This is a genomic window from Halopseudomonas phragmitis (genome assembly GCF_002056295.1).
Taxonomy (GTDB): domain Bacteria; phylum Pseudomonadota; class Gammaproteobacteria; order Pseudomonadales; family Pseudomonadaceae; genus Halopseudomonas; species Halopseudomonas phragmitis.
Genome location: NZ_CP020100.1, coordinates 1,166,340 through 1,224,010 on the forward strand (window position 1 = coordinate 1,166,340; position 57,671 = coordinate 1,224,010).

At 62.0% G+C, this 57,671-nt stretch carries 48 protein-coding genes (2 of these 48 cut by a window edge); 20 read left to right on the top strand and 28 right to left on the bottom strand.

Going from position 1 to position 57,671, the window contains the following annotated elements:
• Both BVH74_RS05420 and BVH74_RS05425 read left to right on the top strand, forming a co-directional pair.
• Nucleotides 1–724, top strand: the 3' portion of a protein-coding gene (locus BVH74_RS05420; RefSeq protein ID WP_080049080.1) for a dihydrolipoamide acetyltransferase family protein. The gene continues 386 nt to the left of window position 1, outside the view; 724 of the gene's 1,110 nt are visible here — the last part of the coding sequence; its start codon lies off the left edge, out of view; the stop codon is at nt 722–724.
• Nucleotides 725–838: 114 nt separating this feature from the next.
• Nucleotides 839–2,671 carry a putative bifunctional diguanylate cyclase/phosphodiesterase gene (locus tag BVH74_RS05425; protein WP_165443814.1) on the top strand — a complete coding sequence of 611 codons (1,833 nt, stop codon included), beginning with the start codon at nt 839–841 and terminating at the stop codon, nt 2,669–2,671.
• On the opposite strand, the gene BVH74_RS05430 is transcribed toward BVH74_RS05425, so the two are convergent.
• The 5 genes from BVH74_RS05430 to trhP form a co-directional block, all read right to left on the bottom strand.
• Nucleotides 2,649–3,818: a GGDEF domain-containing protein gene (locus BVH74_RS05430; RefSeq protein WP_080049082.1), complete on the bottom strand. Its 1,170-nt coding sequence runs from the start codon at nt 3,816–3,818 to the stop codon at nt 2,649–2,651. The two genes, BVH74_RS05425 and BVH74_RS05430, sit on opposite strands and share 23 nt — an antisense overlap.
• Nucleotides 3,819–3,924: 106 nt before the next feature.
• Nucleotides 3,925–4,983 (bottom strand): FAD:protein FMN transferase, encoded by a 1,059-nt coding sequence (locus BVH74_RS05435; RefSeq protein WP_205890199.1) that lies wholly within the window; start codon nt 4,981–4,983, stop codon nt 3,925–3,927.
• A 13-nt stretch (nt 4,984–4,996) separates the two neighbouring features.
• Nucleotides 4,997–5,794: an undecaprenyl-diphosphate phosphatase gene (locus BVH74_RS05440; protein WP_080049083.1), complete on the bottom strand. Its 798-nt coding sequence runs from the start codon at nt 5,792–5,794 to the stop codon at nt 4,997–4,999.
• Nucleotides 5,795–5,901: 107 nt separating this feature from the next.
• Nucleotides 5,902–7,257, bottom strand: a complete 1,356-nt coding sequence (gene mgtE / locus BVH74_RS05445) for a magnesium transporter (RefSeq protein ID WP_080049084.1) — start codon at nt 7,255–7,257, stop codon at nt 5,902–5,904.
• Nucleotides 7,258–7,516: 259 nt separating this feature from the next.
• Nucleotides 7,517–8,800, bottom strand: coding sequence for a prephenate-dependent tRNA uridine(34) hydroxylase TrhP (gene trhP, locus BVH74_RS05450; protein WP_080051634.1), 1,284 nt, complete (start codon nt 8,798–8,800; stop codon nt 7,517–7,519).
• A 195-nt stretch (nt 8,801–8,995) separates the two neighbouring features.
• Between trhP and BVH74_RS05455 the strand changes: the two genes are divergently transcribed.
• Nucleotides 8,996–10,015: a cyclase family protein gene (locus BVH74_RS05455; RefSeq protein ID WP_080049085.1), complete on the top strand. Its 1,020-nt coding sequence runs from the start codon at nt 8,996–8,998 to the stop codon at nt 10,013–10,015.
• Here BVH74_RS05455 and BVH74_RS05460 read toward each other — a convergent pair.
• The 9 genes from BVH74_RS05460 to BVH74_RS05500 form a co-directional block, all read right to left on the bottom strand.
• Nucleotides 9,948–12,152 (bottom strand): methyl-accepting chemotaxis protein, encoded by a 2,205-nt coding sequence (locus tag BVH74_RS05460; RefSeq protein ID WP_080049086.1) that lies wholly within the window; start codon nt 12,150–12,152, stop codon nt 9,948–9,950. The two genes, BVH74_RS05455 and BVH74_RS05460, sit on opposite strands and share 68 nt — an antisense overlap.
• Nucleotides 12,153–12,336: 184 nt before the next feature.
• Complete coding sequence (locus BVH74_RS05465) at nt 12,337–14,283, bottom strand: TRAP transporter permease (RefSeq protein ID WP_080049087.1); 1,947 nt, start codon at nt 14,281–14,283, stop codon at nt 12,337–12,339.
• A gap of 66 nt (nt 14,284–14,349) precedes the next feature.
• The gene (locus BVH74_RS05470; RefSeq protein ID WP_080049088.1) at nt 14,350–15,507 is read right to left on the bottom strand and encodes a TAXI family TRAP transporter solute-binding subunit; all 1,158 of its coding nucleotides are present in this window, start codon (nt 15,505–15,507) and stop codon (nt 14,350–14,352) included.
• 873 nt (nt 15,508–16,380) lie between these two features.
• On the bottom strand, nt 16,381–17,310 hold the full coding sequence (locus BVH74_RS05475) for an electron transfer flavoprotein subunit alpha/FixB family protein (protein ID WP_080049089.1): 930 nt from the start codon (nt 17,308–17,310) through the stop codon (nt 16,381–16,383).
• A gap of 2 nt (nt 17,311–17,312) precedes the next feature.
• Entirely contained in the window at nt 17,313–18,062 is a 750-nt protein-coding gene (locus BVH74_RS05480; protein ID WP_080049090.1) for an electron transfer flavoprotein subunit beta/FixA family protein, read from the bottom strand.
• Between the two features lie 170 nt (nt 18,063–18,232).
• Nucleotides 18,233–19,366, bottom strand: coding sequence for an acyl-CoA dehydrogenase family protein (locus BVH74_RS05485; protein ID WP_080049091.1), 1,134 nt, complete (start codon nt 19,364–19,366; stop codon nt 18,233–18,235).
• Nucleotides 19,367–19,377: 11 nt separating this feature from the next.
• Entirely contained in the window at nt 19,378–20,574 is a 1,197-nt protein-coding gene (locus BVH74_RS05490) for an acyl-CoA dehydrogenase family protein (RefSeq protein ID WP_080049092.1), read from the bottom strand.
• Nucleotides 20,575–20,636: 62 nt separating this feature from the next.
• Nucleotides 20,637–22,730 (bottom strand): 3-hydroxyacyl-CoA dehydrogenase NAD-binding domain-containing protein, encoded by a 2,094-nt coding sequence (locus BVH74_RS05495; protein ID WP_080049093.1) that lies wholly within the window; start codon nt 22,728–22,730, stop codon nt 20,637–20,639.
• Nucleotides 22,731–23,391: 661 nt separating this feature from the next.
• The gene (locus BVH74_RS05500) at nt 23,392–24,186 is read right to left on the bottom strand and encodes an IclR family transcriptional regulator (protein WP_080049094.1); all 795 of its coding nucleotides are present in this window, start codon (nt 24,184–24,186) and stop codon (nt 23,392–23,394) included.
• A 239-nt stretch (nt 24,187–24,425) separates the two neighbouring features.
• On the opposite strand from BVH74_RS05500, the gene BVH74_RS05505 reads away from it, so the two are divergent.
• A complete protein-coding gene (locus BVH74_RS05505) occupies nt 24,426–26,051 on the top strand; it encodes an AMP-binding protein (RefSeq protein ID WP_080049095.1) in 1,626 nt (541 codons plus the stop codon).
• A complete protein-coding gene (locus tag BVH74_RS05510; RefSeq protein ID WP_080049096.1) occupies nt 26,048–26,713 on the top strand; it encodes a crotonase/enoyl-CoA hydratase family protein in 666 nt (221 codons plus the stop codon). The genes BVH74_RS05505 and BVH74_RS05510 overlap by 4 nt, the downstream gene beginning before the upstream one ends.
• Before the next feature lie 12 nt (nt 26,714–26,725).
• On the opposite strand, the gene BVH74_RS05515 is transcribed toward BVH74_RS05510, so the two are convergent.
• The 5 genes from BVH74_RS05515 to BVH74_RS05535 form a co-directional block, all read right to left on the bottom strand.
• The gene (locus BVH74_RS05515) at nt 26,726–27,547 is read right to left on the bottom strand and encodes an acyl-CoA thioesterase (protein ID WP_080049097.1); all 822 of its coding nucleotides are present in this window, start codon (nt 27,545–27,547) and stop codon (nt 26,726–26,728) included.
• Nucleotides 27,548–27,643: 96 nt separating this feature from the next.
• A complete protein-coding gene (locus tag BVH74_RS05520; RefSeq protein ID WP_080049098.1) occupies nt 27,644–28,126 on the bottom strand; it encodes a YbhB/YbcL family Raf kinase inhibitor-like protein in 483 nt (160 codons plus the stop codon).
• Nucleotides 28,127–28,219: 93 nt separating this feature from the next.
• Nucleotides 28,220–28,516: a hypothetical protein gene (locus tag BVH74_RS05525; protein WP_080049099.1), complete on the bottom strand. Its 297-nt coding sequence runs from the start codon at nt 28,514–28,516 to the stop codon at nt 28,220–28,222.
• Nucleotides 28,517–28,700: 184 nt separating this feature from the next.
• Nucleotides 28,701–29,903 carry a 3-oxoadipyl-CoA thiolase gene (locus BVH74_RS05530; RefSeq protein WP_080049100.1) on the bottom strand — a complete coding sequence of 401 codons (1,203 nt, stop codon included), beginning with the start codon at nt 29,901–29,903 and terminating at the stop codon, nt 28,701–28,703.
• A gap of 4 nt (nt 29,904–29,907) precedes the next feature.
• On the bottom strand, nt 29,908–31,422 hold the full coding sequence (locus BVH74_RS05535; protein WP_080049101.1) for a 3-hydroxyacyl-CoA dehydrogenase: 1,515 nt from the start codon (nt 31,420–31,422) through the stop codon (nt 29,908–29,910).
• A gap of 246 nt (nt 31,423–31,668) precedes the next feature.
• Between BVH74_RS05535 and BVH74_RS05540 the strand changes: the two genes are divergently transcribed.
• From BVH74_RS05540 to BVH74_RS05605, 14 genes are all read left to right on the top strand, one after another.
• Nucleotides 31,669–32,097 (top strand): PaaI family thioesterase, encoded by a 429-nt coding sequence (locus BVH74_RS05540; protein ID WP_080049102.1) that lies wholly within the window; start codon nt 31,669–31,671, stop codon nt 32,095–32,097.
• A gap of 2 nt (nt 32,098–32,099) precedes the next feature.
• Nucleotides 32,100–33,443, top strand: coding sequence for a hypothetical protein (locus BVH74_RS05545; RefSeq protein WP_080049103.1), 1,344 nt, complete (start codon nt 32,100–32,102; stop codon nt 33,441–33,443).
• 12 nt (nt 33,444–33,455) lie between these two features.
• The gene (gene mutM, locus BVH74_RS05550) at nt 33,456–34,268 is read left to right on the top strand and encodes a bifunctional DNA-formamidopyrimidine glycosylase/DNA-(apurinic or apyrimidinic site) lyase (RefSeq protein WP_080049104.1); all 813 of its coding nucleotides are present in this window, start codon (nt 33,456–33,458) and stop codon (nt 34,266–34,268) included.
• Nucleotides 34,269–34,551: 283 nt separating this feature from the next.
• The gene (locus BVH74_RS05555; RefSeq protein WP_080048344.1) at nt 34,552–35,070 is read left to right on the top strand and encodes an Hcp family type VI secretion system effector; all 519 of its coding nucleotides are present in this window, start codon (nt 34,552–34,554) and stop codon (nt 35,068–35,070) included.
• Between the two features lie 132 nt (nt 35,071–35,202).
• A complete protein-coding gene (locus BVH74_RS05560; RefSeq protein WP_080049105.1) occupies nt 35,203–37,254 on the top strand; it encodes a type VI secretion system Vgr family protein in 2,052 nt (683 codons plus the stop codon).
• 15 nt (nt 37,255–37,269) lie between these two features.
• The gene (locus BVH74_RS05565) at nt 37,270–38,115 is read left to right on the top strand and encodes a DUF4123 domain-containing protein (RefSeq protein WP_177344513.1); all 846 of its coding nucleotides are present in this window, start codon (nt 37,270–37,272) and stop codon (nt 38,113–38,115) included.
• Nucleotides 38,112–41,351: a toxin VasX gene (locus BVH74_RS05570; protein ID WP_080049107.1), complete on the top strand. Its 3,240-nt coding sequence runs from the start codon at nt 38,112–38,114 to the stop codon at nt 41,349–41,351. The genes BVH74_RS05565 and BVH74_RS05570 overlap by 4 nt, the downstream gene beginning before the upstream one ends.
• Nucleotides 41,348–42,316 carry a hypothetical protein gene (locus tag BVH74_RS05575; RefSeq protein WP_080049108.1) on the top strand — a complete coding sequence of 323 codons (969 nt, stop codon included), beginning with the start codon at nt 41,348–41,350 and terminating at the stop codon, nt 42,314–42,316. Before BVH74_RS05570 ends, BVH74_RS05575 begins: the two co-directional genes overlap by 4 nt.
• Nucleotides 42,317–42,343: 27 nt before the next feature.
• Nucleotides 42,344–43,300: a hypothetical protein gene (locus tag BVH74_RS05580; protein ID WP_080049109.1), complete on the top strand. Its 957-nt coding sequence runs from the start codon at nt 42,344–42,346 to the stop codon at nt 43,298–43,300.
• A 57-nt stretch (nt 43,301–43,357) separates the two neighbouring features.
• Nucleotides 43,358–43,726 carry a DUF3304 domain-containing protein gene (locus BVH74_RS05585; protein ID WP_080049110.1) on the top strand — a complete coding sequence of 123 codons (369 nt, stop codon included), beginning with the start codon at nt 43,358–43,360 and terminating at the stop codon, nt 43,724–43,726.
• An 867-nt stretch (nt 43,727–44,593) separates the two neighbouring features.
• On the top strand, nt 44,594–45,223 hold the full coding sequence (locus BVH74_RS05590) for a hypothetical protein (protein WP_080051635.1): 630 nt from the start codon (nt 44,594–44,596) through the stop codon (nt 45,221–45,223).
• Nucleotides 45,224–45,263: 40 nt separating this feature from the next.
• Complete coding sequence (locus BVH74_RS05595; protein WP_080049111.1) at nt 45,264–46,013, top strand: HPP family protein; 750 nt, start codon at nt 45,264–45,266, stop codon at nt 46,011–46,013.
• 485 nt (nt 46,014–46,498) lie between these two features.
• Nucleotides 46,499–46,798: a hypothetical protein gene (locus BVH74_RS05600; protein ID WP_080051636.1), complete on the top strand. Its 300-nt coding sequence runs from the start codon at nt 46,499–46,501 to the stop codon at nt 46,796–46,798.
• A gap of 70 nt (nt 46,799–46,868) precedes the next feature.
• The gene (locus tag BVH74_RS05605; protein ID WP_080049112.1) at nt 46,869–48,710 is read left to right on the top strand and encodes a Na/Pi cotransporter family protein; all 1,842 of its coding nucleotides are present in this window, start codon (nt 46,869–46,871) and stop codon (nt 48,708–48,710) included.
• Here the strand turns inward: BVH74_RS05605 and ggt are convergent.
• From ggt to BVH74_RS05635, 6 genes are all read right to left on the bottom strand, one after another.
• Nucleotides 48,697–50,367, bottom strand: coding sequence for a gamma-glutamyltransferase (gene ggt / locus BVH74_RS05610; RefSeq protein ID WP_155121695.1), 1,671 nt, complete (start codon nt 50,365–50,367; stop codon nt 48,697–48,699). The genes BVH74_RS05605 and ggt overlap by 14 nt on opposite strands.
• A gap of 157 nt (nt 50,368–50,524) precedes the next feature.
• On the bottom strand, nt 50,525–50,776 hold the full coding sequence (locus tag BVH74_RS05615; RefSeq protein WP_080049113.1) for a YfhL family 4Fe-4S dicluster ferredoxin: 252 nt from the start codon (nt 50,774–50,776) through the stop codon (nt 50,525–50,527).
• A gap of 21 nt (nt 50,777–50,797) precedes the next feature.
• Nucleotides 50,798–51,277: a pantetheine-phosphate adenylyltransferase gene (gene coaD, locus BVH74_RS05620; protein WP_080049114.1), complete on the bottom strand. Its 480-nt coding sequence runs from the start codon at nt 51,275–51,277 to the stop codon at nt 50,798–50,800.
• 260 nt (nt 51,278–51,537) lie between these two features.
• Nucleotides 51,538–53,133, bottom strand: a complete 1,596-nt coding sequence (locus BVH74_RS05625; protein WP_080049115.1) for a GMC family oxidoreductase — start codon at nt 53,131–53,133, stop codon at nt 51,538–51,540.
• A gap of 21 nt (nt 53,134–53,154) precedes the next feature.
• Nucleotides 53,155–53,694: a twin-arginine translocation pathway signal protein gene (locus BVH74_RS05630; RefSeq protein ID WP_080049116.1), complete on the bottom strand. Its 540-nt coding sequence runs from the start codon at nt 53,692–53,694 to the stop codon at nt 53,155–53,157.
• Nucleotides 53,695–53,733: 39 nt separating this feature from the next.
• Nucleotides 53,734–55,176, bottom strand: coding sequence for a coniferyl aldehyde dehydrogenase (locus tag BVH74_RS05635; RefSeq protein WP_080049117.1), 1,443 nt, complete (start codon nt 55,174–55,176; stop codon nt 53,734–53,736).
• Nucleotides 55,177–55,296: 120 nt separating this feature from the next.
• Here BVH74_RS05635 and BVH74_RS05640 point away from each other — a divergent pair, with 120 nt between their 5' ends.
• The gene (locus BVH74_RS05640; protein WP_080049118.1) at nt 55,297–55,944 is read left to right on the top strand and encodes a TetR/AcrR family transcriptional regulator; all 648 of its coding nucleotides are present in this window, start codon (nt 55,297–55,299) and stop codon (nt 55,942–55,944) included.
• Between the two features lie 10 nt (nt 55,945–55,954).
• Here the strand turns inward: BVH74_RS05640 and BVH74_RS05645 are convergent, their stop codons facing one another.
• The 3 genes in view from BVH74_RS05645 to BVH74_RS05655 are tightly spaced (at most 7 nt apart) and all read right to left on the bottom strand, a layout consistent with a single transcriptional unit that may run on beyond the window.
• Nucleotides 55,955–56,938: a hydrolase gene (locus tag BVH74_RS05645; protein WP_080049119.1), complete on the bottom strand. Its 984-nt coding sequence runs from the start codon at nt 56,936–56,938 to the stop codon at nt 55,955–55,957.
• Between the two features lie 7 nt (nt 56,939–56,945).
• A complete protein-coding gene (gene rsmD, locus BVH74_RS05650; RefSeq protein ID WP_080049120.1) occupies nt 56,946–57,527 on the bottom strand; it encodes a 16S rRNA (guanine(966)-N(2))-methyltransferase RsmD in 582 nt (193 codons plus the stop codon).
• Nucleotides 57,524–57,671, bottom strand: the final stretch of a protein-coding gene (locus BVH74_RS05655; protein WP_119701262.1) for a M16 family metallopeptidase. Its footprint extends 1,376 nt past the window's final position; only the last 148 of its 1,524 coding nucleotides appear in the window; its start codon lies off the right edge, out of view — the gene reads right to left on this strand; its stop codon occupies nt 57,524–57,526. The genes rsmD and BVH74_RS05655 overlap by 4 nt, the downstream gene beginning before the upstream one ends.

Genomic DNA, 57,671 nt, shown 5'->3' on the forward strand with positions numbered 1-57,671 from the left:
GCTGAAGGTCGAACTCAGTGCGCTCAGCGGCAGTGGCGCGGGTGGGCTGGTGACCGAGCAGGATGTGCGCCAGGCTGCCGGCAAGGGGGCGGGCGAGGCGCTGCGCAGTGTGCGCCGGACCATGGCTAAGAACATGTCGCGCGCGCATGCCGAGGTGGTGCCGGTAATGATTGTCGAGGATGCCGATCTGCATCGGTGGCCGGGTGGTGCACGCGATCCGATGCTGCGTCTGGCGCGGGCGATTGCCCATGCCTGCACTCAGGAGCCGGCGCTCAATGCCGCTTTCGATGGTCGGCGGTTGACGCTGGAGCGCCACGCCCAGGTTGATCTGGGCGTGGCGGTGGATACTCCGGATGGGCTGTTTGTGCCGGTATTGCGTGATGTTGCCCGGCGCAACCCGGACGATCTGCGCGAGGGTCTGGCGCGGCTGCGCCGGGACGTTGCCAACCGCTCGATTCCGCCCCAGGAGCTGATGGGCGCGACTATCACCCTGTCCAATTTCGGCACCCTGTTTGGTCGCTACGCCAACCCGATCGTCGTGCCGCCGCAGGTGGCGATCATTGGCGCCGGGGTGATTCGCGATGCGGTGGTGGCCTGGCAGGGGCAGCCAACGGTGCACCCGCTGTTGCCGTTGTCGCTGACCTTCGACCATCGGGCGGTGACCGGCGGCGAGGCGGCGCGCTTTCTCAAGGCACTGGTGGCGGACCTGGAAAAGCCGGACTGAGCCTGGCTGGTTGGCCCGTAACGGATGGGGTTGTCGGGGTAACTTGATCGGGATCAAAACCCGCTCTCTCGGCTACCCCTACACTGGCAGCCTTATGCCATGATGGAGCCAGCCATGCCGGGCTTACAAAGGATGCCATTGCGCTACAAGTTCTGGGCGGTCAACGCACTGGCACTGCTGTGCGTGCTGATTCTGGTGCTGGTGGCCATGACGCTGGAGCAGCGCAGCGTCAATCAGGCCCGTCAGGAACAGGCCCGGGATCTGTTGCGCATCTGGCATGGCGCTGATCCCGGCGAATTGTCCGGTCCTTTGCAGCCGCTGGTGATTGAGCCCGATGAACAGGATCCGCAACTGCGCCATCTGGCGCAAAGTGCCAACAGCGAGCCGCGCTGGGTGCCTGTTAGCGGCTTGGTGTTGTGGGGTGAAGAGCAACTGATCGGGGCCTGGACTTTGTACCAGCCGGGTGCCCAGGTCCTGGCAGTGCAGGTTCGGGGCAAGAGCTTTCAGCAGATCTTCATCCAGCGTGCCGGGCTATACGCCCTGGCGGTATTTCTGTTGATGCTGGCAGTACTGGCCGGCTCGCAGTTGCTGATTCGCTTCATCGAAGGTCATCAGCGCCAACTGCGGCGCATGGCCCACTATGATGGGCTGACCGGACTGCCCAACCGGGTGCTGGCGATGAACCGCCTGCAGCATGCGCTGGAGCGGATCAAACGCCGCGGTGGACATCTGGCGGTGGTGTTTATCGATCTGGACCGGTTCAAAACCATCAATGACAGCTACGGTCACGGCTTTGGCGATGCGGTGCTGCAGGCGGTGGCCGAGCGCCTGCAGTCACGTTGCCGTGAAGAAGACACCCTGTCACGCCTTGGCGGTGACGAGTTCCTGCTGATTCTCGAGTCGTTGTCGTCACCCTGGCAGGCCAGCCAGGTGGCGCGCGACCTGTTGAGTCTACTTGAGCGCCCGTTGCTGCTGGCCGATGAGCGCGAAGTGTATGTCAGTGCCAGCCTGGGCATTGCTTTGTTTCCCGGTGACGGGCTGGATGCCACCGAACTGGTGCGCAATGCCGATGCGGCAATGTTCCGGGCCAAGTCCCGGGGGCGCAATACCTACAGTCACTATCTGCCATGCCTGACCGAGCAGGCGCGCGAGCGTTTCGAGCTGGAGCGAGCGTTGCGCACGGCGCTGGCCAACGGCGAGCTGAGTCTCAACTACCAGCCGTTAGTTAGTCTGGAGCACGGCCAGGGGCTGGGCGCTGAGGTCCTGTTGAGCTGGCATAGCCCCAGCCATGGCCAGGTGCCGCCCGCGCGCTTCATTCCCCTGGCCGAAGACAGTGGCCTGATCGTCCCCATCGGCAGTTGGGTGCTTAATCAGGCCTGTCAGCAGGCCCAGCAGTGGCGCAGCCAGGGGCTGGAGCTGGAGACGCTGGCAGTCAACCTGTCGCCAGTGCAGTTTCTGCATCAGGATATCGTTGCGCTGGTCGGTGCGGCACTGGAAAGCAGCGGTTTGCCCGCGCAGCATCTGGAGCTGGAGATCACCGAGGGAGCGCTGATGCACCACAGTGCTCAGGCCGAGCAGACCCTCAAGGCGCTCAAGGCGCTGGGGGTAAGGGTTGCCCTGGATGACTTTGGCACCGGTTACTCGTCACTGGCCTATCTACGGCGCTTCCCGCTGGACAAGTTGAAGATCGACAAGAGCTTTCTCGCTGAGGTACCGGCCAATCAGGGCGACTGCCAGTTGGTGCACACCATCATTGAACTGGCCCACAACCTGGGGCTGCGGGTGCTGGCCGAAGGCATTGAGCGCAGCGAGCAGTGGCACTGGCTGCAAACGCAGCACTGCGAACTGGGCCAGGGGTTTCTGTTTGCCAGGCCGATGCCGGCAGAGGCCTTCGCCAACTGGTGGGCGGCCCAACCGCTGTCGGCTACGCCACAGCCGGTGAGCTGAGAGCGCACAGGCGATTGCGCCCGGCGGCCTTGGCCCGATACATGCGCTGGTCGGCCAGTTCCAGCAGATCCCGGCGACTCTGGAGCTGGTCGTAGCGGTATTCGGCCAACCCGATGCTGGCGGTCAGCGGCTGACCATCGGGGCGAAAGCCCAGGCCATTGGCTTGTACCCGCTCCAGAGCCTTGCGGGCCTGGGTCATGTCAGTGTCGGGCATGATCAGCAGAAACTCCTCGCCACCCCAGCGCACCAGGCTGTCGGTGCTGCGGACGCTGAGCTGGAGCTGCCGGGTGGCGTTGATCAGGGCTTGGTCGCCGGCTTCGTGGCCGTGCTGGTCGTTCAGCGCCTTGAAGTGATCAAGGTCGATAAAGGCCACCGCCAGGGCGCTGTTGTTACGCTGGGCCGCGTCCCAGTGCAGGCTGAGAATTTCCTCGCCGCTGCCGCGGGAAAATACCCCGGTCAACGGATCGCGGATCGCCTGACGTACCAGCGCAATCATGAACGCCAACTGGCTGATTCCGGCCAGGCTGGTGACCCCGCCAATCAGCATCAGCAGCCAGAAGGCACCAGCGAACGACGGCCAGTTCAGGGTGGTCCAGCTCAGGTAGCCGGCAAAGGCCTGGGCCAGCAGCAGTACCAGCGCCATGACCAGATTTTCCGCCAGAGTCAGGGGAAATACCGCCAGCCCGGCCATCAGCACGAAGGGCAGAAAGGCATAGCCAGCACCGACGGCTGCGGAGAAACTGCTGAGCTGATAGGCCCCGAGCAAGGTGTGCGAAGCGATATAGAACAGGGTAGGGATAGCGAACAGGATTGCCAGTGCCCGATAGGCGTTGAACAGACTGCCATTGGGCTTGTACAGCCACAGCAGAGCAAAGAAGGCCAGGCACACCAGACCGCGCAGGGCTGCCAGTTTCAGCCACAGGGTTAGCGGAAACACCATAAGATCAATCACGCTCCACAGGGGCGTCAGCACGGCAAACAACAGGGCGAACAGTCGCACTCGGCTGACGATCAGGGTGGCACGGCGCTGGCTCAGCAGCAGGGGTTGGCCCAGAGGTGACAGTAGTTGGGGTAGAAGTTGGGGCGGCAGTTCGGTGGACAGCAGATTGCCCAGGCGCTGCCAAAGCTGTTCGCGACGTACGATCATTGTTATGGGCTTCCCATGCCGCAAATAGTGGCTTGATGCCATATTCAAGCACGGGCGGATTGAGCAAACCTTGATCAGGATCATGGTCAAGGCTGGGAGTGCGCGATTACGAGCTGAGCGGTTTAAGCGTCTCGCTGTCGAACTGCTCGTCCAGTGCCGGCGACGACCAACTGCTCCAGCGGCCGTCAGGCTCGCGGCTCAACAGCAGTACCATAAGGTTCTGCTGGCGGGCCAACTCCTGGGCCTGCTCCGGGCCGACCACCATCAGTGCGGTGGCCCAGGCGTCGGCGAGCATGTTCGAGGGATGCAGTACGGTGACCGAGGCCAGTCGATGCTGCATCGGCTGGCCGCTACGCGGATCAATGGTGTGCGAGTAGCGCTGGCCATCATCCTCAAAGAAGTTGCGGTAGTCGCCAGAGGTGGCCACCGACAGGTCATGAATCGGCAGGATATGCCGGGCCACCTGAGTTTGGCTGCTGTCCGGCAACTCGACCCCAATGCGCCAGGGCTGGCCGGGTCTGCGCTCACCCAGGCCAACCAGGTCACCACCGATATTGACCAGATGGTTATCCTGTCCCTGGGCCAGCAGCCAGGCCGAGACCCGGTCAACGCCATAGCCCTTGGCGATGCCGGACAGGTCAACGAAATGATCGCTCAGGCGCCGGGCCCGGTGCTGCTGCTGATCCAACTGCAGATGGGTGTGGCCGCTCTGGGCCAGGCGGGCGGCCAGCTCATCGGGTTCGGGAATCCGAGAGGGGCGGGCCTCAGGACCAAAACTCCAGAGATTGACCAACGCTCCGACGGTGATGTCGAAGGCTCCGTCACTGGCCTCGGCCACCTGTTGCGCGGCGCTCAGGACCGTCATCAGCTCGGCGGACAGTTCCAGCCATTGACCGACCGGCTGGCGGTTCAGGCGCATCAGCTCGGAGTCATCGCGATAGGTCGACATGCTGGCATCCACGGCCTCCAGCTCGGCCTCTATCCCTTCACGCAGGCGGGCCAGTTCGTCCTTGCCGAGCGAGCCGGGCAGGCTGATCTGGTAAAAGGTGCCAAAGATCTGGCCATCCAGATGCTGGATTTCTGGTTCCCGTGGCTGGCAGGCTGCCAGCAACAGGGCCAGGGTCAGCAGCAGGAAGGGGCGCATGCTTGTGGACAGGGCAGTCATCACTGGGCTCCGATCAAAGGAAAATCCACAACAGGAACAGGCCCAGTACCACGCGGTAGATCACGAACGGCTGCATGCCGATCCGCTTGATAAAGGCCAGGAAGTAATGGATGCACAGATAGGCGCTGACGCCTGAGAGCAGGATGCCGGCTAGCATGAAGGTCCAGTTCACCGGCTCGCCCGATTGGATCAGGTCTTTGCCTTCCAGGCCGCAGGCCAGCACGATCACCGGGATCGACAGCAGGAATGAAAAGCGCGCGGCCGCCTCGCGGCTCAAGCCCAGCATCAGTGCGGCGGTCATGGTGATGCCCGAGCGTGAGGTGCCTGGGAACAGGGCGATAGCCTGGGCGATACCGATCAACAGCACGTCTTTCCAACGCATCTCGCTGACTTCGCGCTCACCCTTGTGGCGCCAATCGGCCCAGCCCAGCAGCAGGCCGAAGCCGATCAGGCCAACCGCAATCCAGACCGGTGAGCGCAATACGGTTTCAATGGTGCCCTTGAATGCCAATCCGGCCAGCCCGACCGGGATGGTGCCAAGGATCACCGCCCAGGCCAGCCGGGCGTCGGCGTCCAGTTGCCGGGTCGTCAGCGAGCGCACCCAGCTCTGGGTCATGTTGATCAGGTCGGCCCGGAAGTAGATCAGCACGGCGGCCAGACTGCCCAGGTGCAGGGCCACATCGAAGGCCAGGCCCTGGTCGGGCCAGTCGGTCAGTACCGGGACCAGAATCAGGTGCGCCGAACTGGAAATCGGCAGAAACTCGGTGAGGCCCTGGACAATCGCCAGGATGATGACTTGCAGCCAATCCATCAGAAAAATTCCGTTACTCAATTAAAGCAGGGCGTAAGTAGAACATGCCCGGTCCGGGAGCGCGAGTCCTGGACCGGGGTTCGTTCAGCACGGATTCAGCCTTGGCCTCAGCTCGGGCTGGGCAGGCCGAGAATGGCGGTGGCGATACCGAAGTACACCAGTACCCCACTGGCGTCGGCAATGGTGGTTACCAGGGGTGCCGAGGCGGTGGCCGGGTCAAGGTTCAGGCGGTTGAGCAAGAACGGCAGGCTCATGCCAATCAGGCTGCCGATCATAACGATCACCAGCATGCTCAGCGCTACGACCAAAGCGATATCGGGGCCGCCTCGCAGCCAGCCGAGACTGGCGATCGCCAGCCCCATGGTCAGCCCCAGAGCCCCGGCTACCAGCAACTCCTTGCCAAGCAGCCAGCCCCAATCGCGGAAGCGCACATCGCCAACGGCCAGACCGCGCACCATCAGGGTGGCGGCCTGGGCACCAGCATTACCACCGCTGCCCATCAGCAGGGGAAAGAAGAATACCAACACGATATAGGCTGAGATGGTGTCTTCAAAATAAGCGATACCGGCGCCGGAGAAAATGTTGGCGAAAGCCAACAGCACCAGCCAGCCGACCCGCTTGCGGTACAGGGTCAGCAGGCTGGCGCTGCGCAGGCCGCCTTCCAGCTTGCCGATGGTTGCGCCTTTATGCATGTCTTCGGTGGCTTCGGCTTCGGCCACGTCCATCGCATCGTCATAGGTGACAATACCCACCAGCCGGTCGCCACCGTTGGTGATCGGCAGGGCCAGAATGTCGTAGCGGGCGATCAGTTTGGCCACTTCTTCCTGCGGGGTATCGACGCTGGCTGATACTACCTCATGGGTCATCAGCGCCTCGATCCGGCTGTGTGGCGGCGCCAGAATCAACTCGCGCAGCGACAGGGTGCCGGCGATGCGCTGCTGCTCGTCAAGTACGTAGATCTGGTAGATGGTCTCGGCATCCGGCGCGGTCAGGCGGATCTGATCCAGCGCTTCGCGGGCGGTCAGATCGGCCGGCACCACCACGTAGTCGCTGGTCATGATCGCCCCGGCGGTGCCTTCGGCATAGCTGGCCAGGCGCCGCAGCTCTTCGCGCTCCTCCTTGGCCATGCCACGCAGGATGGCGTCCTGGCGAGCCGGGTGCAGCAGGTTGAACAGGTCGGCGCCTTCGTCGGCATTCATACGAGCAAGCAGCTGGCCAAGGCGCAAGTCGTCGAGATCTTTGGCTATTTCGAGCTGTTCGCTGGGCTCGAGATAGCCAAAGACATCGGCGCGCGCATCGATGGGCAGATAGTTGAGCAGTTGCAGGCTGGTGGCAGGCTGCTCGGTGCGGACAAATTCGGCAATGTCGGCGGTGGGCAGCTCGCTGAGCAGCAGACGGATGGCGTCGTGGTCCTGACGCTCCATGGCGGAGCGCAGGGATGCAGCAAGAGTTTCGTAGCTCATGGGTAACTCCTTGTAGCGCGTGCCGGCCAGTGCACGCAGGAGTTACCGGGGGATTACCGGCAGCAGGCTCCAGACGCGAACAGGCAGGCCGCGCGAACGCTGTGGTTCGGGGTACTGTGTTCAGTTGTCAAGCATCTACTGGGAAGGTCCATAATGGCCTCATGATTTCGCCGGCAAATTGCGGCGCGTGGAAGTTAAAGGATCGGTACCTATTGGTCAAGTCATGACCTGAAAAGTTCATCAGGCCGACAGCTTCTGTTCAGGCTGCCGGCAAATAGCGCAGCAGCAGAGCAAAGGCCGGATCCAGCTGAGGCGGGCAGGGGATCTGCACCTCATGACCATTGCCCGGCGCTACCTCGATGGCCTGGCCTTGGGTGTTGCGCAGTGCCTCCAGAGTAAAGCTGAGATTGCCCGATGGGGTCATCAGCTCCAGTTGGTCGCCCAACTGGAAGCGGTTCTTGACCGCCACGTGCAGCCAGTCGCCATCGCGTCGCAGGGCCTCGCCGACAAACTGGTGGCGGGTCATGCGCGAGGCGCCATGCTCATAGTTTTGGTATACCCCCGGTGGATGACGACGGTAGAAACCTTCGGTGTAACCCCGGTTGGACAGGCTCTCCAGATCATCCATCAGCGCCAGGTCGAAGGGTTTGCCGGCCACCGCATCGTCGATCGCCTTGCGATAGGCCTGTACGGTGCGGGCAACATAGAAATGGGTCTTGGTCCGGCCCTCGATCTTCAGCGAGTCGATACCCATCTCGACAAACCGCTGCACATGCTGCACGGCGCGCAGGTCCTTGGAGTTCATGATGTAGGTGCCGTGCTCATCCTCTTCGATGGCCATCGGCTCATCCGGCTTGCCGGTCTGGGTGATGATGTGGGCGCCGCCCGCTGGCTGGTAATTGCCCTCGGCGGTTTCCTCGGCCGGCTGGACCTCGTACTGCCAGCGGCAGGCATTGGTGCAGGCGCCCTGGTTGGCGTCGCGGTGATTGAAGTAGCCGGACAGCAGGCAACGCCCGGAGTAGGCGATACACAGCGCGCCGTGAACGAACACCTCCAGCCCGACATCCGGGCATTTTTCACGGATCTCGGCCACTTCTTCCAGTGACAGCTCGCGTGACAGGATTACCCGCTCGATGCCCTGATCCTGCCAGAACTTCACCGTGGCCCAGTTCACGGCATTGGCCTGCACCGACAGGTGAACCGGCAGTTCGGGCCAGCGCTCGCGCACCAGCATGATCAGCCCGGGGTCGGACATGATCAGCGCATCCGGGCCCATCGCTACCACTGGTTCCAGGTCCCGCAGATAGGTGGCTACCTTGCTGTTGTGCGCAGCGATGTTGCTGGCCAGGTAGAAACGCTTGCCCAGTGCCTGGGCTTCGCCAATCGCCGCAGCCATCACCTCGGGGTCGTGAAAGTCGTTCTCGCGCACGCGCAGGCTGTAACGTGGCTGACCGGCGTAGACCGCATCGGCGCCGTAGGCGAAGGCATAGCGCATGGCCTGCAGGGTGCCGGCCGGGGCCAGCAGTTCGGGGGTCTGGGGCATGGTGAGAATTCCTGTGTTCAAGACAAGATTGCGGCGCAGCATAGCCAGGCGTGCGGTACCCGGCATTGACCGAGATCATCGCTGCGGCCTATGGCCTGGCAACAGCCGGGCTAATGGGCATGACCGGAAGGGGAGCAACATGGCATCGTGGGACTACAAGAAAGCGCGTTATCAACAAGAACAAGGAGGCATCCGATGCGCTGGAAACACCGTCCAGAAGGCTCGAACTGGGGTGAGTTTGGCCCCGATGACGAACTCGGCCGGCTCAACCTGCTGACCCCGGACAAGGTCTTGCAGGGTGTGGCCGAGGTGCGCGAAGGGCGCAGCTTCTGCCTGAGCCTGCCGCTCGACTATCCCGGCGGCAACGCGCTCAACCGCCTGCGTCATCCACCCCGGCGCTTTACCTCTGGGCGTGGCGACAAGCTCAATTACAACTTCGAATTGCAGCGCATCAACCCGGCGTTCACCGATGTGGTCAGCGATGATGCGGTGCTGCTGTATACCCAGTATTCAACCCAGTGGGATGCGCTGTCGCATGTCGGTGCGCTGTTCGATGCCGACGGTGATGGTGTGGCCGAGCCGCTGTATTACAACGGCTGGCGCGCCGGCGAGCATATTCGTGGGCCGGCCGGGCATGAGGATGCGCTGGAAGGGGTGAATGCCGAGCGTCTCGGCATCGAGAAAATGGCCGAAACCGCGGTCAGTGGCCGGGCGTTGCTGATCGATCTGCAGAAGCACTGTGGCCACGAGCGGGTACTGGTCGATCATGCCCGCCTGCAGCAGATCATGCTGGCCGATGGCGTAGTGGTTGAGCCGGGCGATATGGTTTGCCTGTATACCGGCTTTGCCGATGTGGTACTGGGCATGGGCAGGCAGCCGGACGCCAAGACCCTGGAAAACAGCTGCGCGGTGCTCGATGGCCGCGATCCAGCGCTGTTGCAGTGGATCAGCGACAGCGGTCTGAGTGTGCTGATTGCCGACAACTACGCGGTCGAGGCCTACCCGGCGCGCGATGGCGGCAGTTGCTGCGCAGCCTTGCCACTGCATGAGCACTGCCTGTTCAAGCTGGGTATCCATCTGGGCGAGCTGTGGTATCTGACCGAGCTGGCGCATTACCTGCGCCAGTCCGGCCGTTATCGTTTCCTGCTCAGCGCACCGCCACTGCGCTTGCCCGGCGCGGTTGGCTCGCCGGTGTCGCCAGTGGCGCTGGTCTGAGCCGCCGGGCGGTTTGGTCGTCACTGACCTGGAAACTGTCGGACAACTGATTCAGGCGCTCGGCGGTTTCCCGGACCTGGGCTGAGCTGCTGCGCAGTGTGCGGATTACCCGGGCCATCGAGCTGCTGGTCTGGGCGACCCGGTCGGCCTGGCGACCGTGCTCCTTGCTGTGACTGTCCATCAGGGCGATCACCTCGAACAGCTCCTCGACGTTGCGATAGAGCAGGTCGTTGTCATCCGAGGCGGTGCTGGCCTCCTGCAGTTGCAGATCGACATCGGCCACGCCCTGTTCCATCAGATTGACCGCCTCGCGGGTGGCTTCGTGGATGGCGTTGATGCCCTGGCTGATTTCCGCAGCCGCATGGGCGGTGCGGGCCGCCAGGGCTCGCACCTCGTCGGCGACCACGGCAAACCCCCGGCCATGCTCACCGGCCCGGGCGGCCTCGATCGCGGCATTGAGGGCCAGCAGGTTGGTCTGGCTGGTGATATCGGTGATCAGCGAAACCCGGCCGGCGATGTCGGCCGAGCGCTGGTCCAGCACCTGCACGCTGTTGGCCGAGGTTGCGACGATATCGCGGATCTTGCGGGTACCACTGCTCAGAGTGTCGAGGCGCTGGCGCGCCGAGTCGACCACGCTGGCCATGTTGGCTTTCATCTGCGCGGCGGTTTGCGAGGCGTCGTCGAGCGTCTGCAACTGGGTTTCGATCATCCGCAACATCTGCTGGATATCGCCGGTGACGGTCTCGGCGGTAGTGCTGGCCTGCTCATTGCGCGCGAGCATCTGTTCGCTGTTGCGCAGGGCATGGCGGCTGGCGCGCTTGACCCGACCGACGATGGTGTCGAGGTTGTCGATGAAGCTGTTGACCCAGCGTCCCAGTTCACCGGTTTCGTCCGCTACCAGACGGCTGGTGTCCATACGCTGGCTGAGGTTGCCTTCGCCCTCGGCAATGGTGCGGATGATTTCGGTCATCCGGCCCATGCGTCGGGCCAGCCGGCGGGTGCCACGCTGCCAGAACCAGAGCGCTGAGGCGCCCATCGCCAGCGCATTGCCGGCTATGGCGAGCAGTGGCCCGGCACCAACCAGGGCCAGTGCAGCCTGAGTGCCGGCGAGCAGCAGCAGAATCAGCAGGAACTGACGCATCAGGGTGTAGCTGAGCGAGCGGTAGCGATACACCTCTTGCAGGTCGGCCTCGCACATCATGCCCCAGCGATCGGGCGAGCCCGGCAGGCTGAAGGTCACCCCCTTGCCGATCACCGGAATATGCCGGTAGTCGGAGTAACCGGGGTAGGTAACGAACAGGTTGCTGCCGTTGCGGATGGTTTCCCGCACTCCGGGGTGCAACTGGCCGGTGGCCGGATCGGTGAAGCGAATCTCGAACTCGGTATGTGCGTTGACCCGTACCGTACCCCAGGCGGTGCGGATACCGTCCTTGAGGTTGTCGCCGTGACTGAAGGTGCTGTCTTCAAAGCGCGAGCGCGACAGTGCCCGGCCTGGCTCAATGCCAGGGTCGAAGCGCGACTCGACCATGAAGATGTAGTTGTCGCCGGATTCGGGATAAATGTGTCCGGCTTCGCGCTGGATCAGATCGCCGAGCACGTCGTTGGGCACCCGGGCGCAAAGGCAGCCGCCCTGGGGCAACGGCAGAAAGAACATCAGGGTCACGGCATCATGAAAGCTGGAGCTGGATGGCCCCAGCGTCAGGGTCCGTGGGTCGATATACGGGCCGTGCAGCAGGCGCTGACGCAACCCGGTCTGTACCGCATGTGGATCCAGCGCAGCCGGTAGGTCGTTGGCGCTGCTGTAGAGCGCCTGGCCCTGGGCGTCGAGTACGAACAGTTCGTTGGCATCCGGCAGTTTTTCGCTCAACTGGCGCAGTTGCTGGGTGTCGATCTGTTCGGGCTCGGCCAGCAGGGCTTCGGCAATGCCTTGCAGCCCCGACCACTGGTTTTCACACCATTGCTGCAGCAGTCGGACCCGAGTGCTGGCAATGCTTTCGAAGATCTCTTCGAGCTGGGCATAACGGTTGTTGTTGAGGCGGCAGGCCCAGCCCATGGCCAGTTTGCCGCTGCTGCCGGTCCAGGGCAGCCAGTGGCGTTCGGCTGCACTCAGGCTCATTGAATGGCTACGTAAAGACATCAGGTACCCCCATACCCTTTTCTTGAACCGGTCACCAAGCAATAAGCGCACCAAAATGGCACGTAATGGCTAGATGACCTTATTGGCAGGGAGCTGATGAATTAGAGGTTTTTTACAGGGCGCGCAGATTTGGTGCGGAAGAAAAGAAACAGGGCGCATTGCGCCCTGTTTTAGTGCGTGCATGTTAAGCGGCGGGCCTTAACGTTCGATGCGCCAGGGTCAGCAGCACCGCCCCGGCAATGGTGGCGAATGACAGAATGAACAACTGCATTTCGCTCAAGGCCAGGAACGGGTTGTGCGGCATTGCCAGCAGCAGCCCGCCGCAGATGAACAGCAGGCGTAACGGCCAGTGCAGCAGCCCGCGCTGACTCAGGTCGCCAAGCCATGGCAGGTAACCCTGCAGGCCGCCGGCGACCAACAAAATACCGCCCACCGCGCAACTGATCGCCAGCAGAATATCGCTGCCATCACCCTGCAGCAGCAGCGCTGGCTCCAGCACGAAGAAGAACGGGATGAAGTAGATGATGCTGCCCATCTGCATCGACACGAAACTGGTCTTCATCGGGCTGGAGCCAGCCACCGAGGCAGCAGCAAAGGCACCGATCGCCACCGGCGGGGTGATGAAGCTGAGCATGCCCCAGTAGAGGATGAACATGTGCACCGCCATCGGGTTCATGCCGCCGTTGATCAGCGCCGGTGCCAGGGCAATGGCCAGGAAGATGTAGGCTGCGGTGACCGGCATGCCGATGCCTAGGATGAAGCTGGTCAGCGCGCCCATCAGCAGCAGCACGAACATGTCGCCGCCGGCGATGAACAGCAGGTCGTTGGCGATGGTGCCGGACATCCCCGACACCGCCAGCGCGCCCATGATCAGGCCGACCCCGGCCATCAGCCCGGTCAGCTCGGCAAACAGCGCACCGCAGGACTCGGCAAAGTCCTTGAAGTCCTTCCAGCGCCAGCGGCTGTGTTTGCGCAACTGGTTGATCACGATCAGCAGCGCGGTGGCGTAGAAGGGCGCAATCGCTTCCTGCTTCATGAACAGCAGCATCCAGATCAGGAAGGCGAATACGAAAATGTAGTGCCAGCCCTCCTTGAGGGTGTCGCGCACGCGCGGCAGGTCGATGGCCGGCAGGCCCTTGAGCTTGTTGCGCGCCGAGTAGAAATCGATCTGTACGAACAGGCCGAAGAAATACAGCGCCGAAGGAATCGCCGCGGCCAGGGCGATTTCACCGTAGGGAATGTCGAGGAAGGTCGCCATAACGAACGCGGTGGCGCCCATTACCGGTGGCATCAGTACCCCGCCGGTCGAGGCGCAGGTTTCCACCCCGGCGGCATAGGGCTTGGAGAAGCCGACCTTGCGCATCGCCGGAATCGACAGCGGGCCGGTGGTCAGTACGTTGGTCACCACGCTACCTGACATCGAGCCCATCAGGCCGCTGGAGAAAATCGAAACCTTGGCCGGACCGCCACGGACCTTGCCGAGCAGGGCAAAGGCCAGATCGATGAAGAACTTGCCACCGCCGGTGCGCTGCAGAGCGATGCCGAACAGCAAAAAGCCGATCACCAGATTGGCGAACGCCTGCGAGGGAATGCCGAGCAGACTTTCATCGCTGTTGGTGTGGTAGATCGCCACCAGATCGATTGGGGTCGAGATCCCGGCGAAGCTGTCCGGCAGCTTGCCGGCGAAGATCGGGAAAACCGAAGCCAGAAACACCACCACGAAGATCGGCCAGCCGCCGCAGCGGCGGGTGGCTTCCAGGGCCAGAGCCCACAGCACCAGGCTGACATAGACCACATACTGCGGCGCCGCGTATTCCCAGCCCTCATCGACTGACACCGCCTGATTGGCGATGAAGAAAATGCAGCACAGGCCGCTGGCCAGTGCCATCACCCAATCGTACCAGGGCACCGACTTGATCCGCCGGCCACGCCCGGCCGGGATGGCGATGTAAACCATCGGCAGCATCATTGCCAGCAGGCCGTAGATGTATTCGCCGGTCAGCATGGTGTAACCGGTCAGCGCGCCGAAGTTGAAGATATGGTAGATCGCCAATGCTGCGGTCAATACCGCAACGATGCGCAGCAACAGTCCGGTCAAGGGGTTGCGCAGGGCTTCTTGTTGTTCTGACATGGATACCGCCTCATGATCATGACAAAGGGCGTGGTCGTTAAACCCCGCCCCGTTAACGGGGTTGCCTTAGCGGCGGAAACCGGGATCAAAGCCGGCTTCGGTCAGGGCCTTGGCCCGACGCTGCATCCAGCTCATCTGGAAGTTCTCGGTCTCGCCAGCGGCCAACTGCTCCTGCCAGGCGGCCATCAGTATTTCCTGGCGGCGCAGCAGCGACTGGTTGTGAGCTTCGTATTCGTCGCTCCAGACCCCGGCTTCACGGAAGTAGCGCACCGCGCCTTCGTGGTAGGGCATTACCCAGTCGAACACCTGACGGTCCAGCGCCCAGCCTTCGGCCCCCGGCGCCAGATCCTTGAAGTGGTCGTAGTGCTGATCGATAAACTTGGTCAGCGCGTAGATTTCGTTGGCGTTGCGGCTGGCGTTGGTCACCAGGATCGGCAGCGCGTAACCGCCACCATGCCAGGGGTTGGCCTCGGACACACCGGCGCCACGGGTCTCGATCTGGGGGGTGTAGTAAGGAATCACCTGCTGCGCCCGAGCCCAGGCAGCCTTGTCGGTCTCGGTTTCGTTGGGCATGTGCAGCCAGCTGATGCCACGCGGACTGGCGGCGATGCGCTCCATCAGCGGGGTGCGGGTAGACATCGGCATAACGTCGGCGTGGCCGTTGATCAGCATCTCGATCGCCTCGTTGGTCCCGGCCGCATCAACCCGGCGCACGTCCTGCCAGCTCAGGCCGGCATAGGCGAGGATGGCGCTGGTGATCATGTTGATCGAGTCAGCACCGCGAATGAAGATGATGCGCTGGTTACGCAGCTCGGAAGGCAAGGTCAGGCCGGTATCGGCTGCGGCAGCCAGGCCAAAACTCTGGGTACCCTGGGACGCCAGCACCATGCGGATCGGCTGCGGGCCCCAGTCGGGTTTGTTGAACAGGAAGATGCCTTCCTGGCCGAAATAGCTGGCGATGCCGCACAGACAGTAATCGGCTCGACCGGTTTTCAGCGGGATCATCCGTGACACATCGTTGCGACCGGGGAGAATGCGGATATTGCTGCCGACCTCGTGCTTGAGCATGCCACCGAGAGCGGCAGCCTGGGCGTAACCGGCAGCGCCGGTGCCATAGGCGGTCCAGACCATGACGCGGGGCAGATCGGAATGCTCCGAAGCCGCCGCCGGTAAACCGAGCGTCAGAGCCAGTGCGCCGACAAAACTACGTAGGCGTGTGCGCATAGTGTGCCTTTCTTATGATTGGTTTCGCTGTGCGAAACACAATTAGTGTCATGTTTCGCTTGTCAGAATAACATTTTACTCAGCATGAGACACATTGCAAAAGGCATTGCGTAAGGAAAGGTTAATTCAGCTTAGTACAGGATCGGCTGGGTTTGAGGGCTAATGCGTAAGATCGAACCGCTCCTGCTTGCCACTGCCTGGGGCTGGTGCGCCTGGATTGCCACGGGCCTGCGGCCCTCGCAATGACGGTTGAGGTGGGTGCGTACTTCGTGCTTTCGCAGTGGCGGTTGAGGGGGGCGTACTTCGTGCGTTTCGCAGTGGCGGTTGAGGGTGAGGCGTACTCCGCGTGCTTCGCAATGGCAGTTGTGTGGGTGAGGCGTACTTCGTACGTTTCACCACGACGATTGCGGGCCACCGCACCCACTGTGCCCGTAATCACCCCCACACAGCCCGCCCCCTCGTCATTGCGAGGGCCGCAGGCCCGCGGCAATCCACAGCGCGCGCCTGGATTGCCACGTCGGCGGATGGCCGCCCTCTGTTCCTCGCAATAACGATTGCGGAGTAGCCGCACCCACTGTGCCCGTAATCACCCCCACACAGCCCGCCCCCTCGTCATTGCGAGGGCCGCAGGCCCGCGGCAATCCACAGCGCGCGTCTGGATTGCCACGTCGGCGGATGGCCGCCCTCTGTTCCTCGCAATAACGATTGCGGAGTAGCCGCACCCACTGTGCCCGTAATCACCCCCACACAGCCCGCCCCCTCGTCATTGCGAGGGCCGCAGGCCCGTGGCAATCCACAGCGGCGGCAGAGAATCCAGACAAACAAAAACCCCGGCACCAGGCCGGGGTTCTCGTCGTACTTGCAGCCTGAGGCTTACAGCTTGCCTTCCAGCTCCGGTACCGCCTCGAACAGGTCAGCTACCAGACCGTAGTCGGCAACCTGGAAGATCGGGGCTTCTTCGTCCTTGTTGATCGCGACGATCACCTTGGAGTCTTTCATACCGGCCAGGTGCTGGATCGCACCGCTGATGCCGACCGCCACGTACAGCTGCGGAGCAACGATCTTGCCGGTCTGGCCAACCTGCATGTCGTTCGGCACGAAGCCGGCGTCCACTGCGGCACGCGAGGCGCCTACCGCCGCGCCGAGCTTGTCGGCCAGCTTGTAGAGCATTTCGAAGTTGTCGCCATTCTGCATGCCACGGCCGCCAGAAATGACGATCTTGGCACCGGCCAGCTCGGGACGGTCAGACTTGGCCAGCTCTTCACCAACGAAGGCCGAGATGCCGGCGTCAGTGGCGCTGGCAACCGCTTCTACGGCGGCGCTGCCACCTTCGGCGGCCACGGCGTCAAAGCCGGTGGCGCGGACGGTGATGACCTTGACCGCAGCGCTGGACTGCACGGTGGCAATCGCATTACCGGCGTAGATCGGACGCTTGAAGGTGTCGGCGCTTTCGACCGCGATGATCTCGGAGATCTGATCGACGTCCAGCAGCGCGGCTACGCGCGGGGCGTAGTTCTTGCCGTTGGTGCTGGCCGGAGCCAGGATGTGGCTGTAGCCCTTGCCGACTTCGGCAATCAGCAGCGCCAGGTTTTCCGGCAACTGATGGGCGTAGGCGGCGTTGTCAGCAACCAAAACCTTGCTCACACCGGCGACCTTGGCCGCAGCTTCAGCCGCGGCGCCACAGCCTTGACCGGCTACCAGCACATGGATGTCGCCACCGATGGCCTGGGCAGCAGCCACGGTGTTCAGGGTCGCGGCGTTCAGTGCGGCGTTGTTGTGTTCGGCAATAACCAGAATGCTCATGTTCAGATCACCTTGGCTTCGTTCTTGAGTTTGTCGATCAGTTCGTCGACGCTCTTGACCTTGATGCCGGCGCTGCGGGCAGCCGGGGCTTCAACCTTCAGGGTGGTCACGGTCGAGGCGGTGCTGACACCCAGCTCTTCCGGCTTGAGGGTTTCCAGCGGCTTCTTCTTGGCCTTCATGATGTTCGGCAGCGAAGCGTAACGCGGCTCGTTCAGGCGCAGGTCGGTGGTGACGATGGCCGGCAGTTTCAGATCAACGGTCTGCAGACCGCCATCGATCTCGCGGGTGACCTTGACCCGGTCGCCTTCGACATTGACCGCCGAGGCGAAGGTGCCCTGGGCGTAGCCGGACAGGGCTGCGAGCATCTGGCCAGTCTGGTTGTTGTCGGAATCGATGGCCTGCTTGCCAAGGATGACCAGTTGCGGCTGTTCCTTGTCAACCACGGCCTTGAGCAGCTTGGCGATGGCCAGCGAGTTCAACTCATCGGCAGACTCAACCAGCACGGCGCGGTCGGCACCCAGAGCCAGCGCGGTGCGCAGTTGCTCCTGAGCGGCGGTCGGGCCTACGGAAACGGCAACGATTTCAGTTGCCACGCCCTTCTCTTTCAGGCGCACGGCCTCTTCTACGGCGATTTCGCAGAAGGGGTTCATGGACATCTTGACGTTGGCAAGATCGACACCGCTGTTGTCCGCCTTGACGCGAACCTTGACGTTGTAGTCGACCACGCGCTTAACGGCGACGAGGATTTTCATGGACGCTAGTCCTCCACAGGTCTATGAGACGCCCGAGGGCGCATGACATTCAAAGGGGTGCATAGCATACCGGGCGCAGGTCGTGCCCGATAGTGCGAACCGTCATAAAATGATGACGTTTCGGCCAAAATAACGGCTTTTATGCCGTTATTCTGGCCGAATACCGAGTGTTACGCTGCGTCGATCTGACTGGCGTAGGCTTCCAGGTGGTGGTCATCATCACCGAACTGGTGGCTGATCATCACCAGGCGCTTGGCGTAGTGGGCGCCGTTGTACTCCCAGGTCATGGCGATACCGCCATGCAACTGGATGCACTGTTCGGCAACATAACGCGCGGCGCGGTTGACGATGAACTTGGCGGCGGCCAGCTTGGCGCTGCGCTCGGCGCTGTCTTCGTCATCGGCCAGACAGGCAGCGAGGATGGCCATCGAGGTGGCACGCTCCAGCTCGCTGACCATGTCGACCATGCGGTGCTGCAGGACCTGGAACTTGCCGATCGGCACGCCGAACTGCTTGCGGGTCTTGAGGTAGTCCAGGGTCAGATCGCAGGCTGTGCGCATGGCACCTACGGCCTCGGCACACAGCGCGGCGATGGCGCGGCCGCTCTGGTAGCGGATGGCGTCAAAGGCTTCACCAGCGGCGCCGAGCAGTTCACCCTTGACGTTGTCGAGGGTCAGCTCGCAAGCCTTGCGGCCATCGACGGTAGCGTAGACGCGGCGGCTGACGCCGGCAGCGCTGGGGTCGATAACGAACAGGCTGATGCCTTGCTGATCGCGCACGTCACCGGCGGTGCGGGCCGAGACCAGGATTTTGCCAGCGGTTTGGCCGCCAATCACCACGCCCTTGCGGCCGCTCAACACCCAGTCGCCGCCCTGTTGGGTGGCGGTGGTGGTGACGTTGGCCAGATCGTAGTGGCTGTTCAGCTCATCCAGGGCTACGGCAGCCTGCAGCTCGCCAGTGGCGATGGCGCCGAGCAGCTCTTCCTTCTGGGTGTCGTTGCCCAGTTGGCTGATCAGGCCGCCGGCCAGGATCACCGACTCCATGTAAGGCTCCAGGCAGATACCCTTGCCCAGCTGTTCCATGATCAGCATGGTTTCCACGCCGCTGCCACCAAAGCCACCCAACTCCTCGGAGAAGGGAATGGCGGTCAGGCCCAGCTCGCCGAGCTGCTGCCAGAAGGCGGTGCTGAAACCGGCTTCGCTTTGGCTGAATTTGTTCCGGCTTTCGAAGTCGTATACGTCACGAACCAGGCGCTCGGCAGTTTCCTGCAGCATCTGTTGTTCTTCGGTCAATTTGAAATCCACGGTCGGCCTCCTCAGAGCTCAAGAATCATTTTCGAGACGATGTTCTTCTGGATCTCGTTGGATCCGCCGAAGATCGACAGTTTGCGCATGTTGAAGTACTGCGAGGCCGGTGCGGCGGCATAGTCGTCGACCAGGAATTCGCCGTCGTAGTCCAGCTCCAGCTCTTCCGGCAGGAAGGGCAGGGCATACGGACCCAGTGCCTTGCGCATCAGGTGAGTAATGGCCTGACGGATTTCGGTGCCCTGGACCTTGAGAATCGAGCTTTCCGAACCCGGTACGCCACCTTCGGAGGCGGCGGCAACGATGCGCAGGGTGCTCATTTCGGCGGCCATCAGCGACATTTCCACTTCGGCGATCTGGCTGCGGAACAGTGCGTCTTCGATCAACGGGCGGCCATTTTTCTGCTGCTTGCTGGCGATGCGCTTGAGCTGGCGCAGGGCGGCCTTGGAGGCGCCGATGCCGGCCAGGCCGGTACGCTCGTGGGTCAGCAGGTACTTGGCGCAGGTCCAGCCCTTGTTCTCTTCACCGACCAGGTTCTCGACCGGCACCTTGACGTCGTCGAAGAATACTTCGTTGACTTCATGGTCGCCGTCCAGGGTGATGATCGGGCGTACGGTGATGCCGGGGGTGGCCATGTCGATCAGCAGGAAGGAAATCCCGCGCTGCTGCTGGGCTTCCGGGTCGGTGCGCACCAGACAGAAAATCCAGTTGGCGTGCTGACCCAGGGTGGTCCAGGTTTTCTGGCCGTTGACGATGTAGTAGTCGCCATCGCGCACGGCGCGAGTCTTCAGCGAGGCCAGGTCGGAACCGGCGCCCGGCTCGGAGTAACCCTGACACCACCAGTCGGTGCCGTCGAGAATGCGCGGCAGATACTTGGCTTTCTGCTCTTCGGTGCCGAACTTGATGATCACCGGGGCGACCATGTTGACGCCGAACGGCACCAGACGCGGTGCGCCAGCAGCGGCAGACTCTTCGTCGAAGATGTGCTTTTCGATCGGGCCCCAGGTGGTGCCGCCGTGCTCGACCGGCCAGCCGGGCGCGTACCAGCCCTTGTTGGACAGAATTTTCTGCCAGCGCTGGTGGTCTTCCTTGGACAGATGCTTGCCAAGCTTGACCTTGGCAGCGATATCGGCAGGCAGTTCCTGTTTCAGGAATTCACGCACTTCATCGCGGAAGGCGAGCTGTTCGGGAGAAAAATGGATTTCCATTGTGAGTCCTCGTTGTAATACGGGTATCCGGCGGCCGGCACTGGGCCGGCCGCACTGATTCATCAAAGATCAGCGAACTTGCGTCCTTCCTTGGCCAGCTTTTCCAGCAGCGCGGCTGGCTTCCACCAGGCGCCATGCTGCTCGTGGAACTCGCAGATCCGGGCATAGACACGATCCAGGCCAATGGCATCAGCATAGAACATCGGCCCGCCCTGATGGGCTGGGAAGCCGTAGCCGTTGAGGTAGATCACGTCGATATCGCTGGCGCGCTGGGCAATGCCTTCCTCAAGGATTTTGGCGCCCTCGTTGATCAGCGCGTAAATGGTGCGCTCAATGATGTACTCGTCAGTCAGCTGACGACGCTCGATACCCTGCTCCTTCGACGCGGCATCGAGAATCGCCGGCAGCTCGGGGTTGGGCAGCGGGGTACGCGAACCCTTTTCATAGACGTAGAAGCCCTTGCCGGTTTTCTGGCCCAGCATGCCGGCCTCGGCCATCTTGTCGAGGATGGTCGGCAGCTTGAACTCGGCCGGCAGGCTCTGACGCTGACGGGTACGAATAGCCAGGCCGATATCCAGGCCGGACAGGTCGCGCATGGCGAACGGGCCCATGGCCAGGCCGAACTTGCGTAGCGCGCCGTCGATCTGCTCCGGGGTGCCGCCTTCTTCAAGCAGGAACTCGGACTCGCGACCGTACTGGAACACCATGCGATTGCCGACGAAACCGTCGCACACGCCGACCGGCACCGAAACCTTCTTCAGCTTCTTGCCGATGGCCATGGCGGTGGCCAGCACTTCATGGCTGGTCTTGGCGCCGCGCACCACTTCCAGCAGGCGCATGACATTGGCCGGGCTGAAGAAGTGCAGGCCGACCACGTCCTCGGGACGCTTGGTGAACTCGGCAATCTTGTTCAGATCCAGCGAGCTGGTGTTGGAGGCCAGGATGGCGCCGGGCTTGCAGTTGGCATCCAGGGCTTCGAAGACCTTCTGCTTGACGCCCATGTCCTCGAACACCGCCTCGACCACCACGTCGACGTCAGCCAGGTCGGCGTAATCGGTCACGCCGCTGATCAGGCTCATGCGTTTTTCCAGCGCGTCCTGGGTCAGGCTGCCACGCTTGACGCTCATGCCGTAGGTATCACGGGCACGCTCGATGGCCTTGTCGCGGGCCTCGCTGCTGATCTCGAGGATCTTCACCGGAATGCCGACGTTGGCAAAGCAAATGGCGATGCCGACGCCCATGGTGCCGCCACCAATGACGGCGGCGCTATTGATGGCGCGTACCGGCGTGTCCTTGGGCAGGTCGTCGATCTTGGAAGCCTGACGCTCGGAGAAGAACGCATGCACCAGTGCCGCGCGCTGTGGTGATACCAGGCACTCGCCGAACAGTTCGCGCTCGCGCTTCAGACCTTCGGTCAGCGGTAGGGTAAAGGCGGCTTCGACGGCGGAGACACAGCGTTGCGGCGAGAACAGACCGGGCATCTTCTTCTCGATTTCGGCGCGTTTGGCGGCTACGGCGGCGGCATTGTCGGCGCCGTCGAGCTTGTCGGTGCGCTCGCCGGTGCGGCGCGGGCCCTTGCCCTCGGCCAGCAGTTTTTCGGCGAAGGCGATGCCGGCGGCGGTCAGGTCACCATCGACCAGTTCATCGATAACACCCAGTTCGAGGGCTTCGCTGGCGCTGATCGGGTTGCCGCTGACAATCATGTCCAGGGCCTTGGCCACGCCAACCAGACGCGGCAGACGCTGGGTGCCGCCGGCGCCCGGCAGCAGGCCAAGCTTGACTTCCGGCAGGCCGACCTTGGCGCTCTTGACGGCGATCCGGTAATGACAGCTGACCGCCACTTCCAGGCCACCGCCCAGCGCGGTGCCGTGGATTACCGCGACGCTGGGCTTGTTGCCGGACTCGATACCGTTGACCACTTCGGGCAGGCTCGGCTCCTTTGGCGGCTTGCCGAATTCCTTGATGTCGGCACCGGCCATGAAGGTCGCGCCTTCACAGACCAGCACAATGGCTTTGACTTCAGGATCGGCCTCGGCGGCCTGGAAGCTGTTCTGCAGGCCTTCACGCACGGCAATGCCCAAGGCGTTGACCGGCGGGTTGTTGACTCTGACGACCGCGATGGGCCCCTGGCGTTCCAGTGTGACCACGTCCGACATGCTGAACCTCCGTTGGGTGTTTATTTTGCGTTTCACTATGCGAAATAATGAAATCATGTTTCGCTAGGCAAAATACAAAAAATAAAACCGCTTGTCGATGCCCCGGACGGGAGAAATGGGGATTTATTAGTAAAGGTGATGAGCAGCAGCTGCGCCAGAGCCTGTCCGACGGCTGGTGTAGTGACCGTGACAATCCATGAAGTAGAGGCTGTGACGCTGGATTGCCACGCCGCTACACGGCTCGCAATGACGTACTACAGAGTCGGGGCACTACCTTCAGCGCCGTCACCCACCCGTCATTGCGAGGGCCAAAGGCCCGCGGCAATCCACGAAGAGGTGGCCGTGGCACTGGATTGCCACGCCGCTACACGGCTCGCAATGACGTACTACAGAGTCGGGGCACTACCTTCAGCGCCGTCACCCCACCCGTCATTGCGAGGGCCAAAGGCCCGCGGCAATCCACGAAGAGGTGGCCGTGGCACTGGATTGCCACGCCGCTACGCGGCTCGCAATGACGTACTACAGAGTCGGGGCACTAACTCCAGCGCTGCGCCCCCAACCGTCATTGCGAGGGCCGCAGGCCCGTGGCAATCCATAAGAGGGTGGCCGTGGCAATCCATACGGCGCAGGGTGTCTCGCAATGAGGCAGGAGAGCTGGGCGTCAGACGCCCAGTCGTTCGATATCGCGGGCCAGCATGGCGAGCTGGTGGGCGAGCTGGTTCTTGACCTTTTCTTCCGACACCAGATACGACGGCGCACCACAGGTCAGAGCCATGATGGTGCCGTCCTGCAGAAACAGCGGTACCCCGGCGGCATTGACATTGCGGTCCCAGTCGCCGAGTGACAGGCAGAAGCCGTGTTGGGCGTAGTCGGCAAAACCCTGCGCCAGGCCTTTTTCCAGCTCCGGCCAGGTGTCCGGGTTGCGGGCCTTGATCGCATCCAGCACATGCTGGCGCTCTTCGTCCTTCATCGCCGCCAGGTAAGCCCGACCGGCAGCGGTGGTGGCCAGCGGCAGACGCACACCAACGTCCATGCGCAGCGAGGTGGTCTCGGCCGGCCGGCAGTTCTCGACATAGATCATCGACAGCCGGTCACGACAGGTCAGGCCCACAGAGGTATTGGTGGTGCGGGCGAATTCGTCCATGTATGGCTTGGCCAACTGGCGCACGCGCAGATTGGAGACGTAGGCGTAACCCAGGGCCAGAACACCGGAGTCGAGCTGATACTTTTCCAATTGCGGGGAATAGCTCAGGTAGCCCAGCTTGGTCAGCGTATAGGTCATGCGCGAGACCGTAGGCTTGGGCAGGCCGGTAATCCGGGCAATATCCTGATTGCCCATCACCACCGCACCCTGACTGAAGGCGCGCAGCACATCCAGGCCGCGTGACAGGGCTTCTACGAATTTGCGGTCCTTGCCGGCGGCGGGGTCCTTGAGTGTTTCCAGATCGTCGTTCATGGGGCCTGCTTATACTAGATGTTGGAGCCGGAGGCATTTTGGCCGCCGGAGCGCCCGATTGTTCGAACCGGGCAAATTATTGTTGTTGTAAAGGGTGAACGATACCAGAGTCCGGCGTTCTGCACAGCGGTACGCGTTCGAGTTTGTCTCAATCATTGCACAGTGTCAGGTAATAGAATAGCATCTTTTTGGTATCGTGTTTCGCACAGTAAAATAATAGTCCACAATCAGAGGTTAAGATGTCGACACCCTCACAGTCTGTTGTCGGCGCTCGGCTGGCCGAGCTGGGTCATACCACCGTTTTTGACGTAATGGAGCAGGCCTGCCGTGACTACGGCGACAAGCCGGCGTTCTCCTGTGGCCCGGACACCATCAGCTTCAATGCCCTGCGCGGCCGGGCCGATGCTTTTGCCCGCTACCTGCGCCATCATGCCGGCCTGCAGCCGGGTGATCGGCTGGCGATCCAGCTTCCCAACCTGTTGCAATACACCATCGCCATCTTCGGGGCATTGCGGGCCGGGCTGGTGATCGTCAACACCAATCCGCAGTACACCCCATACGAGGCGCGTCACCAGTTCGCCGATTCTGGTGCCAAGGCGGTGGTGGTGCTCGACAAGCTGGTGCCGCTGGTACGCAAGATCCAGGGTGAAACCCAGCTCGAACGGCTGATCGTGACCAGCCTCGACGATATGCACAATCCGGTCCATGACACCGACCAGGCTGACGAAGTCCGCTTCATGCAGGCTTTGCGGCTGGGTGAGCAGTTGCCGGCGGTCACGCCGGAGCGCGGGCTGGATGATCTTGCACTGTTGCAGTACACCGGTGGCACCACCGGGGTCTCGAAAGGGGCGATGCTGACTCACCGCAATATCCTCAGCAACGTGTTGCAGGCAGTCAGCATCATCAAGCCGGGCGATGTCGAGTACGGCAACGAAGTGCGGGTCTCGCCGCTGCCGCTGTACCATATCTTCGCCTTCACCGCGAACTGCATCGCCTCGGTGTTCACCGGCTTCCACAGCATCCTGATCACCAACCCGCGCGATCTGGACGGCATGATTGCCGACCTCAAGCGCCACAAGTTCACCCTGCTGACCGGGATCAACTCGCTGTTTGTTTCCTTGATGGCCCATCCTGAGTTCGACACTATCGATTTCAGCAGGTTGAAGTGGGTTAACTCTGGTGGCGCGCCGCTCAATACCGAGATTGCCAAGCGCTGGCAGGCTCGCACCGGCAGCGTGATCCGCGAAGGCTTTGGCCTGACCGAAACCTCGCCGGTGGTGGTCGCCTCGACGGCCTTCACTCCCTACAAGGAAGGCTTTATCGGCAAGGCCGTGCCGGATACCGAGATGAAGATCGTCGACGACGAAGGTCGTGAACTGCCGGCTGGCGAGGCTGGCGAGTTGCTGATTCGCGGGCCGCAGGTAATGGAAGGCTACTGGCAGCGCCCGGAGGAAACCGAAGCGGTGTTCAGTGCCGACGGCTGGCTGAAGACCGGCGATGTCGGGGTGATCGACGAGGAGGGTTTCCTCAAGCTGGTGGACCGCAAGAAGGACATGATTCTGGTGTCCGGCTTTAACGTCTATCCCAACGATGTCGAAGACGCGGTGATGCGCCATCCGGGCATTCGCGAATGCGTAGCGGTCGGGGTGCTGGACGAGCGTACCGGCGAGGCGATCAAAATCTATGTCAGCCTGCACGATACCAGTCTTGATGAAGCGGCAATCATCGCACACTGCCGCGAGCACCTGACCGGCTACAAGGTGCCCAAGCACGTTGAGATTCGTGACGACCTGCCCAAGTCCACGGTCGGCAAGCTGTTGCGCCGGGTGCTGCGTGACGAAGCGCGGGCGCAGGCTGGCGCATGAGCAGCCTGACCCTGACGATCACCGACGGCGTCGCCGAGATCGGCCTGGACGACGGTAAGGCCAACGCCTTGTCGCAGTCGATGCTCGACGCGCTGTTGGCGGCCATGGCGCAAGCTGCTGAGGCCGACTGTGCGCTGCTGATTTACGGCCGGCCCGGCTGCTTCAGCGGTGGATATGATCGCAAGCTGATCGACTCCGGCGGCCCGGCCTGCAATGCGATGCGCGCTGCAGGGGACCGTCTGACCCTGGCGCTGCTGGATTATCCCGGCCCGGTGGTGATGGCCAGTACCGGCCATGCCATGGCCAAGGCCGCGTTCATGCTGCTGCTGGCCGACTACCGGCTGGGGGCTGCTGGCGCCTTCCGCATTGGTCTCAATGAAGTAGCAATCGGCATGACCATGCCTGATGCTGCCATGCTCCAGGCCCGTGCCCGGCTGGCGCCGCAGTGGCTCAATCGCTGCGCCTTGCAGGCCGAGTCGCTGAACCCGGCGCAGGCGCTGGAGGCGGGGTTTCTTGATGAACTGCTGCCGCCTGAGCAACTGCTCGACCAGGCCCGGGCCAAGGCCCGGCAACTGGCGGCGCTGGACCGCAAGGCCTACCGCGAAACCCGAGCGCTGCTGCATGCCGCGCTGCGCAAGGATCTGGCCTGGGTGTTTGGCTAGCAGACCCCAGGCTTATTCCTTGAAATACACCACCTGAGTGCTGGTCAGCAGCAAGGTGCCGTCATCCGCCCACAGATGGGCGATCTGGTCGGCATAGTTGTTGTGCATGCGGGTAGCCCGGGCCTGACCCAGCAGATGGCGGTTGCCGACACGAGCCAGTTGCGCCTGATCGGCATGGAAATAGTGGGTCATCGACACCGTACCGGCCGGGGTGAAACGCTGGCGGCGGTGGAAGATGCGCGGGGCGAAGATATCACCCAGCGCGGTCAGCGAAGCGAAGTCGAGCGGCCGGGGCGGGTTGTCGCGAGCCCACAGCAGGCTTTCGGTATCACTTGATTCCTCTGCCTGGGTCGGGTCGAACAGGCCGCTGACATAGCGGAAATCATAGTTGCCGAACCACTTGCGGTCGGCGCGCAAGGGCAGCGCTGCCAGGCTAGCCGCCGCCGGGGCCTCTGGACAGGCAATCTGCTGCTCTGACCAGGTCTCGCGGCGGGTAGCGAAAAACGCGCTGGCGCTGGTGACCACCTGGCCGTCCTGACGTTGCAGCAACAGCCAGTGCTGGGTCGAGCGGTTGGTGCGCAGCGGCACGGCCTCGATCTCGAACTCACCCGGCCCGACCGGTCCGGCAAAGTTGACCGTCAGCGATACCGGCTCACCAATCACCTCGGGGTGTTGCAGCGCGGCATTGAGCAGGGTTGCTGCGGTGACGCCGCCGAACGGGCCGACCATGTTCAGGTAGGCCTCGCTGGTGCTGCCAGTGAACTGGTTGGGTGCGGTTGCGCGCAGGCTGATTGCCTGGTCGAAAGCGTGGAGTTGTGGGGCTGCTGCGTTCATACAGGTGCTTCCAGAAACTGACGGTTATGCGGTGCTGGCCGTCCTGGCGCACTCGACAGAAAAGGCGGTAGCGGGTGGCCCGCTACCGTACAGGGATCAGCCGCGCTGGTAGGTGCCGATCAGGCGGTTCATCGCCTTGGCATGCGGCTCGATTTTGGCCAGCAATTCCCACAGGCTCAGGCCGGCTGGCAGGTCCAGCTCGGCGTCCAGAGCGATGACCCAGAAGTAATACTTGTGCTGGCCGTGGCCTTGCGGCGGCATCGGGCCGTTGTAGCCGACCTTGCCGAAGTCGTTCTTGCCCTGGGTGAAGTCGCCGCAGCCTTCGGCCAGCGACGTGACCGAGCCGGGGATGTTGTACAGGGTCCAGTGTACGAAGCCGTAGGTGCCGTTGGCGCTGATCAGCGGTGCGTCCGGGTCATGGCAGATTACCGCGAAGCTCTTGGTTCCGGCCGGGGCGTTGTTCCAGCTCAGCTGTGGCGAAACATCGACACCTTCGCCGGTGTGCTTGGCAGGAATCGCTCCGTCGTGGGCGAAGGCGCTGCTGGTCAACTGCATGTCATTGGTGAAGGCAAAACCCATGATCAACTCCTTTGCGGTAAGACGAATATGATGAATGTAGTGAGGCTGTTTTTAACGCAGTATTGCCAACGCAGGTAGTTTTTCAGAGGCTCCCTAGCGTATCAGGGCGCTAAGCAGCCATAGCCCCAGTAAAATCCAGACCACACCGCGCACGAAGCGCTTGCGAAACAGCCCCTGAACCCCGATGTAGATCAGAAACAGCCCAAGAATCACGGCGGCGATCGTCAGGATGTTGCTGTCCACGCCCAGGGCGTTGGCAAAGCCATTGACGAACGCCGAGCTGGCGTTGCTCAGGGCAGTGAACAGCCACAACAGGCTGTCGATGATCACTCGGATGATGGTGCCGATGGCCGAACCGAGCCATTCAAACGGGTTGGAGCTGAGCTGCATGCAAAATTCGCTGTGCGGTGAGTAAGGGCCCTACCTTAAAGCCACAGGCGGCCAGCGACAAGCACCGGCGCACCCTTGGCTCGTCAGGACTGGCACGCCTCGTCATTGCGAGCCGCGTAGCGGTAAAGCAATCCAGGCGGAGGTGATCTGGCACCCTCCGCCCGGCGCTTCCAAGCCCTGTGGCTTAGTCCAGCCGCTCAATGACCGCGGCAACACCCTGACCCAGACCGATACACAGGCTGACCAGCGCGTAGCGCTTGCCGGTCCGTTCTAGCTGGCGCAGAGCGGTCAGGGTCAGACGGGCACCGGAGGCGCCAAGCGGGTGGCCGACGGCAATGGCGCCGCCATTCGGGTTCAGACGCGGATCGTCGAAGGCGATGCCGAGCTGCTTGCAGCAACCCAGCACCTGAGCGGCAAAGGCTTCGTTGATTTCGATCACGTCCATGTCGGTCAGGCTCAGACCAGCGCGGGCCAACGCCTTTTTGCAGGCTTCCACCGGCCCCAGGCCCATCACCCGTGGCTCGACCCCGGATACGGCACCGGCCAGGATACGCGCGCGCGGCTTGACGCCGTATTTCTCGCCGACGGCCTGGCTACCGATGATCAGCGCGGCGGCGCCGTCGTTTACCCCTGAGGCGTTGCCAGCGGTAACCACGCCGCCCTCGAACAGCGAACGCAGGCCGGACAGGGCGGCCAGATCGCTATCCGGGCGCGGGTGTTCGTCCTGGTCAACCAGTTTGGCTGGCTTCTTGCGGCCCTGAGATACTTCGATCGGGTGGATTTCCCCGGCGAAGAAACCCTCGGCCCGGGCCTTTTCGTACAGCGCCTGGCTGCGCGCGGCGTAAGCGTCGGCCTCTTCACGGCTGATACCCAGATCGGCGGCGACGTTGTCAGCAGTTTGCGGCATGGTGTCGTCACCGTACTGCTTTTCCACCTTGGGGTTGGGGAAGCGCGCGCCGATGGTGCTGTCGAAGGCACGGAATTCGCGCGAATAAGGGCTTTCGCTCTTGGCGATGACGAAGGGCGCACGGCTCATGCTTTCGGCGCCACCGGCGACGAACAGTTCGCCTTCGCCAGCCTTGACCGCACGGGCGGCATCCAGAATGGCGGCCAGACCGGAGCCGCACAGGCGGTTCACGGTGACCCCGGCCACCTGTGGCGGCAGACCGGCCAGCAGGCCAGCGTGGCGGGCCAGGTTGCGGGCGTCCTCACCGGCCTGGTTGGTGTTGCCCATGACCACGTCTTCATAGGCCGAAGCTTCGAAGGCGTTGCGGCTGACCACCGCGCGGATCACCTCGGCCAGCAGGTCATCGGGACGCACGCTGGCCAGGGCGCCAGCGTGGCGGCCGAAGGGGGAACGCAAACCATCATAGATATAGGCAGTCATGAACTTACTCCTGGGTGTCCGGGGTGGTCAGCGGCAGGTCGAGCTGGACGCGGCGACGCAGCCAGGGGCTGGGCCGGTAGCGCGGCTCGGCATAGACCGCCTGCAAATTGTTCAGCACGGCAAGGATGCGGCCTTTGCCGTAGTGTTCGCCAAAGGCCAGCGGGCCTTTCGGGTAGCCGAGCGCCAGTTGGATGGCGCGGTCGATGCTGTCCGGGCTGGTGATGCCTTTTTGCACGATCTCGCAGCCGAGATTGACCACGCTGGCGATCAGCCGCTGGATCACGAAGCCGGGTGAGTCGTTGATCACCTCGACCGGTACGCCGTCGGCGCCCAGTGCCTGGCGCGCCTGGGCGACGATTTCGGCGGCACTGGCCGGGTTGCGCATCAGTACCCGGCGCTTGTCCCAGTTGGCAAAGCAATCCAGCGCCACACTGCGTGCAGCGGGCAGGGCCTGACGGCTGACCAGATTAGTGCAGTCCTCGCCCAGTGGGGTGACCAGGCAGATGGCGGTGTCGCTCGGCTGGTTGCCGTCTTCGAGCTTGGCGCCAGCAGCGGCCAGTGCTGCCGAGACGTTGCTGCGCAGTTCGGCATCCTGGCTGTCGAGCCAGAACGGGCGGTTGATCAGGACCGGCTCGGCTGCCGGTTCCGGCTGCTCGATCTTCTGGCCATCTTCATAGCGGTAGAAACCCTGGCCGGTCTTGCGCCCCAGCAGGCCGGCGGCTACCCGCTGAGCGGCGATGAACGACGGGGTGTAGCGCGGGTCGTGATAGAACTGTTCGTAGACCGACTCCATCACCGCATGCGAGACATCCAGACCGGTCAGGTCAAACAGCTCGAACGGCCCCATGCGAAAGCCCGGGCCGTCGCGCAGGATACGGTCGATCTGCTGCGCTGTGGCCACCCCTTCGCTGAGCATGCGCAGGGCCTCGGTGCCGAATGCGCGACCGGCGTGGTTGACCAGAAAGCCGGGGGTATCCGGGGTGATCACGGCAAAGTGCCCGGCCTGCTCGGCCAGTTGCACCAGACCATCGATATAGCGCTGCTCGGTGCGCGAGCCGCGGACCACTTCTACAATTTTCATCAAGGGTACGGGATTGAAGAAGTGAAAGCCCGCAACCCGCTCGGGGCGTTGGCAGCCAGCGGCGATACCGGTGACCGACAGCGAGGAGGTATTGGTCGCCAGCAGGCAGTCGGCGCTGACGATGGCTTCCAGCTCGCGGAACAGGCTCTGTTTGACCTCGAGCAGCTCGACGATGGCCTCGATGACCAGATCGCAGTCTTTCAGGGCTTCCAGGCTGTCGGCCTTGTGCATGCGGGCGACAGTCGCGTCGAAGTCGGCCTGGCTGAGCTTGCCTTTGGCGAGGTTGCGTTCGAGCAGGTTGCGGTTGAAAGCCAGGGCGTCGTCAATGGCTTCGCTGCGGGTATCGAACAGCAATACCTGCTGGCCACTGGTGGCGAACAGTTGGGCGATGCCGCGGCCCATGGCGCCGGCGCCGATGACGCCAATCCGGTTGAACATGGGGTGCCTCCTCGTTTACGCTATTTTTGTTCCGCTAGGCGGAATGGTATTTCGAATATCAGGTTGCGAGATTAAATCCTGTACCCTGTGAGTGCAAGTTTGCCGTGTGGTCGGTTGCAGATACCGCAGGTTGGTATTGGCATGGCATACTTGTCTCGCTTCAAGACAGCAGGCGCTCCCTGCGATGGCTATGGACAGCCGCGGCTGCAGTGTCCAGTTCAGTGTAGAGAATAAAGGTAGGTCATCGTGGATCAACAGGAACGCAAGGCGGTCGAGCGCTCGGTCACCGGTTTTTTTCAGGATCTTGGTTGTGAGTTGCTCGAATACAGTCAGGGCCGCGCCGTGGTCGCGTTGCGGCTGAGCGGCAAGCATATGAACAATGCCAGCAACCTGCACGGCGGCGTCACCGCCAGTCTGCTGGATATCGCCATGGGCCTGTGCGGCACCTGGGCTGAAAAGGCCGAAGAGCGCCGGGTGGCGATTACCCTGTCACTCAATGTCAACTTCTCCGCCACCGCCGCCGAAGGCAGCCTGGTGCGCGCCGTGGCGACCTGCCGCAGCGCCGGGCACAAGGTGTTTATGGCCAGTTGTGACCTGCTCGATGACAACGACAAGCTGATCGGCTTTGGCGAGGGCGTGTTCAAGAAGGGTGCCTACCGCAAGGATCTGCCCTAAGCATGCGTGCCGCGCTGCTGCCCCTGGGGGTAGGCCTTGAACTGGTCGCTCTGATCGGCCAGTGGCAATGGCTGAGCTGGCTGGCAGCGCTGGCTTTTGCCGGCTATTTCCTCCTGCATTTTTCCCGGCTTAACCCGTACCCGCGCTGGCTTGGGCTGATTACCCTGGGCATTCTGGTCGCCGCCGTGTTCAGCCCGCGCACTGATGCCAGCCTGTGGCCGAAACTGGCCAGCTCGGCGGCCTACTACACCAGCTTTCTCGGTGCGCTGGGGCTGATGCAGCTACTGGCCAAGCGTTTGCCGCAGCTCAGTGAGCTGCACAAGGCGCTGCTCTCGGGCTCCAAGGTGGTGCTCTATCCGCGTTACGTGCTGACCGCCGGCAGCATCGGCTCGATCCTCAATTTCGGCATGATGAACCTGCTGTGCGGCACCCTGGTGCAGCATCTCAAACGCTACCCCCTGAGTGACGAGCAGCGCCGCGCCGGGCTACGCAGCGTGATGGTCACCACCCTGCGCGGGTTTGCCCTGGTGCCATTGCTGGCGCCGACCAGCGTCACTATCGCGATCATTTCCCGTGAGATGCCGGAGCTGGACTGGAGCACCATGGTGCCCTATGGCGCGGTGGCGGCGGCGATGATGATCGTGGTCGGCTGGCACCGGGAAACCCGTGGCCTGCTGGCGCTGCGCGACAGCATTGGCGACAGTAGCCGGGCCGAAGGCATGCTCGGGCTGCTGGGCGGCAGTTTGCTGGGGCTCACGGCAATTGGCGTCATGGCCTCGCTGACCACCCTGACAGCCTCGCAGTCGGCCATGGTGCTGGTGCCGGTCGGGGTGATTGGCTACCTGCTGTGGCGTGACCGCTCGGCAAAAAGTGCGCTGGCTGAAGTCACCGACAACATGGCCAGTATGCACAACGAAATGTTCATCTTCGGTTGCGCCGCGCTGCTCGGCGGGGTGCTCGGTGCAGTTGCGCCGCTGGAGCAGATCGCCGCCTGGCTGGCCCAGGAGCCGAAGTACAACCTGCTGCTGGCGATCGGCAGCCTGTTCAGCACCATTACCCTGGCGGTGATTGGCGTGGCGCCGATCGTCTCGCTGTCACTGATCGCCGGCCTGCTGGCCCAGCTGGCGCATCTGGGCGTACCGATCATGACCCCGGCGGTAGGGCTGATGTGTGGTTTCTCGCTGGCGATGATCTTCTCGCCATTCGGCCCCTCGACCCTGATCCTGGCGCGCTACAGCGATGAAAAACCGTTCCGGGTAGCCTTCGGCTGGAATGGCCGCTTCGTCGCCAGTGTGATGCCGCTGCTGTTACTGTTATTGTTTACGACGTACTGGATACACAGCTGAACCTCTTGCCCCATGCCCGAATTGCCTGAAGTCGAAACTACCCGTCGCGGTATTGCCCCGCATCTTGAAGGCCACAAGGTTACCCGCCTGGTGGTGCGTGATCGCCGGCTGCGCTGGCCGATCCCTGAGGATCTGGCGATCCAGATTGAGGATCAGACCTTTACCAGCGTCAAGCGGCGGGCCAAGTACCTGTTGATGGAGATCGGCGGCGGCACTCTGATCGGCCATCTGGGCATGTCCGGCAGCCTGCGGCTGGTCCCGGTCGGCACCCCGCCAGCCAAGCATGAGCATGTCGATATCGAGCTGGATTCTGGGCTGGCGCTGCGCTACACCGATCCGCGTCGGTTCGGCGCCTTGCTCTGGAGTCGTGAGCCGCTGGCACACCCGCTGCTGGCCAAACTGGGGCCTGAGCCATTGTCCGACGAGTTTGACGGCGAGCGTCTGTATCAGTGCTCGCGAGGCAAGAGCATGGCGGTCAAACCCTTCATCATGGATAACGCCGTGGTGGTTGGGGTGGGCAACATCTACGCCACCGAAGCACTGTTTGCCGCCGGCATCGACCCGCGCCGGGAAGCCGGGCGGATCAGCCGGGCCCGCTATCAGCGGCTGGCCGAGGAAATTCGCCGGGTGCTGGCGCATGCCATCGAGCGCGGCGGCACCACCCTCCGTGACTTCATTGGTGGTGATGGCCAGCCGGGCTACTTCCAGCAGGAGCTGTTCGTCTATGGGCGCGGTGGCCAGCTGTGCAAGCTCTGTGGCGGCACCCTGTCAGAGTGCCGACTGGGCCAGCGAGCCACGGTCTTTTGCCGTAATTGTCAGAGCTGACCGCTGCGCAACTTCTTGCGCAGCGATCTGTGGATAACCCTGTGCATGGTTGTCTGCAGGCCTTGTTATTCAGGCGTTTCAGATGAGTGCGCAACTTCTTGCACAGCAGTGCGCAAGAAGTTGCGCACTTTTCCGTGATCTTCATCACATTCCGCGTTGTGCGTCGTGATGTCTTTTTGCCAAGCGATTGATCTGGCTGGATAAAAAATAACTGGCACAGGCCTTGCTCCGTTGTGGACTCCCGGACCCGTTTCAGGTCCTTATTCACGGCAAGGAGAGCACGATGCCAACACCCGCGTACATGACCATTGAAGGCACCAAACAAGGCCTGATCACCGCCGGCACCTTTACCGAAGACTCGGTCGGCAACATCTTCCAGGAAGGTCACGAAGACCAGATCCTGGTCCAGGCCTTCGACCATCAGGTCATCATCCCGCGCGATCCGCAGTCCGGCCAGCCGACCGGCCAGCGCGTCCACAAGCCGCTGATGATCACCAAGGTGTTCGACAAGTCGTCGCCGCTGATCTTCAACGCCCTGACCTCCGGCGAGCGCCTGAACAAGTGCCGCCTGGAGTGGTACCGCACCTCGGCCACCGGCACCCAGGAGCACTACTACACCATCGAACTGGAAGACGCGATCATCGTCGACGTGCAGTCGCACATGCCCAACTGCCAGGACCCGAACATGTCGCACTTCACCCACCTGGAAGACGTCTACTTCACCTACCGCAAGATCATCTGGACCCACGAAGTCTCCGGTACCTCCGGTTCTGATGACTGGCGCACACCGATCAGCGCCTAAATCGGTGATAATGCCCACCCCCGCCCGGCCGCGCCGGGCGGGGGTGCTCTGTGTCAGTAGATCAGGCTGCCACCGAAAGCCACGGCAAGGTCCGGGGTTTTCCGAGGTAGCCTCGCAGCAAAGGAACAACGGATGTTCGCCCCAGCCAATCAAGCCCATTTCAGCCTGACCCTCGACGGCCTCGACCACGACTTCAAGGTCCTGGCCTTTACCGCCCGCGAGGCCATCAGCCAGTGCTACCGCATCGAGCTGCAACTGGTCAGCGAACAGCCCGACATCGACCTCGAAGCCCTGTTGCAGCACAGCGCCTGGCTGGACCTGGGCAACGGCAGCGGCCTGCACGGGCTGATCCACCACGCCGCCGTCAGCGAATCCGGCCAGCGCCTGACCCGCTACCAGCTGGAACTGGTACCGCACCTGCACTACCTCGGCCTGCGCCACAACCAGCGCATCTTCCAGCACCTGAGCGTGCCCGAGATCATCGCCCGGATCCTGCCCGAACACGGCATCCAGTCCGACGCCTGGCAGTTCCAGCTCTGCAGCGATTACCCGGCCCGCGAGTACTGCACCCAATACGACGAAAGCGACCTGCACTTCATCCAGCGCCTGTGTGAAGAAGAAGGCATCCACTACCACTTCCGCCACACCCAGGACGGCCACCTGCTGGTGTTCGGCGACGACCAGACCGGCTTCCCGCGCCTGGCCCCCACGGGTTTTGATCAAGGCAACGGCATGGTCGCCGACGACCCGGTAGTCAAACGCTTCGGCCTGCGCCTGGAAACCCGCAGCAGCCGGGTCAGCCGCCGCGACTACGACCACCAGAAAGCCCGCCTGCTGCTCGAAAGCGAAGCCCGCAGCGAACACCTGCCGGACCTGGAAGACTACGACTACCCCGGCCGCTTCACAGACCGCGAGCGCGGCAAACACTTGGCCCGCCGCGCCCTCGAACGCCATCGCAGCGACTACCGCCAGGCCAGCGGCGACAGCGACCAGCCGAGCCTGCGCAGCGGCCACTTCCTCGAACTCGAAGGCCACCCCACCCAAAGCTGGAACGACCTCTGGCTGATCACCGCCATCCAGCATCAGGGCAAACAACCCCAGGTACTGGAAGAGTCGATTACCAGTGACACCCAGAACAACCAGAATAACCCAAACGACTCAGACGACTTCACCCAAGGCTACCGCAACCACTTCACCGCCACCCCCTGGGACATCGCCTGGCGCCCGGCCCTGAACCACCCCAAACCCAAGGTCCTCGGCCAACAAACCGCCGTAGTCACCGGCCCGGAAGGCGAAGACATCCACTGCGACAGTGAGGGCCGGATCAAGGTCCAGTTTCACTGGGACCGCGAAGGCCAGGCCGACGCCAACACCAGTTGCTGGCTACGGGTCGCCAGCAGCTGGGCCGGCAACGGCTGGGGCGCCGTGACCATCCCCAGGGTCGGCATGGAAGTCTTGGTCAGCTTCCTCGAAGGCGACCCCGACCAACCGCTGGTCTCCGGCTGCCTGTACAACAGCGCCCACCCGGTGCCCTATGAGCTGCCCGAACACAAAACCCGCAGCCTGTTCAAAAGCCTCTCCAGCCCTGGTGGCAACGGCTTCAACGAACTGCGGATCGAAGACAAGGCCGGACAGGAACAGATCTTTATCCACGCCCAGCGCGACTGGGACCAGGACATCGAGCATGACCAGAAGATCCGCGTCGGCCACGAACGTCACGAACGCATCGAAGCCAACCGCTACAGCGAAAACCTGGCCGAAGAACACCACACCACCCACGCCGACCGAAAGACCGAGATCAAGGCCGACGATCATCTGACCGTGGCCAACAGTCAGCACGTCAAGCTGGGCACCGCCCAACTGACCAAAGCCGGCCGAGAAATCCACCTCAAGGCCGGGCAGAAAATGGTCATCGAAGCCGGTAGCGAACTGACTCTCAGCGCCGGCGGCAGCTTCATCCACATCAGCCCCGCCGGCATCAGCCTCAGCGGCCCCGGCATCAAACTCAATGCCGGCGGCAGCCCCGGCAAGGGCAGTGGCGCGGCGCCGAAGTTGCCGGGGGATGTTGTGGCGGCTGAGGTGGAAGAGGGGGGTAAGCCGTTGGTGGCTGCTCAGAAACAGGCACTGAAAAGGGCGGCGCAGAATGCTCAGGCTGTTTGTGAAGTCTGCCAGCAGGGAGGGTGATAGATGGATGCAGGCATGAGGCATTACCTATTGCTTGATGGCGCCCAGATTGACGATCTGCTGCAGCAAATTTATCGCCTGGAGCTGGCCCCCGAGTTCCATGTGCTGTATCAGCAAACGCGTTACGCTGAACTGGCTGAGGTTGGCCCGGTACTGGTGGAGACCGGTCATGACAGCGCACTGACTCGTCATTTTGAGCAGCACTGGTCGGCCAGTGCTGGCGTGGCATTGACCAGCAGCGCTGTAACCGAGGAACTGATTCAACACCTACGCAGCCTGGTTCATATACAGACCGGCGGCGAAGCGATATTGCTGTTCCGGTTTTATGATCCACGCATTTTGCATTTGTGGTTGTTGGATCTGGCAGGCAAAGAGCAAAACGCAGTCATGGGGCCGGTTAACGAATTTCGCCTGCTTGCAGGCAATACCTGGCATACCTATTCGAGCAACGTCAGCGTCAAGGCCCGGTGTTATGCCGATACTCCGTGGCTGCAATTGGATAGTGAGCAGCTTGCCCGGCTCAATCAGGCCAAGCTGGGGGCTTTCGAGCAGCGCTTGCTGGAGCATGTCGATGCCTGGTTCCCCGACTGTCTCAAGGTTGCCAGCGCACAGGAGCGCAGCGAGTGGGCGAATAGCTGCCGGATTCAAGCGGATAGATATGGTTTCAGTTCAGCGCTGGAAGTGGCGCGCTGGGCTGGGTTCATGGCGCTGCTTGGCAAGGATTTTCCGGAAGCAGAAGAACATGAATCCTATCGTGCCCTGCTTGAGCGGTCCGATCTCCAGCCCGCCGCACGACTCGATGCCATCAAGACGGAAATTCAGCGCCAGGCGCTGGTGCAGAACAAGGATGATATTGCGTGACCACAGACAATCAACAACAGGTCATCAGTCTGGATCAGGCTGATCAGTCTGCTCAACAGGGTTTTGACCAGGAGTCTCTGGATAGTCCTGTAGCAGGCTGCCCAGCGCGGGACGACGAGATTTGCATCGTGCCGGCACGTTATGCGTTAGCCGAGTTCCAGGCTGAAGACCCCTGTATCGCTCCTGTTTGTACCCCCCAAAGTCACCCCATGGCCTTGAGGCAGCTGCGGCCAGGGTATTTGTATCTGTGGCAGTCTGATGAGGGGCTGCGCCGCTTTGCCGTTGCGAACGATGGCTTATTGCAGGAGCAGGATCTGGCCAGCACCGCAACCTTGCCAGCGCAGGGGGCGTTGGCTGGACTGGTTCTGCCTAAGGTGGCTGAGGTATGGCTAGCCTACACGGAAATACCGCTACCGGTTGAAACCTGTCAGCTACTGGCCGAGTCGCAGGCGTTACGGGCAGAGCGCATGCGCCGCATCAGTCTGCCTGCGGTGGCGCGAGAACTGGAAATTCAGCACTGCCCGGCCTTGGAGCGTGCAGAACAGCTGGTAGCTGAACTGATGCCCGGTGTTCAGGAGATGCTCAAGGCGCACGAATACCGGACTCAAGGTGATAGCCACCGGCAAGACATTGATGCTCTGGGCCAGCGCATGATGGAAAACCCGACTCCCGAGCGGGTCCAGGCCTATGTCAGTAGTGTCAGTTGGTTGCATGAGCTTGAACAGAGCGCCGCTAACAGCCCGGAACAGGGTAAATACCCGCCAGGATACTGGAGCTCGATGCCGTGGCAGGTGGCCCAGGTTCAAGGCTGGATTCGTCAGGCGAATGCTGATGCTGGCGGTCTGTATGCGGTGCTGGTTGCTGTCGATGACACACTTGGCATGTTGCGTGATTTCAACCACGAGCAGGGCAAAGTCAGCGAAATTGAGGCCGAGTGGGGTGAAGCCAACGGCCACAAGGGGCTCATGGCTGGTTTTATCAACAGCCTGAGAAGTGAGGACGGAGCTGAGCTGGCCGGGCTGATCAATTACCGTTATCGCGATCATGAGATCCAGCTAACCCGAGAGCAGGGCGAGCAGTTGCTTGAAGCGCAGCATAGGCTCAAGCCAATCATCGACAGGGAAACAGAGCTCAACCGTTACGGACAGTCGGGGACAGAAACGGCGCGGGGTATTATCCAGGCACAGCAGGAAGAGATTTTGGCCCCCATACGTAGTTTCATCCCCGCAGACTTGCATGGGCATGTCCGTGGGGTTGTGATGAATTATAGCGCGGCGAAAGCGCGGAATATGACCGGCGACCGCGCGGGCGCGCAGGTTGCCGAACGGGTGCGGCTTGATGATATGGAGCGCTGGACCACCCAGGTTGCCGAGCCCCATCGTGCCTGGGTCGCCAGTCGGCGCCAGCCGCTCTTCAACGACACAGGCCTGGTGTTGGGGCTGCACCAGCAAGGCAGTTGGTTTGTTGATTACTCGCAGGCCAGTCACTGCGACTGGTTGAGCGAGCTTGCACTCAATACCTTAAGTGAACTCTGCACAGCAGGGCCCGGAGTGATGATCGCCACGGACCTGCTCCGCAACCCGACGCCAGACCGGCCACTCTCGTTGCTGGCCAGCGCGTTCACGCCGGAACTCGCTGATTTCGTGGCTGGCTCCAAGCGTCTGACCGAAATCGAAGCGGTATTAACGGCGGATAATGCTGAGCTGGCTGGCAAGCTGCTCGAACGCCTTGCCGGGCTGGACAAGCTGAACTGGTTGCAGGGGCTTGGCGGGCCGGATGGCAATGACTGGGGCCGGGCGGTGGGCCGTCTTGGAGCCGCCTTTGTCGAGCTGGAGGCTGCTCATCTCAAGGGTGCTGCGGCGTTGCCTCTGGCCATTCAGTATTTCCCCAAGCAACTGTTGAGCCTGATGCTGGTGCTCAAGGTTTCCGCAGACATGGCATTGGAGGCTCTACGGGCAGGTTACAGACTTTCCGGTCCGCTTGGCCAGGCGGTGTGGGACTGGGCCAGCGAAGCTGCGCGCAAACTGCGCCTGGGCCTGGCGGCCAGGCTTGCCCGGGTAGAGGCCGTGAATGCCTACGGTGGAGCCCTGTCGCTGGTGGCCTTGTTGCTGCATGGCGTCAATCTGGTGATTCTGAAGGATCAGGGCACCTGGCGTGAGCATGATGATGTGCGGCAGATGGAATACCTCAGCACGGCACTCAATACGGCAGCGGCCCTGAGTGCGGTGATTTTGAATGTGGCGAATACTAGGGAAATGCTTGAGATATCAGTGCGAAGGGCCAGGTTGCCGTTGGTAACTATGCTGGGCTTCGTCACGGGGACGTTTGCTATGCTGGCCGGGGTTGCTGATCTACGGCAACTATCTGCTGAGCAAAAGAAGGAACACTCTGACTGGGGAGCTGATGAATGGGGGCGTTTGCTGAGATTCTCTGGGCAAACTGCCTTGGCTACAACCTATGGCGCATTGGGCGGTTATGCCACCTATATGTTCCTTAGCGGGCGTTGGGATTCTTTTCGTGCAACCACCTGGTTTACTCGGGGGATCGGTTTTGTTGGTTGGGGGGTGCTGCTGGTTGAAGTCTTGTATTTTGTCTGGCGCCGCCATACCCATCGCACAGATATGCAGCGTTTTCTCGAACAGTGTTGCTGGGGCACCCAGCGGCGTTGGACGGATAGCCCGGATGATCAGCGTCAGGAGTTTCAGGCACTGATCGATATGCTGTTTATGCCGCAACTGGGCGTACAGACAATGGTAACCAGCCGCCAGATTGGCAATAGCGGCAACCGGCATACTCTGGGTAGCCGTATAGACAGCCTGACCCTGCTATTGCCTGGAGCAGTTCCTGACACAACTAGGTTGGGAATCAAGCTGGCGGCAGTAACGCCAGGGGGGGTGCCTGAAGATATTACCGATAGCTGGGTCAACTCGGTAACCTGCGAATGGTTGCCCATTCAGCAGGGCATGGGACTTAAGCTATCTGGTTCGTTGGCCGACCTGGCTGAATCCCAGCATCTGGAGGTGCGGGTACTTTATCACAGCCCCCTGGCCATGCTGACCGGCACGCTGGATGAACGCAATCCGGTAGTCGGTGGTCGCATGGGTATGCGATATCTGGTCAGGGGGGGGCGTATCATTGAGCATGCCAGCACAGATGGCCCGTTGCCCAGTGATCAACTACCCATCCGCCAGGCACTGTCATTCGACGCCAATTTGCAACTCAGGACCGAGTCATGACCCAACAAGCAGGTGACAACAAGCAAGGCTTACTGTGGAAGCAGGAGCACCTGTCGCCGCTACCTATCCCGACTGGCCAGCCGGCGTCGGATATTCTGGGCATGATCTGGCGCAAAAATGACGTGTATCTGGATATTGGTAGCCTGTCTCTGGTGGGGGGGTGGGTAACGCTGTATATGGGCTCTCTATTAATCGGTAGCTTTTTAGTTTATGCGCTTGTTGAGAGGGATTTTCTTTTCTTTTTTTTGATTCTTTTGTTTGGTGGGACCATGATGGCCTTCCTCTGGATTGGTTATATCCGCGTCTACCGCCGCCCGCTGATGCCACCGTTGCGCTTTCATCGTCAACGCCGAGAAGTGCGCATTGTGGCTGATGATGGTGAGGAGTGGACCGTGCCCTGGGAGCGGGTACACGCCATTGCCCCGAGTGCCACCATGGTCGGCCAGTTTGGTGCGGCGAAGATGGGTGGGTTGCTGTTGTGGTTTCCCTTCAAGGATGAAATCGACGAGCCTTACCATGATAAAAAACCGGGCTGGATCATCATGGTCAGCCCCGGCCCGGGTGCCGCGGCCATGCGTCAGTGGGAGTGTATTCGCAGTTTTATGGAGATTGGCCCTGAAGCTGTGCCCGACTCTACGGTTATGCACAATCACGAATTAAGTGTTTGGCAGAGTTTTGTCCAGGATATGCGCGATGGTGTGAAGACCCATGGCTGGTTGCGCACGGTCCTGTGGGATGGGCTGGCTTCATTCGTATTCAACCTGTTTGCTTACGATTATTTGATGCGCAAGAAATTCACCCACATCCCCGACCTCACCAGCCCCGAATCCATCGCCTGGTCCCAGCCGCTGCCCCCGGAGCAATGGGCTCGGCGCTCAGCTGAGCTGGAAGCGGCCATCGCCGAGCGCGAGAAGGACCTGGCCGCCAGCGAGGAATCCCAGGCATCCACGGAGCAGGCGGGGTAAAGCGGTGACAGCGCTCAGGACCGAGCCATGACCCAACAAGCAGGTGACACGAAGCAAGGCTTACTGTGGAAACAGGAGCACCTGTCGCCGCTACCGATCCCGACTGGCCAGCCAGCGTCGGATATTCTGGGCATGATCTGGCGCAAAAATGACGTTTATCTGGATATCGGCAGCCTGTCCTTGGCGGGGGGGTGGGTGACGCTGTATCTGGGAACATTGCTGCATCTTGGGATGATTACATACAGTCTTAGCCAAGGCTTTTATCTGCTCGCTGTTTTGATCTTGGCCGTGGGCGGAGGGGTCATGACCTTTCTCTGGATTGGTTATATCCGCGTCTACCGCCGCCCGCTGATGCCACCGTTGCGCTTTCATCGTCAACGCCGAGAAGTGCGCATTGTGGCTGATGATGGTGAGGAGTGGACCGTGCCCTGGGAGCGGGTACACGCCATTGCTCCCAGCGCCACCATGGTCGGCCAGTTTGGTGCCGCCAAGGTGGGGGGATTGCTGTTGTGGTTCCCCTTCAAGGATGAAATCGACGAGCCTTACCATGATAAAAAGCCGGGCTGGATCATCATGGTCAGCCCCGGCCCGGGTGCCGCGGCCATGCGTCAGTGGGAGTGTATTCGCAGTTTTATGGAGATTGGCCCTGAGGTGGTGCCGGAGCCGACGCTCGTTCCAGATCCCGACTTGAGTATTTGGCAAGGCTTTATCAAAAGAATGCGCGAAGGCATGGTAAAAAATGGCTGGTTTCGCACAATTTTCTGGGATGGTTTGTTTTCCTTTGTTTTTAATCTCTTTGCCTACTACTACCTGATGCGCAAGAAATTTGCCGTCATCCCCGACCTCACCAGCCCCGAATCCATCGCCTGGTCGCAGCCGCTACCCCCGGAGCAATGGGCCCGGCGCTCAGCTGAGCTGGAAGCGGCCATCGCCGAGCGCGAGAAGGATCTGGCCGCCAGCGAGGAATTCCAGGTATCTGGATGACGACCTTTCGCCAACGCTGGCTGAGCCTGCCTGCCTACCTGGCTGCGCTGGAGCTTGATGCTGATGTTTTATCTGACGCTGATTGTCAGCTTTGTGATGTGGCAATACCAGCGGCCAGGCGGCGCAGCGCTGTCTGGCCACAACCATACAGACCGCCCGATTTTCAGCTACTGGGTTAATGACAACTGGGGTGGGAATGGTGGTGTCACCTGCTGTTGGCGTATCCGTGGTGATAGTTTGAAGGTGGTGTGGATATTGGACGTCACACCGGAGCAGATAGAGCGAGGACTGGAGGAAGAGCGGCATGAGCTGGAGCTGCCTAATCCGCCTCGAGACCGGGCGGATCGCTATTTGCACGTGCATTTCTTTCCCAACAACCAGGTACGCCTTGCCTGGAGCCCCGATCACGATACGCCTTACGAATGACTCAAACAGGCTCCTGATGAGGAGGTAGTAGGTGAATAGTGAGAGCTTATTGCAAGCCCAGGCGATCAGTGCTCGATGTCGTGTGCCGGCAGCAGTTGCACCGAGCTGCGGCAGGCTCCGCATGGATTGCTTCAGGCCTTCGGCCGTTCGCAATGACGGTGGGGTGGGTTTGGGGCTGTGTGAGTACAGTCTGGGGTCGAGCATCGATTCCGGGTCATTGCGAGCCGCGCAGCGGCGTGGCAATCCATAAGACGACGCCCCTTATTGGCAGATCGAAACCAGCGAGTTCAAGGTATGAATGCCCAGCACCAGCCGGATAACCATGATTCACACTATGGCCCTGCCGCTTATCGGCCCGATGCCATTCCGGCCCTTGCTCCGGCATGGAATGACCGGAGTGGCATCACCCGCACGCCCTTGCACTGGGGGCACTATGCGGGGCTGGACTCCGTCACTGAGATAGAGTCACAACTGGAGGCCGGGCACCACAAGGCCTATGAACGACAGATAGCAGAGAAACGCCCGCACTTGATCTTTTGTGATGCGCAGCGCTGGCGGTTTGAAAATAGCAGCCGAATTCCGTATCTGCTGTTTATTATTAAGTGGTGGAGTTTTGGGTTTCCTTGGGCAATATGGGGAGTTGAAATACAGCTCATCATAGATGCTGGTTCATTGATGAGTTTTTTAATCGTTGCATTGTTGGTTGGAAATATGTGTTTCTTCGGCACTAGCAAGCAACACTGGGCATACTGGTTTCTGGCCGCAGGGGCTGTAGTCACTGCCGGCGTTATCAGTTGGCACGAAGGTGCGCTCTGGGGGTTTTGGGCGGAGCAGACCGCATTCTGGCTAGGTATGTTTTTGTTCTTTATGGCATTGGTGGGAGCAGATGCCTTGCTCTGGTTATATGCCCGACGCTACCAGCACGATGGCAGTGAATTCAATCGGCAGGCCGGGACACTGAGCATTGCCCGGCGCTGGCGCAAGCCCTTTGTCGCGCCGTTTTACGAGTTCGATCCGGTCATGCAACTGGTGGTGACACCCCATGGTGGCCATGACTACGTACTCTGGCTGCACCACCGCTACACGGCCACCAAGATCTGCCTGGCTGGCCGCTTGCACAGCCTTGGACTGGACCAGGTCAATCTGCTGGCATTCTGGGACACTCTGCAGCGCTATATGGATGTGAGTCAGCCCTTGCCAGACCTGCCGGTGCTGGAGCAGAGCCGACATCTGGATCCAGTGACTGCCGCTTTTGATGCGGCAAACCAACGCCCCGAGCGTTATTGGCGTGACATAAAACCCAAGGTCTGGGGACGCAAGGAAGGCAAGTTGTTGCGGGAGAAACTGGCGGCCTACCCCTGGCAGCAGCAGCCTTGCATTGTGCAAGGCCGAATCGATCCCAAGCTAACGATCGAGACCTATTACCGCAGCCAGGAAGCCAAGGGGATTCAGGCCACGCCCAAGGGTGATGATTACGATAATGTTCACCGGGGGTAAAGTTGCAAGGTTCTGGTGTTCCAGGCTATGGAGAATCCAGATGTTCCCAGCCAAAGCCCTGGCCCTGCCCCCGCAACTGGACTGGCAGTACAAGGATGAGCCTGCACTGGCCGAGTGGTCGTTGAAGGCTCGGGCGTATAACACAGATATTGCGAATGGGATTTTCGTTTTCTTTCTTATAGGCCAAATACCTTTACTTATCTGGTTCCTGTCAACTCAGGGCGGCAGTTTGCAAGAGCAGATACTGGTTGGTGCTTTTCTCTATATTTTCACAATGAGTGGTGTTCTAAGCATGACCCACCAAAAAACCAAGTTCGCCTACCGGTTGACGGCCTCTGGACTGGAGTTCTGCGAATGGAAGGAGTTCCCCAAGTGGTTGCCGCAGCTGTTGAAGTGGGCGGCGATCATTACCGGGGTGGTGATGCTGATGTTGGCGATGGTGCACCCGGCAGCACTGATCGGCGCGATTGCCGGGCCGGGCTTGATGGGGTTGATGTATTTGCGGATGGGAACGTCCAGCCAGTTTCGGAGAATGCATGAGCGATTTCATCAGGGTTTTCACCCGTGGAGTGACTTTACCAAGATGACCGTATTTCGGCGGCGCTCGATCATTGGGCTGCATTTCGAGTGGTACAACCCCGAAGGGGATGGAGGTAAGGGACGAATGATCCCCTGGGAGGAGATTCTTTACTGCCGCAAAACCCAGCTCAATGAACTAATCGGCATCATCCGCAAACAACTGCCCGAGTCCACGCCATACACGGAAGCCTACATTCCGATTTATGCCTGATGGGGTGGTGGTGCATGGCAGGACTCCGCATGGATTGCTTCAGGCCTTCGGCCGTTCGCAATGACGGTGGGGTGGGTTTGGGCGATGTGGGTAGAGTCTAGGGTCGTGCATCTATTCAGTTATTCAGTGTCATTGCGAGCCGCGTAGCGGCGTGGCAATCCATGCAAGTCGGTGCAAGGCCGGTAGCTATACGGTCATTTCTTTCGCCATAAGTCCGAGCCATGACCCCATACGCTGACGGCAGTGAAGCAAAGGTTATGGGAGACAGAGGCGCATGTTTTCGCTTCGCACGCGCGCTTGTGTGGCAACCGTGCATGGTCGGCATTTTTCCTTTGCCACGTTCCGCAACGGCGGGATTGTGCCTACAATGAACAGTGATGGGCGCCCGGGAAGAAGGCGCTCCGACCAACACTCATGCCTATCGGGCCACAACCAGGGATTCCACTATGCGCCTGTTACGTCATTTCACTGCTTTCATGGTTGGTATGCTGCTGACTGGCAGCGTGCTGGCTGCCGATTCGTCCTACGGTTATCAGCATGAAGTCGAGAACCCGGGCTTCTATGCGATGGTGGGTGATCTGGTAATTGCCCGGCCGTTGCTGCTGGGTGCGACTGCCATTGGGGCTGCCGCGTTTGTGGTCAGCCTGCCGTTCACTGCGCTGGCGGGTAACACCAAGGAAGCTGGCCAGGAGCTGGTGGTTCGCCCTGGTCGGGAAACCTTTGTGCGCTGCCTGGGTTGTACCCGCAGCGGCTATGGCCGCAAACAGCAGGACGAACGCCGCTGATATGGGTTGCGGGGGCGGACTATCGTTGCTGTCGCCGCTATCGCGTCTGATGCCTGTCGGGTAGTCGGGCATGCATAGTCTGCTTAAACCACGCTGGATGTCTGCCCTGTTGCTGGGGCTGCTCATCCTGTTCTTCTGGCAGCCGGAGGCCGCTACGCTGGCGGCTGGTATCGCGCTGTTCATCATGGGTATGCGCCATCTTGAGGATGGCTTCCGGGCCTTTACCGGCGGTGCGCTGGAGCGCTGGCTGGCCCGTTGCACCAACCGGTTGTGGAAAAGTCTGCTGTTCGGCGTGGTCAGTACCGCGCTGGTGCAGTCCAGTACTCTGGTCACCCTCTTGTCGATTGCGTTTCTCAGTGCCGGGCTGATGAGCCTGATGGCCGGGATCGGGATAGTGTTCGGGGCCAACCTGGGGACTACCACCGGGGCCTGGCTACTGGCCGTAGTCGGGTTGAAGGTGGATCTGGCGGCGGTGGCCATGCCGATGCTGGTGTTCGGCGGGATTCTCGGCCGGCGTGGTGAGGCCTACTGGAAGGGTGTTGGTCAGGTGATGCTGGGGATTGGTTTCCTGTTCCTTGGCATCGACCTGATGAAGGACGGTTTTACCAGCTTCCAGGGGATTCTCGATCCCGAGCGTTACCAGATCAGCGGTTGGCTGGGGGTGGTGGTCTATACCCTGTTCGGATTGCTGGCCACGGTGGTTATGCAGTCCAGCCATGCAACCCTGATGATCACTTTGGCGGCCCTGGCCACCGGTCAGCTGGATTACGCCAATGCGCTGGCCATGGCGATTGGCGCCAACCTGGGGACTGCGGTGACTTCGGCGCTGGGGGCCGTGGCCAGTAACCAGGCCGGCCGGCGTCTGGGTGTGGCGCACGTACTGTTCAACCTGATGACCGGGGCGGTGGCGCTGGCGGCTTTGCCGCTACTGACCCGTTCAGTGGACTGGACCGCCGAACTGATCGGCATTGCCGCCGATGCCTATACCCTCAAGCTGGCGTTGTTCCACACCCTGTTCAATGTGCTGGGACTGGTGATCATGCTGCCGTTGACGCCGTTGCTGCTTAAGGCTCTGATGCGCTGGCTACCTGACCCCACTCCGGCGGTTGGGCCGGAGGGTGCCGATCTGGCGCTGAGCGAGCAGCCGCGCACCCGGGCGCTTTATCTCAACGACTCGGCCATGCTGCATGCTGACACCGCGCTCAAGGTGCTGGGCCAGGAGTTGTTGCACCTGGCGACCTTGAGCCGCAAGGTGGTGGCCTCGGCGCTGTATTTGCCGCCGGATATTCATCAGGGTATGAGCCGCGAGCAGCTTCATGCCCAGCTTCAGCGCCCGGTGCCCGGTGAGCAGCGCGAGGATGCCGATGCGTTGTATGAGCGACACGTCAAAGGGGTGTATGGCGATATTGTCGACTTCATCAGCCGTCTGGATATCTCGTTACTGCCCGAGCAGCAGCAGGCGTTGATGGACGACAACCTGGCAGCCCGGGATCTGGTCGAGGCGGTCAAGGCGGCCAAGCACTTGCAGACTAACCTGCGCCGGCAGATCGACAGCCCCCAGGAGGCGGTGCGCGAGGCCTATGGTCAGTTGCGTGAGCAATGTGGGCTGGCGCTGATTGAGCTGGCCAGGCTGGCCGATCTGGAGATTGACTCTCCGGCCCGCGAGGCGTTGTTTGCCCGCTATGAGGCCGAGGACAATCTGTTTGCCGAGCATTTTCAGGCGCTGGTGCAGCGTCTGTTGCGCGAACGCCTGCTCGATGGCTGGCAGGCTACCTCACTGCTCAACGATCTGCATTACATGCTGCGCATCCGTCGCCATCTGCATCTGGCCCATGCGGTGCTCTACGATGGCCTGAGCGCTGAGCTGGAAGCCAGTGCCGAACGGATCGAGCCGAGCCTCAGTCTGTCTTGAGCTGTACGCTGGCCTGGCCAACTCCGCGTGGGTCGCTGGCCGCGCTTAGCTCGCCCCGTCGCTTGTCCCACAGCAGAGCCTGCATATCGCCATAATCCCGGCCGACCGGCCTGATCTGGTGGCCGAGCGCTTCCAGGTCGGCTTGTTGCTGCGGGCTGAAGGCCGCTTGTTCGATCTGGATATGATCGGGCAGGTATTGGTGATGGAAGCGTGGGCGGCTGACCCAGCGTTCGACCGGCTGGCCGTCGATGGCCTCCAGGCTGCCAAGCAGGACCATGGTGATGATGCGGCTGCCACCGGGTGTGCCCAGCACGGCCAGTTGCTGATCATTCTCCAGCAGCGTTGGGGTCATGCTCGACAGTGGCCGCTTGCCGGGCGCGATGGCATTGGCCTCACCGCCAGCCAGTCCGTATTCGTTGACCCCGTCGGGGTCGGCGGCAAAGTCGTCCATCTCATTGTTCAGCAATACCCCGGTACCGGGTACGGTAAAGGCCGCGCCGAACGGCAGGTTGATGCTCAGGGTGGCGGCTACGGCATTGCCATCGGCATCGATCAGCGAGAAGTGAGTGGTGTTGCTGCCTTCGCTGAAGACCTTGGGCATACCCAGGCTGCTGCTCGGGGTGGCGCGCTGCGGGTCGATCTGGCTGGCCAGCTCACGGGCATAGCTGGCCGAGGTAAGGCGCTCAACCGGGACCGGGACAAAGTCGCCATCGCCCAGCAGGGTAGCCCGGTCGCGGTAGGTGCGGCGCATCAGCTCAACCAGATTGTGAGTCCAGGCAGTAGAGCCGGGTTGGGCTTTGGGCAGGGTTTCTAGCCCCTGCAGAATACCGGCCAGGGCAATGCCGCCAGCCGAGGGCAGGGGCGCGCTGATGACCTCGAAACCATGGCTATGGAAACGAATCGGCTGGCGCTCGATGACCTGATAGTTGTCCAGGTCGGCCTGTTGCCAGATACCGCCGGCAGCCTGCACCGAACTCAGCAGTTGCTCGGCCACGGGGCCGGCATAAAAACCAGCCCGGCCCTGCTCGGCCAGCGCGCGCAGGGTCTGGGCCAGTTCCGGTTGCTGGATCAGGCTGCCTTCGGCGGGTATGTCGTTGTCACGCAGGAACAGCCGTGCGGTTTCCGGGTCACGGCGCATGGCTTCGACCCGGAAGCTGCCCAGTGCCTGGTAGCGTGAGGTGACGGCAAAGCCCTGTTCGGCAGCGTCGATGGCCGGGGCCAGGCTCTGGCTTAGCGGCAGGCGCCCGTAGTGTTCAGCCAGATGTACCAGCGCCGCGGGCAGGCCGGGGATGCCGGCAGCCAGCGGGCCATTGATCGCCGAGTCGCGCTGCACCTCGCCGCTGATGTTGCGGTAGAGGTCGCGTCCAGCCAGTTGCGGGGCGGTTTCGCGGGCGTCGATAAAGCGGTAGTCGATGGCTTCGCCATTAGCCTGGCGCAGCAGGAAAAAGCCACCGCCCCCGATGCCCGAACCGTAAGGCTCGACCACCCCGAGTGTCGCGGCGGCGGCGATGGCGGCATCAAAGGCATTGCCGCCGGCATCGAGAATCTGATGGGCTGCTTCGGTGGCGATCGGGTGGGCGGTGGCTACAGCCTGCTGGCCGGGCCCGGGTGCTGCCTGCAACGCCCCAGCCAGAGTCAGGGCCAGCAACGGCAGCACAACCGCTCCTGCAAGACGTCTGCAAATCCCCGGCCTTGAACAGATACTCAAGGCTCCCAGGCGGCGTTCCCCGGAAGACGGGAGCAGTTGCTCCCGTAGCAAGTTGTCAGACGTCCTTTTATCGCTCAATGTCTTGCCTCGAAACGGCAGCAGCCCCCTAGGCTTTGCCGGTGAGAATGTTGTACTTCTCCAGCAATTCTTCCTGGCTCTCTACATGGTTGGGATCGAGCGGAATGCAGTCAACCGGGCAGACCTGCTGACACTGTGGCTCATCGAAGTGGCCGACGCATTCGGTGCACAGGTTCGGGTCGATCACGTAGATCTCCTCGCCCTGGGAAATGGCACCATTCGGGCATTCCGGCTCGCAGACGTCGCAGTTGATGCAGTCGTCGGTAATGATCAGGGCCATGATGGCTGTGACCTCGCAGGGTCAGCCGTGGAAGCGCTTCATCAGCGCCTCATGCACGACCGGGTGAACGAACTTGGTGACATCGCCGCCCAGCGCCGCAATCTCGCGTACCAGGGTCGACGAGATATAAGAATACTTCTCCGAAGGCGTCAGGAACAGGCTTTCCACCTCGGGGGCGAGCTGGCGGTTCATGTTGGCCAGCTGAAATTCGTATTCGAAGTCGGAAACCGCACGCAGGCCGCGCAGCAACACATTGGCGTTCACGTCCTTGACGAAATGTGCCAGCAGCGTGGAAAAGCCTACTACCTCGACGTTGGGCAGGTGCTTGAGCACTTCCTGGGCCAGCTCGACCCGCTGCTCCAGAGGAAAGGCCGGGTTCTTCTTGGTACTGGCCGCCACCGCTACCACCACCTTGTCGAACAGTTTCGAAGCCCGCTCAACCAGGTCGGTATGGCCTTTGGTGATCGGGTCGAAGGTACCGGGATAGAGGACGGTATTCATTACGACGAATCCTGCATCTGTGGGCTAGGGGGCAGATGGTAGCCCAACGCCGGGGGTTGAGTCATCACGCCCGTCATTGTGAGCGACGGTATGGCGCTTCCAGCGCCCTCCCGCCGTGGCCGTACCACCCCGTCATTGCGAGGGCCGTAGGCCCGTGGCAATCCAGGCAGGAGTGCGTGTGGCAAGGGCGTATGGATTGCCACGTCGGCGGATGGCCGCCCCCCGCTCCTCGCAATGACGGAGTGGGGGCGTGGTCGGGTTCAGGCCCGACTTAATTCACTGGCCAGGCCGGTGGCCAGTTTGGCGACGATGCCGTAGATCGACAGCTGCGGGTTGGCGCCAATGCTGGTGGGGAACAGCGAACCGTCCAGCACCGTGAGGTTCTCAAGCTGATGGTGGCGGCCCTGGCTGTTGACCACCGCCCGTTGCGGATCATCACCCATGGCGCAGCCTCCCATGACATGGGCACTGGCCAGGCGTACATCGTGGATGCGGTAGCTCAGACCTTCGACCTGCTGGCGGAAGTCGGCCATGGTGCGGCTGGCGCGGCCGTGGACGTGGACCGGGAACACCTCGCGGGCACCGGCGGCGAACTGGATTTCCGCCATGGCCAGATAGGCCCGGCGAGCCCCTTCCCACAGGTAATCGGTGAGCGGGTAGTCGAGTACCGGGGTGGCGTCGTCGCGCAGCACGACGCTGCCGCCGGGGCTGGCATCGTCGAAACCGTCACGCAACAGGGCCAGCATGATATTGCTGTGAGCCAGCTGGCGCATGCGCTGGAAGTTCTCCTGGCCGTGACTGCCGAGCAGCGCCGAGGTGATGCTGGGGTACATGGGCGGCACTTCCAGCTTGAAACCCATGGGCCCGAGAGCACCCTGCTGCCACTGGAAGTGATCCGAGTAGATCGACTGCGGCGCACCGTAGAAGCCGTTGATCGGCTGATCGAACTGAGCCAGGGTGAAGTTGACCGGGTGCAGAAAGGTCCGCTTGCCCAGACGCTGATGCGGGTCCGGAGCCTTGGAGCGCAGCAGCAGCGCCGGACTGTTGATACCACCGCCAGCCAGCACCACATGGCGGGCGCGCAGACGCAATCGTGGGCCATCGGCCAGAGTCTGGAGCTGGTTCATGGCCCGGCATTCAACTTCACTGATCTGATCGCCGTTGAACTGCAGACGTTCGGCCCGGGCTCGGTAGATCAATACTGCGCCACGCTCCAGCGCCGCCGGCAGGGTGGTCACCAGCATCGACTGCTTGGCGTTGACCGGGCAGCCGGTGCCGCAATAGCCGAGGTTCCAGCAACCGCGCACGTTGCGCGGGATCACTGCCCAGTGCCAGTCGAGCGCCTCGCAGCCACGCCGGATCACGTCGTTGTTGGCATTGGGCGGCACCGCCCAGGGGCTGATGCCCAGGCGTTCTTCCATTTGGGCGAACCAGGGCGCCAGGCTGGCACTGTCCAGACCGGACACCGCATGCGCCTCGGCCCAGTGCTGGAGCGTTGGTTCTGGCGTGCGGAAGCTGCTGGTCCAGTTGACGGTGGTGGTGCCGCCAACGGCCCGGCCCTGGAGAATACCGATGCCGCCGTCGCGGGTGGCCCTGGCCGAGCCTTCCTGGTACAGCTCGGCATAGGCCTTGGCCTCGTCGTTCTTGAAGTCGCTGGAGGTCTTGAGGGCGCCTTCCTCGAGCACAATCACCTTGAGCCCGGCTTCGGCCATAATCTGCGCACTGGTGCCGCCGCCGGCACCGCTGCCAATGATGATGACATCGGCTTCGAAGACGCTGTTATCCGGCTGGAGACTGGCGTCGATGACCTGCCAGCCGCGCTCAATGCCCTGGCGGAAAATATCAGGTACGGACATAAATCACCTCGTGTGAACGGCTCAAATCTGCGGTGGGCCGGGGTAGCCGGTGGTTTCCCAGGACAGGGGCAGGGCGTACCAGGCCATCAGCAACAACTGGCTGAGAGCCTTGTAGCCCTGGCGCAGCATCTCCAGGCGGCTGTCGCGCCAGCGCTGCAAGAAGGCTTCCAGGCGCTCTGGCGAGGCTTGCTCCCAACTGCCCCAGATGCCGGTCAGCGGACCGCGAGTCAACGGCAGGCTGAGCAGGCCGAGCAGGTCGTGAACATCCTTTTGGATCGCCGCCGAGGTATGCGCCAGGCTGATATCCAGCTGGCGCAGGGTGGCAGTGATGGCCTGCGGCTGATTGGTCAGCGCAGGATGGTTACCGACCAGTGCTGGCAGCAGGGCCGCCAGCACGGGCAGGTCGCTGTCGCGCAGCACATCAAAGTCGCTACTCGGGCGGCTGGATGAGCAGCCGCTCAGGGTCGCGGTCAGGCCGACGGTGGTCAGCGCCAGACTGGCGCCGGCACCGATCTTGAGCAGTTCCCGGCGGCTGAGCCGGGTTTGGGTGAGAGATGTCATGAACCACCTCGTTGTTATGATTATTGTTGTGGGCAGTGATCAGCGAATAAATAAACGATAGATCAACTGCAACAGCTTGCCGCCGTAGGGCGGATAGATTGGCCGGGCGCCGTTGAAGCGCTGCTTGATATAGACCCCCTTGGCCTTACTGAAGGTCAGAAAACCCTCATGACCGTGGTAGTGACCCATACCCGACGGGCCAACGCCGCCAAAGGGCATGTCATCCTGGGCGACATGCAGGATGGTGTCGTTGATGCACATGCCGCCGGCATGGCTGTGCTGCATCACATGCTGCTGCTCGGCCCGGTCGTAACCGAAGTAATACAGCGCCAACGGCCGGGGCCGCTCGGCGATATAGGTCAGCGCCTGCTCCAGTGAGTCATAGGGCAGGATCGGCAGCAGCGGGCCGAAGATTTCTTCCTGCATCACCCGCATTTCATCGCTGACATCCAGCAGCAGGGTGGGTGCCAGGATCCGGGTGTCGTCCAGATTTTCGCCTGCCGGGTTGATGCTGATGACCCGCGCACCCTTGCTCAGGGCGTCATCCAGATAACCGCTCAGGCGCTGATGCTGGCGGGCATTGATGATCTGGGTGTAGTCGGGGTTGTTGCGCAGGCTGGGGTACATGTGGGTGAGACGCTGCTGCAGCGCCTCGACCAGGGCGTCCACCCGCTCGCGCGGGCACAGCACATAGTCTGGTGCCACACAGGTTTGCCCGGCATTCAGACCCTTGCCGAAGGCGATCCGCTCGGCGGCATCCTGCAGTGGCACATCGGCGCTGACGATGGCCGGTGACTTGCCGCCCAGCTCCAGCGTTACCGGGGTCAGGTTGTCGGCTGCCGCGCGCATGACGTGACGGCCGATGCCGGTGCCGCCGGTGAACAGCAGGTGATCGAAAGGCAGCTTGGAGAAGGCCATGCCGACCTCGGCTTCACCGGTCACCACGGCTACCTCGCTGTCATCGAACAGCTCGGCCAGCAGTGTGCGCAGGGCCTCGGCGGTGGCCGGGGTCGACTCGCTCATCTTGATCATCACCCGGTTGCCGGCGGCCAGTGCGCCAACCAGCGGGCCGATGGCCAGATACAGCGGATAGTTCCAGGGCACGATGATGCCGACCACGCCCAGCGGCTGGTAAATCACCCGTGCCTTGCCGGGCTGAAAGGCAAGGCCAACCTTGCGCCGCGAAGGGCGCATCCAGCGGCGGATGCGCTTGCTGGCGTAGTGGATGCCTTCGAGTGAGGGCATCAGCTCGGCCAGCCGGGTTTCATCGGCGCTGCGGCGGCCAAAGTCATCGCTGATGGCCTGGATCAGGGTTTGCTGATGACGCACCAGCGCGGCTCTGAGCTTGCTCAGTGCCTGGATGCGCTGTTCGGCGCTGGGCATGGGGGCGGCGAGGAAGGCCGCGCGCTGACGCTCGAACAACTGGTGCAGGTGTTCAATGGTGCGTTGTTGATCCTGCAGATAAGCGATATCCGCTACCATGTGGCCTCCGTAGGGCAGCCGTATGCCGGGTGGCAATCGGCTTTTTATCGTGATGGCTGCCATTTTTAGAGTAATTGCTCTAAAGTGTCAAATGCTCCAGACAGGAAACCGACCAAGCGCATGAAAACCCGTGAGCGAATTCTTCAGGCCAGCCTGCAACTGTTCAACGAACAGGGGGAGCGGGCCGTGACTACTAACCATATCGCTGCCCACCTGGGTATCTCGCCAGGCAACCTGTACTACCACTTCCGCAACAAGCAGCAGATCGTCACCGAGCTATTTGGTCGCTATGAGGCTCAGGTGGATGATTATCTGCGGGTGCCGGAGGGGCGGGCGCTGAGCCTGGAGGACAAGGCCCACTACCTGGAATCGATTTTTCGCGGGTTGTGGGATTACCGCTTTTTTCTGCGCGATCAGGAGCATTTGCTCAGCGCCGACCCGGACCTGGCCGAGCGCTATCGGCAGTTCTCACGCCGCTGCGTGAACAGTGGCCGGGCGATTTATCAGGGCCTGGCCGAGGCCGGGATTCTCGATGCCGAGCGGACCGATCCCGAGGTGTTGGCGATCAATAGCTGGCTGCTGATGACTAGCTGGATCAGCTTTGTTTACACCTCGGTGCTGGATGCGGATCAATCGGAATTGACCCCGGCACTATTGCGGCGCGGGGTGTATCAGGTGCTGGCCCAGGAGTTGGGGCTGCTGACCGAGCAGGCCCGCCCGGCCGTGCAGGCCATGCTGGCGGAGTATTACGCGCCGCTGGGCCATTGAGCGGGTTGCCTCAGCCGAGCTGCTGCGCCAGCCACTCTGGCAGGCGCCGCTCCAGATAATAGCCCGGCCGCCACGGCGGCCCTTCGATGAAGCCGACATGCCCGCCGCGCGGGTGCAGTTCCATCCGGGTGCTGGCCGACAGCTCGGCCAGTTCAGGCACGCTGTGGGGGTAAACGAAGGGATCGTTCAGCGCCTGTACGATCAGGGTCGGTACCTGAATGCCGGCAAGAAAGAATCGGCTGCTGCAACGCTGGTAATAATCGGCGGCGCTGGCGAAACCGTGCAGCGGGGCAGTAACCCGGTCATCGAAATCCCACAGGCTGTCCATGCCCTCCAGGGTGCCGAGCGCATCCAGTCGGGCCTGTTCGGCCGACAGGCTGTGATGCGCGAACAGGCGCCGCTTGTTGGCGACATAGGCCAGCAGATCGCGCAGAAAACGCGCCTGGTAGACCCGCGAAAACCCTTCGCCGATGCGGTCGGCGCACTGATCCAGGCGAAACGGAACCGAGACCGCCGCCGCAGCCTGCAACGGGCAGTCTGCCCCGCACTCACCCAGATACTTGAGCAGCACGTTGCCACCCAGAGAGTAGCCAACGGCGGCCAGGTCGTGCTGTGGCAGTTGCTGGCGCAGGTGCCCGACCACCTCGGCCAGATCGTCACTGGCCCCGGAGTGATAGCTTCTGGCCCGTTGATTGGGCTCACCTGAGCAGCCCCGCCAGTTGACCGCCACCGAACGCCAGCCGCGTGCCGCCAGAGCCTGCTGTTGGCCGAGAATGTAGGGCGACTCGGCACTGCCGGTCAGGCCGTGCAGCAGGATGATGCATGGGCCTGTGGTGGATTCGGGGCCGTACCAGTCCAGATCGAGAAAATCGCCGTCACTCAGGGCCAGGCGCTGGCGTTGGCGCGGCAGTTGAGGCCGGCGCCGCAGCAAGGGGCTGAACAGGGTTTGCAGGTGCCCGCCTGGTAACCAGCGGGCCGGACGAAAGCCGTTCATGACCCGGTCACGCCTGGCGTTGCCAGAGACTGTAGTAGACCTGGCCGGCGCGCTTTTCCCGGTGCAGCTGCCAGGAGGTGGGCAGCTCGAGCTGACTCGGCGGGGCTTCGCTTTCGATATAGATCCAGGCCCGTTTGCTCAGCCAGCCATTGGCTTCCAGCGCCTGACAGGTTGCGGGCAGCAGGTTCTGATGAAACGGCGGATCGAGAAACACCAGGTCGAAGGTTTCGCTGGCATTCTGGCCGAGCAGCGCCAGAGCATCCTGCTGACGCACTTCACCGCGGGTACAGTCGAGGCTGGCCAAGTGGCCGCGCAGGGTAGTGACCACCTCATGGCTCTGATCGCAGGCCAGCGCCCGCGCCGCCCCGCGTGACAGGGCTTCCAGAGTCAGGGCACCGCTGCCGGTGAACAGGTCCAGGCAACGGGCCCCTTCGGTATAGCCGCTGAGCCAGTTGAACAGGGTTTCGCGAACCCGGTCAGGGGTCGGGCGCAGGCCGGGTTGTTCGCTGAAGCCGAAACGCCGGCTACGCCACTGGCCAGCGATGATCCGCAGCTGCTGACTGCCGGCTTTGGCCTTGCTCTTGCTCATGCATCGGGCTCCTGCTCGGCGGTTTCGGTCTGGGTTTCGGTATGAGCTTCGTTGTGGGTCGGGCCGACAGTCACCACCAGCCGGTTTTCCGGGTCGAAATGACGGGCGAAGGCGGCGCGCACGTCTTCCACGCTCAAGGCCTGA

What these genes read in the sequence shown, in the direction of transcription:
- BVH74_RS05425 (WP_165443814.1), top strand. Translation starts at nt 839, where the DNA reads ATGCCGGGCTTACAAAGGATGCCATTGCGCTACAAGTTCTGGGCGGTC.
- BVH74_RS05430 (WP_080049082.1), bottom strand. Translation starts at nt 3,818, where the DNA reads ATGATCGTACGTCGCGAACAGCTTTGGCAGCGCCTGGGCAATCTGCTG.
- BVH74_RS05435 (WP_205890199.1), bottom strand. Translation starts at nt 4,983, where the DNA reads ATGACTGCCCTGTCCACAAGCATGCGCCCCTTCCTGCTGCTGACCCTG.
- BVH74_RS05440 (WP_080049083.1), bottom strand. Translation starts at nt 5,794, where the DNA reads ATGGATTGGCTGCAAGTCATCATCCTGGCGATTGTCCAGGGCCTCACC.
- mgtE (WP_080049084.1), bottom strand. Translation starts at nt 7,257, where the DNA reads ATGAGCTACGAAACTCTTGCTGCATCCCTGCGCTCCGCCATGGAGCGT.
- trhP (WP_080051634.1), bottom strand. Translation starts at nt 8,800, where the DNA reads ATGCCCCAGACCCCCGAACTGCTGGCCCCGGCCGGCACCCTGCAGGCC.
- BVH74_RS05455 (WP_080049085.1), top strand. Translation starts at nt 8,996, where the DNA reads ATGCGCTGGAAACACCGTCCAGAAGGCTCGAACTGGGGTGAGTTTGGC.
- BVH74_RS05460 (WP_080049086.1), bottom strand. Translation starts at nt 12,152, where the DNA reads ATGTCTTTACGTAGCCATTCAATGAGCCTGAGTGCAGCCGAACGCCAC.
- BVH74_RS05465 (WP_080049087.1), bottom strand. Translation starts at nt 14,283, where the DNA reads ATGTCAGAACAACAAGAAGCCCTGCGCAACCCCTTGACCGGACTGTTG.
- BVH74_RS05470 (WP_080049088.1), bottom strand. Translation starts at nt 15,507, where the DNA reads ATGCGCACACGCCTACGTAGTTTTGTCGGCGCACTGGCTCTGACGCTC.
- BVH74_RS05475 (WP_080049089.1), bottom strand. Translation starts at nt 17,310, where the DNA reads ATGAGCATTCTGGTTATTGCCGAACACAACAACGCCGCACTGAACGCC.
- BVH74_RS05480 (WP_080049090.1), bottom strand. Translation starts at nt 18,062, where the DNA reads ATGAAAATCCTCGTCGCCGTTAAGCGCGTGGTCGACTACAACGTCAAG.
- BVH74_RS05490 (WP_080049092.1), bottom strand. Translation starts at nt 20,574, where the DNA reads ATGGAAATCCATTTTTCTCCCGAACAGCTCGCCTTCCGCGATGAAGTG.
- BVH74_RS05495 (WP_080049093.1), bottom strand. Translation starts at nt 22,730, where the DNA reads ATGTCGGACGTGGTCACACTGGAACGCCAGGGGCCCATCGCGGTCGTC.
- BVH74_RS05500 (WP_080049094.1), bottom strand. Translation starts at nt 24,186, where the DNA reads ATGAACGACGATCTGGAAACACTCAAGGACCCCGCCGCCGGCAAGGAC.
- BVH74_RS05505 (WP_080049095.1), top strand. Translation starts at nt 24,426, where the DNA reads ATGTCGACACCCTCACAGTCTGTTGTCGGCGCTCGGCTGGCCGAGCTG.
- BVH74_RS05510 (WP_080049096.1), top strand. Translation starts at nt 26,048, where the DNA reads ATGAGCAGCCTGACCCTGACGATCACCGACGGCGTCGCCGAGATCGGC.
- BVH74_RS05515 (WP_080049097.1), bottom strand. Translation starts at nt 27,547, where the DNA reads ATGAACGCAGCAGCCCCACAACTCCACGCTTTCGACCAGGCAATCAGC.
- BVH74_RS05520 (WP_080049098.1), bottom strand. Translation starts at nt 28,126, where the DNA reads ATGGGTTTTGCCTTCACCAATGACATGCAGTTGACCAGCAGCGCCTTC.
- BVH74_RS05525 (WP_080049099.1), bottom strand. Translation starts at nt 28,516, where the DNA reads ATGCAGCTCAGCTCCAACCCGTTTGAATGGCTCGGTTCGGCCATCGGC.
- BVH74_RS05530 (WP_080049100.1), bottom strand. Translation starts at nt 29,903, where the DNA reads ATGACTGCCTATATCTATGATGGTTTGCGTTCCCCCTTCGGCCGCCAC.
- BVH74_RS05535 (WP_080049101.1), bottom strand. Translation starts at nt 31,422, where the DNA reads ATGTTCAACCGGATTGGCGTCATCGGCGCCGGCGCCATGGGCCGCGGC.
- BVH74_RS05545 (WP_080049103.1), top strand. Translation starts at nt 32,100, where the DNA reads ATGCGTGCCGCGCTGCTGCCCCTGGGGGTAGGCCTTGAACTGGTCGCT.
- mutM (WP_080049104.1), top strand. Translation starts at nt 33,456, where the DNA reads ATGCCCGAATTGCCTGAAGTCGAAACTACCCGTCGCGGTATTGCCCCG.
- BVH74_RS05555 (WP_080048344.1), top strand. Translation starts at nt 34,552, where the DNA reads ATGCCAACACCCGCGTACATGACCATTGAAGGCACCAAACAAGGCCTG.
- BVH74_RS05560 (WP_080049105.1), top strand. Translation starts at nt 35,203, where the DNA reads ATGTTCGCCCCAGCCAATCAAGCCCATTTCAGCCTGACCCTCGACGGC.
- BVH74_RS05565 (WP_177344513.1), top strand. Translation starts at nt 37,270, where the DNA reads ATGAGGCATTACCTATTGCTTGATGGCGCCCAGATTGACGATCTGCTG.
- BVH74_RS05575 (WP_080049108.1), top strand. Translation starts at nt 41,348, where the DNA reads ATGACCCAACAAGCAGGTGACAACAAGCAAGGCTTACTGTGGAAGCAG.
- BVH74_RS05580 (WP_080049109.1), top strand. Translation starts at nt 42,344, where the DNA reads ATGACCCAACAAGCAGGTGACACGAAGCAAGGCTTACTGTGGAAACAG.
- BVH74_RS05585 (WP_080049110.1), top strand. Translation starts at nt 43,358, where the DNA reads ATGCTGATGTTTTATCTGACGCTGATTGTCAGCTTTGTGATGTGGCAA.
- BVH74_RS05590 (WP_080051635.1), top strand. Translation starts at nt 44,594, where the DNA reads ATGGCATTGGTGGGAGCAGATGCCTTGCTCTGGTTATATGCCCGACGC.
- BVH74_RS05595 (WP_080049111.1), top strand. Translation starts at nt 45,264, where the DNA reads ATGTTCCCAGCCAAAGCCCTGGCCCTGCCCCCGCAACTGGACTGGCAG.
- BVH74_RS05600 (WP_080051636.1), top strand. Translation starts at nt 46,499, where the DNA reads ATGCTGCTGACTGGCAGCGTGCTGGCTGCCGATTCGTCCTACGGTTAT.
- BVH74_RS05605 (WP_080049112.1), top strand. Translation starts at nt 46,869, where the DNA reads ATGCATAGTCTGCTTAAACCACGCTGGATGTCTGCCCTGTTGCTGGGG.
- BVH74_RS05615 (WP_080049113.1), bottom strand. Translation starts at nt 50,776, where the DNA reads ATGGCCCTGATCATTACCGACGACTGCATCAACTGCGACGTCTGCGAG.
- coaD (WP_080049114.1), bottom strand. Translation starts at nt 51,277, where the DNA reads ATGAATACCGTCCTCTATCCCGGTACCTTCGACCCGATCACCAAAGGC.
- BVH74_RS05625 (WP_080049115.1), bottom strand. Translation starts at nt 53,133, where the DNA reads ATGTCCGTACCTGATATTTTCCGCCAGGGCATTGAGCGCGGCTGGCAG.
- BVH74_RS05630 (WP_080049116.1), bottom strand. Translation starts at nt 53,694, where the DNA reads ATGACATCTCTCACCCAAACCCGGCTCAGCCGCCGGGAACTGCTCAAG.
- BVH74_RS05635 (WP_080049117.1), bottom strand. Translation starts at nt 55,176, where the DNA reads ATGGTAGCGGATATCGCTTATCTGCAGGATCAACAACGCACCATTGAA.
- BVH74_RS05640 (WP_080049118.1), top strand. Translation starts at nt 55,297, where the DNA reads ATGAAAACCCGTGAGCGAATTCTTCAGGCCAGCCTGCAACTGTTCAAC.
- BVH74_RS05645 (WP_080049119.1), bottom strand. Translation starts at nt 56,938, where the DNA reads ATGAACGGCTTTCGTCCGGCCCGCTGGTTACCAGGCGGGCACCTGCAA.
- rsmD (WP_080049120.1), bottom strand. Translation starts at nt 57,527, where the DNA reads ATGAGCAAGAGCAAGGCCAAAGCCGGCAGTCAGCAGCTGCGGATCATC.